52 protein-coding genes and 1 pseudogene (2 of these 53 running past the window's edge) are annotated in these 57,671 nt (G+C 50.4%); 22 read left to right on the top strand and 31 right to left on the bottom strand.

Annotation, left to right across the window (positions count from 1 at the left end; translation table 11 throughout):
- From ispD to cysD, 6 genes are all read right to left on the bottom strand, one after another.
- On the bottom strand, positions 1-46 hold the 5' portion of the coding sequence (gene ispD / locus C0K55_RS14500) for a 2-C-methyl-D-erythritol 4-phosphate cytidylyltransferase (RefSeq protein WP_000246161.1). The gene continues 665 nt to the left of window position 1, outside the view; the window shows 46 of its 711 coding nt (coding positions 1-46); the start codon lies at positions 44-46; its stop codon lies beyond the left edge, outside the window.
- An 18-nt stretch (positions 47-64) separates the two neighbouring features.
- Positions 65-376, bottom strand: a complete 312-nt coding sequence (gene ftsB / locus C0K55_RS14505) for a cell division protein FtsB (RefSeq protein ID WP_000517476.1) — start codon at positions 374-376, stop codon at positions 65-67.
- 193 nt (positions 377-569) lie between these two features.
- On the bottom strand, positions 570-893 hold the full coding sequence (locus tag C0K55_RS14510; protein WP_001246116.1) for a DUF3561 family protein: 324 nt from the start codon (positions 891-893) through the stop codon (positions 570-572).
- Between the two features lie 49 nt (positions 894-942).
- Positions 943-1,548 (bottom strand): adenylyl-sulfate kinase, encoded by a 606-nt coding sequence (cysC, locus tag C0K55_RS14515; protein ID WP_001173652.1) that lies wholly within the window; start codon positions 1,546-1,548, stop codon positions 943-945.
- Positions 1,548-2,975 carry a sulfate adenylyltransferase subunit CysN gene (cysN, locus tag C0K55_RS14520; protein ID WP_001090336.1) on the bottom strand — a complete coding sequence of 476 codons (1,428 nt, stop codon included), beginning with the start codon at positions 2,973-2,975 and terminating at the stop codon, positions 1,548-1,550. The genes cysC and cysN overlap by 1 nt, the downstream gene beginning before the upstream one ends.
- Before the next feature lies 1 nt (position 2,976).
- The gene (gene cysD / locus C0K55_RS14525) at positions 2,977-3,885 is read right to left on the bottom strand and encodes a sulfate adenylyltransferase subunit CysD (protein ID WP_001072281.1); all 909 of its coding nucleotides are present in this window, start codon (positions 3,883-3,885) and stop codon (positions 2,977-2,979) included.
- Positions 3,886-4,136: 251 nt separating this feature from the next.
- Here cysD and iap point away from each other — a divergent pair, with 251 nt between their 5' ends.
- Positions 4,137-5,174: an alkaline phosphatase isozyme conversion aminopeptidase gene (iap, locus tag C0K55_RS14530; RefSeq protein WP_000490394.1), complete on the top strand. Its 1,038-nt coding sequence runs from the start codon at positions 4,137-4,139 to the stop codon at positions 5,172-5,174.
- A 116-nt stretch (positions 5,175-5,290) separates the two neighbouring features.
- Here the strand turns inward: iap and C0K55_RS14535 are convergent, their stop codons facing one another.
- The 4 genes from C0K55_RS14535 to cysJ all read right to left on the bottom strand — a co-directional run bounded on the left by C0K55_RS14535 (position 5,291) and on the right by cysJ (position 10,031).
- Positions 5,291-5,443, bottom strand: a complete 153-nt coding sequence (locus tag C0K55_RS14535) for a Hok/Gef family protein (protein ID WP_000956462.1) — start codon at positions 5,441-5,443, stop codon at positions 5,291-5,293.
- Between the two features lie 263 nt (positions 5,444-5,706).
- Positions 5,707-6,441 carry a phosphoadenosine phosphosulfate reductase gene (cysH, locus tag C0K55_RS14545; RefSeq protein WP_001516956.1) on the bottom strand — a complete coding sequence of 245 codons (735 nt, stop codon included), beginning with the start codon at positions 6,439-6,441 and terminating at the stop codon, positions 5,707-5,709.
- An 84-nt stretch (positions 6,442-6,525) separates the two neighbouring features.
- Positions 6,526-8,238 carry an assimilatory sulfite reductase (NADPH) hemoprotein subunit gene (cysI, locus tag C0K55_RS14550; protein ID WP_001516957.1) on the bottom strand — a complete coding sequence of 571 codons (1,713 nt, stop codon included), beginning with the start codon at positions 8,236-8,238 and terminating at the stop codon, positions 6,526-6,528.
- A complete protein-coding gene (cysJ, locus tag C0K55_RS14555; RefSeq protein ID WP_016249126.1) occupies positions 8,238-10,031 on the bottom strand; it encodes an NADPH-dependent assimilatory sulfite reductase flavoprotein subunit in 1,794 nt (597 codons plus the stop codon). The genes cysI and cysJ overlap by 1 nt, the downstream gene beginning before the upstream one ends.
- Positions 10,032-10,346: 315 nt before the next feature.
- Here cysJ and queD point away from each other — a divergent pair, with 315 nt between their 5' ends.
- From queD to C0K55_RS14575, 4 genes are all read left to right on the top strand, one after another.
- On the top strand, positions 10,347-10,712 hold the full coding sequence (gene queD, locus C0K55_RS14560; protein WP_001329795.1) for a 6-carboxytetrahydropterin synthase QueD: 366 nt from the start codon (positions 10,347-10,349) through the stop codon (positions 10,710-10,712).
- Between the two features lie 77 nt (positions 10,713-10,789).
- Complete coding sequence (locus C0K55_RS14565) at positions 10,790-12,061, top strand: FAD-dependent oxidoreductase (protein ID WP_105266365.1); 1,272 nt, start codon at positions 10,790-10,792, stop codon at positions 12,059-12,061.
- Positions 12,052-12,312 (top strand): ferredoxin family protein, encoded by a 261-nt coding sequence (locus C0K55_RS14570; protein ID WP_000109517.1) that lies wholly within the window; start codon positions 12,052-12,054, stop codon positions 12,310-12,312. Before C0K55_RS14565 ends, C0K55_RS14570 begins: the two co-directional genes overlap by 10 nt.
- A 16-nt stretch (positions 12,313-12,328) precedes the next feature.
- Positions 12,329-12,904: a glycerol-3-phosphate responsive antiterminator gene (locus C0K55_RS14575; RefSeq protein WP_001130283.1), complete on the top strand. Its 576-nt coding sequence runs from the start codon at positions 12,329-12,331 to the stop codon at positions 12,902-12,904.
- Positions 12,905-13,032: 128 nt separating this feature from the next.
- On the opposite strand, the gene C0K55_RS14580 is transcribed toward C0K55_RS14575, so the two are convergent.
- The 5 genes from C0K55_RS14580 to C0K55_RS14600 form a co-directional block, all read right to left on the bottom strand.
- Positions 13,033-13,893 (bottom strand): electron transfer flavoprotein subunit alpha/FixB family protein, encoded by an 861-nt coding sequence (locus tag C0K55_RS14580; protein WP_001103599.1) that lies wholly within the window; start codon positions 13,891-13,893, stop codon positions 13,033-13,035.
- A complete protein-coding gene (locus C0K55_RS14585; protein ID WP_105266364.1) occupies positions 13,890-14,669 on the bottom strand; it encodes an electron transfer flavoprotein subunit beta/FixA family protein in 780 nt (259 codons plus the stop codon). The genes C0K55_RS14580 and C0K55_RS14585 overlap by 4 nt, the downstream gene beginning before the upstream one ends.
- The gene (locus C0K55_RS14590) at positions 14,647-15,984 is read right to left on the bottom strand and encodes an MFS transporter (RefSeq protein WP_024191904.1); all 1,338 of its coding nucleotides are present in this window, start codon (positions 15,982-15,984) and stop codon (positions 14,647-14,649) included. Before C0K55_RS14590 ends, C0K55_RS14585 begins: the two co-directional genes overlap by 23 nt.
- Before the next feature lie 93 nt (positions 15,985-16,077).
- On the bottom strand, positions 16,078-17,532 hold the full coding sequence (locus C0K55_RS14595; RefSeq protein ID WP_000059317.1) for an FAD-binding oxidoreductase: 1,455 nt from the start codon (positions 17,530-17,532) through the stop codon (positions 16,078-16,080).
- Positions 17,533-17,601: 69 nt separating this feature from the next.
- Complete coding sequence (locus tag C0K55_RS14600; RefSeq protein WP_105266363.1) at positions 17,602-18,387, bottom strand: SDR family oxidoreductase; 786 nt, start codon at positions 18,385-18,387, stop codon at positions 17,602-17,604.
- 318 nt (positions 18,388-18,705) lie between these two features.
- Here C0K55_RS14600 and C0K55_RS14605 point away from each other — a divergent pair, with 318 nt between their 5' ends.
- Positions 18,706-19,983 (top strand): MFS transporter, encoded by a 1,278-nt coding sequence (locus C0K55_RS14605; RefSeq protein ID WP_001164860.1) that lies wholly within the window; start codon positions 18,706-18,708, stop codon positions 19,981-19,983.
- A gap of 26 nt (positions 19,984-20,009) precedes the next feature.
- Complete coding sequence (locus tag C0K55_RS14610) at positions 20,010-21,488, top strand: FGGY-family carbohydrate kinase (protein ID WP_105266362.1); 1,479 nt, start codon at positions 20,010-20,012, stop codon at positions 21,486-21,488.
- Positions 21,489-21,769: 281 nt separating this feature from the next.
- Here C0K55_RS14610 and queE read toward each other — a convergent pair whose 3' ends face one another.
- On the bottom strand, positions 21,770-22,441 hold the full coding sequence (queE, locus tag C0K55_RS14620) for a 7-carboxy-7-deazaguanine synthase QueE (RefSeq protein WP_001199980.1): 672 nt from the start codon (positions 22,439-22,441) through the stop codon (positions 21,770-21,772).
- A gap of 173 nt (positions 22,442-22,614) precedes the next feature.
- On the opposite strand from queE, the gene C0K55_RS14625 reads away from it, so the two are divergent.
- From C0K55_RS14625 to C0K55_RS14635, 3 genes and pseudogenes are all read left to right on the top strand, one after another.
- Positions 22,615-23,217 carry a LemA family protein gene (locus tag C0K55_RS14625; RefSeq protein ID WP_000944229.1) on the top strand — a complete coding sequence of 201 codons (603 nt, stop codon included), beginning with the start codon at positions 22,615-22,617 and terminating at the stop codon, positions 23,215-23,217.
- Between the two features lie 13 nt (positions 23,218-23,230).
- A pseudogene (locus C0K55_RS14630) lies at positions 23,231-23,902 on the top strand (TPM domain-containing protein); the annotation flags it as partial.
- Between the two features lie 221 nt (positions 23,903-24,123).
- Positions 24,124-25,026 carry a TPM domain-containing protein gene (locus C0K55_RS14635; RefSeq protein ID WP_123058152.1) on the top strand — a complete coding sequence of 301 codons (903 nt, stop codon included), beginning with the start codon at positions 24,124-24,126 and terminating at the stop codon, positions 25,024-25,026.
- Between the two features lie 59 nt (positions 25,027-25,085).
- Here the strand turns inward: C0K55_RS14635 and eno are convergent, their stop codons facing one another.
- The 5 genes from eno to rlmD all read right to left on the bottom strand — a co-directional run bounded on the left by eno (position 25,086) and on the right by rlmD (position 32,807).
- A complete protein-coding gene (gene eno, locus C0K55_RS14640) occupies positions 25,086-26,384 on the bottom strand; it encodes a phosphopyruvate hydratase (protein WP_000036723.1) in 1,299 nt (432 codons plus the stop codon).
- Between the two features lie 87 nt (positions 26,385-26,471).
- On the bottom strand, positions 26,472-28,109 hold the full coding sequence (pyrG, locus tag C0K55_RS14645; RefSeq protein WP_000210856.1) for a glutamine hydrolyzing CTP synthase: 1,638 nt from the start codon (positions 28,107-28,109) through the stop codon (positions 26,472-26,474).
- 227 nt (positions 28,110-28,336) lie between these two features.
- Positions 28,337-29,128 carry a nucleoside triphosphate pyrophosphohydrolase gene (gene mazG, locus C0K55_RS14650; RefSeq protein WP_001071626.1) on the bottom strand — a complete coding sequence of 264 codons (792 nt, stop codon included), beginning with the start codon at positions 29,126-29,128 and terminating at the stop codon, positions 28,337-28,339.
- Positions 29,129-29,223: 95 nt separating this feature from the next.
- Positions 29,224-31,458 carry a GTP diphosphokinase gene (gene relA, locus C0K55_RS14655; protein WP_000226792.1) on the bottom strand — a complete coding sequence of 745 codons (2,235 nt, stop codon included), beginning with the start codon at positions 31,456-31,458 and terminating at the stop codon, positions 29,224-29,226.
- A 47-nt stretch (positions 31,459-31,505) separates the two neighbouring features.
- Positions 31,506-32,807: a 23S rRNA (uracil(1939)-C(5))-methyltransferase RlmD gene (rlmD, locus tag C0K55_RS14660; RefSeq protein ID WP_105266687.1), complete on the bottom strand. Its 1,302-nt coding sequence runs from the start codon at positions 32,805-32,807 to the stop codon at positions 31,506-31,508.
- Between the two features lie 56 nt (positions 32,808-32,863).
- Between rlmD and barA the strand changes: the two genes are divergently transcribed.
- Positions 32,864-35,620 (top strand): two-component sensor histidine kinase BarA, encoded by a 2,757-nt coding sequence (barA, locus tag C0K55_RS14665; RefSeq protein ID WP_000186435.1) that lies wholly within the window; start codon positions 32,864-32,866, stop codon positions 35,618-35,620.
- A gap of 268 nt (positions 35,621-35,888) precedes the next feature.
- Here barA and C0K55_RS14670 read toward each other — a convergent pair whose 3' ends face one another.
- The 4 genes from C0K55_RS14670 to syd form a co-directional block, all read right to left on the bottom strand.
- Positions 35,889-36,338 (bottom strand): flavodoxin, encoded by a 450-nt coding sequence (locus C0K55_RS14670; protein ID WP_061090695.1) that lies wholly within the window; start codon positions 36,336-36,338, stop codon positions 35,889-35,891.
- 17 nt (positions 36,339-36,355) lie between these two features.
- Positions 36,356-37,138 (bottom strand): tRNA pseudouridine(65) synthase TruC, encoded by a 783-nt coding sequence (gene truC, locus C0K55_RS14675; RefSeq protein WP_000889990.1) that lies wholly within the window; start codon positions 37,136-37,138, stop codon positions 36,356-36,358.
- A complete protein-coding gene (locus tag C0K55_RS14680) occupies positions 37,138-37,467 on the bottom strand; it encodes a YqcC family protein (RefSeq protein ID WP_000206974.1) in 330 nt (109 codons plus the stop codon). Before C0K55_RS14680 ends, truC begins: the two co-directional genes overlap by 1 nt.
- A gap of 620 nt (positions 37,468-38,087) precedes the next feature.
- Entirely contained in the window at positions 38,088-38,633 is a 546-nt protein-coding gene (syd, locus tag C0K55_RS14685) for a SecY-interacting protein (protein WP_000342441.1), read from the bottom strand.
- A gap of 67 nt (positions 38,634-38,700) precedes the next feature.
- Here syd and queF point away from each other — a divergent pair, with 67 nt between their 5' ends.
- From queF to xni, 5 genes are all read left to right on the top strand, one after another.
- The gene (gene queF / locus C0K55_RS14690; RefSeq protein ID WP_000100401.1) at positions 38,701-39,549 is read left to right on the top strand and encodes an NADPH-dependent 7-cyano-7-deazaguanine reductase QueF; all 849 of its coding nucleotides are present in this window, start codon (positions 38,701-38,703) and stop codon (positions 39,547-39,549) included.
- Between the two features lie 111 nt (positions 39,550-39,660).
- On the top strand, positions 39,661-41,025 hold the full coding sequence (gene ppnN / locus C0K55_RS14695; RefSeq protein ID WP_000627991.1) for a nucleotide 5'-monophosphate nucleosidase PpnN: 1,365 nt from the start codon (positions 39,661-39,663) through the stop codon (positions 41,023-41,025).
- Between the two features lie 556 nt (positions 41,026-41,581).
- Positions 41,582-42,871: an HAAAP family serine/threonine permease SdaC gene (sdaC, locus tag C0K55_RS14700; protein ID WP_000450483.1), complete on the top strand. Its 1,290-nt coding sequence runs from the start codon at positions 41,582-41,584 to the stop codon at positions 42,869-42,871.
- A gap of 57 nt (positions 42,872-42,928) precedes the next feature.
- Positions 42,929-44,296, top strand: a complete 1,368-nt coding sequence (sdaB, locus tag C0K55_RS14705; RefSeq protein WP_000626422.1) for an L-serine ammonia-lyase II — start codon at positions 42,929-42,931, stop codon at positions 44,294-44,296.
- A 111-nt stretch (positions 44,297-44,407) separates the two neighbouring features.
- The gene (gene xni, locus C0K55_RS14710; protein ID WP_024191905.1) at positions 44,408-45,163 is read left to right on the top strand and encodes a flap endonuclease Xni; all 756 of its coding nucleotides are present in this window, start codon (positions 44,408-44,410) and stop codon (positions 45,161-45,163) included.
- Between the two features lie 103 nt (positions 45,164-45,266).
- On the opposite strand, the gene fucO is transcribed toward xni, so the two are convergent.
- Positions 45,267-46,415: a lactaldehyde reductase gene (gene fucO / locus C0K55_RS14715; protein WP_000013549.1), complete on the bottom strand. Its 1,149-nt coding sequence runs from the start codon at positions 46,413-46,415 to the stop codon at positions 45,267-45,269.
- Between the two features lie 27 nt (positions 46,416-46,442).
- The gene (gene fucA / locus C0K55_RS14720; protein ID WP_105266686.1) at positions 46,443-47,090 is read right to left on the bottom strand and encodes an L-fuculose-phosphate aldolase; all 648 of its coding nucleotides are present in this window, start codon (positions 47,088-47,090) and stop codon (positions 46,443-46,445) included.
- Positions 47,091-47,636: 546 nt separating this feature from the next.
- Between fucA and fucP the strand changes: the two genes are divergently transcribed.
- The 5 genes from fucP to fucR all read left to right on the top strand — a co-directional run bounded on the left by fucP (position 47,637) and on the right by fucR (position 53,500).
- Positions 47,637-48,953 (top strand): L-fucose:H+ symporter permease, encoded by a 1,317-nt coding sequence (gene fucP / locus C0K55_RS14725; protein ID WP_105266685.1) that lies wholly within the window; start codon positions 47,637-47,639, stop codon positions 48,951-48,953.
- A gap of 31 nt (positions 48,954-48,984) precedes the next feature.
- Positions 48,985-50,760, top strand: coding sequence for an L-fucose isomerase (gene fucI / locus C0K55_RS14730; protein WP_105266684.1), 1,776 nt, complete (start codon positions 48,985-48,987; stop codon positions 50,758-50,760).
- A gap of 108 nt (positions 50,761-50,868) precedes the next feature.
- Positions 50,869-52,287: an L-fuculokinase gene (gene fucK / locus C0K55_RS14735; protein WP_016262483.1), complete on the top strand. Its 1,419-nt coding sequence runs from the start codon at positions 50,869-50,871 to the stop codon at positions 52,285-52,287.
- A 1-nt stretch (position 52,288) separates the two neighbouring features.
- Entirely contained in the window at positions 52,289-52,711 is a 423-nt protein-coding gene (gene fucU, locus C0K55_RS14740) for an L-fucose mutarotase (RefSeq protein ID WP_000920827.1), read from the top strand.
- A 57-nt stretch (positions 52,712-52,768) separates the two neighbouring features.
- A complete protein-coding gene (gene fucR, locus C0K55_RS14745; protein WP_010378533.1) occupies positions 52,769-53,500 on the top strand; it encodes an L-fucose operon activator in 732 nt (243 codons plus the stop codon).
- A 43-nt stretch (positions 53,501-53,543) separates the two neighbouring features.
- On the opposite strand, the gene rlmM is transcribed toward fucR, so the two are convergent.
- The 4 genes from rlmM to C0K55_RS14765 form a co-directional block, all read right to left on the bottom strand.
- The gene (rlmM, locus tag C0K55_RS14750; RefSeq protein WP_001045507.1) at positions 53,544-54,644 is read right to left on the bottom strand and encodes a 23S rRNA (cytidine(2498)-2'-O)-methyltransferase RlmM; all 1,101 of its coding nucleotides are present in this window, start codon (positions 54,642-54,644) and stop codon (positions 53,544-53,546) included.
- The gene (locus C0K55_RS14755) at positions 54,637-55,032 is read right to left on the bottom strand and encodes a DUF423 domain-containing protein (RefSeq protein WP_000203905.1); all 396 of its coding nucleotides are present in this window, start codon (positions 55,030-55,032) and stop codon (positions 54,637-54,639) included. The genes rlmM and C0K55_RS14755 overlap by 8 nt, the downstream gene beginning before the upstream one ends.
- 18 nt (positions 55,033-55,050) lie before the next feature.
- Positions 55,051-55,968, bottom strand: coding sequence for a glycine cleavage system transcriptional regulator GcvA (gcvA, locus tag C0K55_RS14760; protein WP_000044401.1), 918 nt, complete (start codon positions 55,966-55,968; stop codon positions 55,051-55,053).
- A 350-nt stretch (positions 55,969-56,318) separates the two neighbouring features.
- Positions 56,319-56,546: a YgdI/YgdR family lipoprotein gene (locus C0K55_RS14765; RefSeq protein WP_000750396.1), complete on the bottom strand. Its 228-nt coding sequence runs from the start codon at positions 56,544-56,546 to the stop codon at positions 56,319-56,321.
- Positions 56,547-56,738: 192 nt separating this feature from the next.
- On the opposite strand from C0K55_RS14765, the gene csdA reads away from it, so the two are divergent.
- Positions 56,739-57,671: the 5' portion of a cysteine desulfurase CsdA gene (gene csdA, locus C0K55_RS14770; RefSeq protein ID WP_016249142.1), read on the top strand. 273 nt of this gene lie beyond the right edge of the window; only the first 933 of its 1,206 coding nucleotides appear in the window; the start codon lies at positions 56,739-56,741; its stop codon lies beyond the right edge, outside the window.

Genomic DNA, 57,671 nt, shown 5'->3' on the forward strand with positions numbered 1-57,671 from the left:
CGGCCGCCGGAACCACGGCGCAAACATCCAAATGAGTGGTTGCCATGTTAATTCCTGGGCTGATTTATCGATTGTTTTGCCCCGCAGACTGCGCGCGCTTCGACGCGTCAGGCACCAGACGATAAAAAGTTTCGCCCGGCCTGGTCATGCTGAGTTCATTACGCGCACGCTCTTCGAGCGCCTCCTGGCCGCCATTGAGATCGTCAATTTCGGCAAAAAGCTGATCGTTTCGCGCTTTAAGTTTCGCGTTTGTAGCTTGCTGTGCCGCCACATCATCATTGACGCGGGTATAGTCATGTATACCGTTCTTACCGAACCACAGCGAATACTGTAGCCAGACCAGAATAGCCAGCAACAGCAGCGTTAGTTTACCCATCCTGCCCCCTGAAAAACGGCATCATCATCCCATGCATCCGAAGACGACTCTACATCCTCTGTTGGGGATACCGCGACAACGCGGGCAAATGTACCACATTTGTCCATTGTTACGTATACCCAGGGCGTGCAGAACATAATCTCATTATTGGTTACGGTTTGAATTATGAACAGACCAGACGGGAAAGAACAAATTAGCCCAGCAACCACATAAACAGTGCGGCAAACATAATGCCGACTGTCACCAGGGTGAAAACAATGCTGTAGCGTAGCTTTCCGTCCATCAATGAATGCAGCGCAATACCCACCACCACCGCGACGGGCATCAGCGCCAGAAAGAAAGGCCAGGTATAGATAAAGAAGAACAGCGTGTTAGAGCCATAAATCAACATCGGTATCGCCAGCGCGCACAGCCAGGAGACAAAACCGACCACGGCCCCTGACAGCGACCATGTGGTTTCTTCATCTTCGGTAAGGCTTTCGCTATTTGTTAGTGTAATGTTATGGCTATTACGCATATCGGATCCTGTTACTTTGACGAACCGGGCATGTAAACCCGGTGGTGTCTCAGGATCTGATAATATCGTTCTGTCTCAGTAGATCTAATAATTGCTGAACCAAATTTGTTACCAATTGTTCACCATTGAGATGAATTTCTGCTGATTCAGGCGCTTCGTAAACGGCATCTATCCCCGTAAAGTTACGCAGTTCACCGGCACGCGCTTTTTTATATAAACCTTTTGGATCGCGAGCTTCACAAATCGCCAACGGCGTATCGACAAACACTTCGATAAACCGCCCTTCTCCTACACGTTCGCGAACCATCTGACGTTCAGCGCGATGTGGTGAGATAAACGCAGTCAGCACTACCAGACCGGCTTCAACCATTAAATTCGCCACTTCGCCAACCCGACGGATATTTTCTTTACGATCGGCATCGCTAAAACCGAGATCGCTGCATAAACCGTGGCGAACGTTGTCGCCATCCAGCAAATACGTGCTGACGCCAAGTTTATGCAGCGCCTCCTCCAGCGCCCCGGCAACTGTCGATTTCCCTGAACCAGAGAGGCCGGTAAACCACAACACAACACCACGATGCCCGTGGTGTTGCTCGCGCTGTTGTGGAGTCACCGGATGGCTATGCCAGACGACGTTTTCGTCATGCAGCGCCATTATTTACCTCCCAGCAAATCGCGCGCGCCCCAGTGTGGGAAGTGGCGACGTACCAACGCATTCAGTTCCAGCTCAAATGCGCTAAATTCTGATGGCGCAACGGCAGCCTCATTTTTCGGCTCATGCACCATACCGGCACCAACGGTCACGTTGCTCAGGCGATCGATAAAAATCAGCCCACCAGTTACCGGATTTTGTTGATAACGATCTAACACTAGCGGCTCATCAAAAGTGAGATCCACCAGACCAATGCCGTTCAGCGGCAGATTTTCAACTTCACGCTGGTTAAGGTTATTAATATCAATCTGATAATGAATGTCATCAACACGAGCACGCGTCTTCTTCCCGGCAATTTTGATGTCGTAACTCTGCCCTGGGGAAAGCGGTTGTTCCGCCATCCATACCACATCCACTGACGCGCTCTGCACCGTCGACAACGCTTCATCTGCTGCCAGCAGCAAATCGCCACGACTGATGTCGATCTCATCCGTCAGCACCAGGGTGATCGCTTCTCCGGCAAAGGCGTCTTCGCGATCGCCATCAAACGTGACGATCCGCGCAATATTTGACTCAACACCAGAGGGGAGCACTTTGACATGTTGCCCGACTTTCACGCTGCCAGAGGCCAGCGTTCCTGCGTAGCCTCGAAAATCAAGATTCGGGCGGTTAACGTACTGCACCGGGAAGCGCATTGGCTGGTCATCAACCACTCGCTGAATCTCAACGGTTTCCAGCACTTCCAGCAGTGTCGGGCCGCTGTACCACGGCATACTTTCACTTTGCGAAGCAACATTATCGCCTTCCAGCGCGGAGAGCGGCACAAAGCGGATATCCAGATTGCCCGGCAGTTGCCCGGCAAAGGTCAGATAATCTTCACGAATGCGGGTGAACGTTTCTTCGCTGTAATCCACCAGATCCATCTTGTTGATCGCCACTACCAGATGTTTGATCCCCAGAAGCGTGGAGATAAAACTGTGACGACGGGTTTGATCAAGCACACCTTTACGGGCGTCGATTAATAAGATCGCCAGATCACACGTCGACGCGCCGGTCGCCATATTGCGGGTGTACTGCTCGTGCCCTGGGGTGTCGGCAATAATAAATTTGCGTTTTTCGGTGGAGAAATAACGGTAAGCCACGTCAATGGTGATGCCTTGTTCACGCTCAGCCTGCAGGCCATCCACCAGCAGCGCCAGATCCAGTTTTTCACCCTGGGTGCCGTGGCGTTTACTGTCGTTATGCAGCGATGAGAGCTGATCTTCGTAGATCTGGCGGGTATCGTGCAACAGGCGACCTATCAGGGTACTTTTGCCGTCATCAACGCTGCCACAGGTCAGAAAACGCAGCAGGCTTTTGTGTTGTTGCGCGATCATCCAGGCTTCGACGCCGCCTTCATTGGCGATTTGTTGTGCAAGTGCGGTGTTCATCTTAAAAATACCCCTGACGTTTTTTCAGCTCCATAGAACCGGACTGGTCGCGGTCAATCACACGGCCCTGACGTTCGCTGGTAGTGGAAACCAGCATCTCTTCGATGATCTCGGGCAGTGTTTGCGCGTTTGACTCTACTGCGCCGGTCAGCGGCCAGCAGCCCAGCGTACGGAAACGCACCATCCGTTTTTTAATCACTTCGCCGGGTTGCAGGTCGATACGGTTGTCATCAATCATCATCAACATACCGTCGCGTTCCAGAACCGGACGTTCAGCAGCAAGATACAGCGGAACAATGTCGATATTTTCCAGCCAGATGTATTGCCAGATATCCTGCTCGGTCCAGTTAGAGAGTGGGAAGACGCGGATACTTTCGCCTTTGTTAATCTGCCCGTTGTAGTTATGCCACAGCTCCGGACGCTGGTTTTTCGGATCCCAGCGATGGAAACGGTCACGGAAAGAGTAGATACGTTCTTTAGCGCGGGATTTCTCTTCATCGCGGCGCGCGCCGCCGAAGGCAGCATCAAAACCATATTTGTTCAGCGCCTGTTTCAGGCCTTCGGTTTTCATGATGTCAGTGTGTTTGGCGCTGCCGTGAACGAATGGATTAATCCCCATCGCCACACCTTCTGGATTTTTATGCACCAACAGCTCGCAGCCGTAGGCTTTTGCCGTACGATCGCGAAATTCATACATCTCACGGAATTTCCAGCCGGTATCAACATGCAGCAACGGGAAAGGCAGCGAACCTGGATAAAACGCCTTGCGCGCCAGATGTAGCATGACGCTGGAATCTTTGCCGATGGAGTAGAGCATCACCGGATTTGAGAATTCTGCCGCCACCTCGCGAATGATGTGGATGCTTTCCGCCTCCAGTTGCCGCAGGTGAGTCAGTCGTTTTTGGTTCATAACCGTTCCTTTGCAATACTGCTATTTGCTTGCCATCAGATATTCCGACTATAGGGAGCGTAAGAGTGCGAATGAAATTACCAATTAGAATGAGTAGTTCCTTAACGGAATAACGATTTGGCAAAGCTAATATCAAAAAGTGCTTAAGGCTCCGGATTTCGGGCATTTAGGAAGATTTGAAATTGTTTTAGCGCAGCGGCAGTTTCATACTATGGCGGTAAAAAAATTTGCATGGTATTTAAGGACTCACTATGTTTTCCGCATTGCGCCACCGTACCGCTGCCCTGGCGCTCGGCGTATGCTTTATTCTCCCCGTACACGCCTCGTCACCTAAACCTGGCGATTTTGCTAATACACAGGCGCGACACATTGCCACTTTCTTTCCGGGGCGAATGACCGGAACACCCGCAGAAATGTTATCTGCCGATTATATCCGGCAACAGTTTCAGCAAATGGGTTATCGCAGTGATATCCGGACATTTAATGGCCGATATATTTATACCGCCCGCGATAACCACAAAAACTGGCATAACGTGACAGGAAGTACGGTGATTGCCGCTCATGAAGGCAAAGCACCGCAGCAGATCATTATCATGGCGCATCTGGATACCTACGCCCCACAGAGCGACGCGGATGCCGATGCCAATCTCGGCGGGCTGACATTACAAGGTATGGATGATAACGCCGCAGGTTTGGGGGTCATGCTGGAGCTGGCAGAACGCCTGAAAAATACGCCAACCGAATATGGTATTCGTTTTGTGGCGACCAGTGGTGAAGAGGAAGGGAAATTAGGCGCTGAGAATTTACTCAAACGAATGAGTGACGCCGAAAAGAAAAATACTCTGCTGGTGATTAATCTCGATAACTTAATTGTCGGTGATAAATTGTATTTCAACAGTGGCGTAAAAACCCCCGAAGCAGTAAGGAAATTAACGCGCGATCGGGCGCTGGCAATTGCCCGCAGTCATGGAATTGCCGCGACGACCAATCCTGGTTTGAATAAAAATTATCCAAAAGGCACCGGGTGTTGTAATGACGCTGAAGTTTTTGACAAAGCCGGTATTGCTGTACTTTCGGTAGAAGCAACAAACTGGAATCTGGGAAATAAAGATGGTTATCAGCAACGCGCAAAAACAGCCGCATTCCCCGCAGGAAATAGCTGGCATGACGTAAGACTGGATAATCAACAGCATATTGATAAGGCACTTCCAGGAAGAATAGAACGCCGCTGCCGTGATGTTATGCGGATAATGCTGCCACTGGTGAAGGAACTGGCGAAGGCGTCTTGATGGGTTTGAGCTGATTCCCCATGACTGTGAGGAGTCAATTTTGCCTATAAAAAAATAGGGTGCAGGAGGCCAAACTATAACAATTCAATACGCGGGGTTTCCCCCCCGCGTGGTGGCTACTTCTTCGGTTCGTAAGCGAGAACAGCCTTAAACTCCATACCACGTTCTCTGATATTCAACTCACACAACGAGTCGTCTACCATCAGCGTGAATCCCAGTACTGTACAACACAGCACTATGACTGCCACAAGGGCATATTTTGTTAGCATGTCTTGCCTCTCTGCAAAGAAGAGACTAGCATTCGAATTGTTGGGTTCGAACGTAGGCCTCAGGTGGATAGAAATATCGCCTGGGGCTTTTGTCCATCTGGAACCTCGCGAATGCTTAACGCCAGACAGCCTCAAGCACCTGACGCCATTCTATACCTGTTGATTCTCCTTGCGACGTTCTCGTTTAAAGGCCAGAATGCTGCTCGCAAAATAAAAACGCCCCCATCATTTCTGACAGAGGCGTTTAATTTATCCGGAAATATTTACCCTTCGTGTAATCCACATTCCCTTTTTAAGCCAAAGAAGCGCGTTTCTTCTTCGGCCATGCCGGGTTCCCATTTACGGGTTGTATGGGTGTCGCCAACCGATAAATATCCTTCGTCCCATAATGGGTGATATTTCAGGCCATGTTTTTGCAGGTACTGATAAATAGTTCGGTTATCCCAGTCGATAATCGGCAGCACTTTAAATACGCCACGCTGGATAGCCAGCACTGGTAAATTGGCACGGCTGCCAGATTGCTCACGGCGCAGACCAGCAAACCACGTTTGCGCGTTAAGTTCTTTCAGTGCACGGTTCATGGGTTCGACTTTGTTGATCTCATTGTACTTTTCAATGCCTTCAACCCCCTGCTCCCACAGTTTGCCGTAGCGTGCTTCCTGCCATGCGGCGCTTTCAGTGGCACGGTACACTTTCAGGTTGAGTTTAAGTTTGTCCGTTAACTCGTCAATAAAGCGGTAGGTTTCCGGGAACAGATAACCAGTATCGGTAAGAATCACCGGGATATTCGGGCAGATCTGGTTCACCAGATGCAGGCTGACTGCCGCCTGAATGCCAAAGCTGGAAGAGAGCACGTATTCGCCGGGCAGATTCTCCAACGCCCAGGCAACGCGGCCTTCAGCGTCCAGTTTTTCCAGTTGAGCGTTGGTTTGTGCCAGAGCCAGAATGCGCTCTACCTTCGGCAGTTCATTCAGGTCGTTTAGATCAAGTCTGGACATAGATTCCTCACTGTTTGCCTTGCCTGATGCGACGCTTATGCGTCTTATCAGGCCTACAAAACCGAGCAGACGCGGCGATTTATGTTAATCCCACAAATCGCGAGCCGGATCGAGCACCGGGCGAATGATGCCCGCACGCACCGTAAAGTCACCGAAGCCTTCACCCGCTTCGCGCTCTTTCGCCCAGCGCCCTATCAGTTCATCAAGCGACGCCAGGATTTCCGGCTCGGTGATGTTTTCTTTATACATCCGTGGGATACGTGTCCCCATACGGTTGCCGCCAAGATGCAGGTTGTAGCGCCCCGGCGCTTTACCCACCAGACCAACTTCTGCCAGCATCGCCCGGCCACAGCCGTTCGGGCATCCCGTCACACGCATTACGATATGCTCATCGCTGATGCCATGTTTCGCCATTAAGTTATCGATGTTGTCGATAAACGAGGGCAGGAAACGTTCAGCTTCCGCCATCGCCAGCGGACAGGTCGGGAATGACACACATGCCATTGAGTTTTCACGCTGTGGTGTGACGGCATTCATCAACCCGCTCTCTTTGGCGATCTTCTCGATCTTCGCTTTTTCACTTTCCGGTACACCCGCGATAATCAGGTTCTGGTTCGCCGTAATGCGGAAATCGCCTTTGTGGATCTTTGCGATCTCCAGCAGACCGGTTTTCAGCGGACGCCCCGGATAATCGAGAATACGACCATTTTCGATAAACAGCGTCAGGTGCCAGTTATCATCGATACCCTTAACCCAGCCGATGCGATCGCCGCGTCCGGTAAATTCATACGGGCGGATCGGTTCGAACTTGATCCCCGCGCGACGTTCAACTTCCGCCTTAAACGTCTCTACCCCCACGCGTTCCAGCGTGTATTTGGTTTTGGCATTTTTACGGTCAGTACGATTACCCCAGTCACGCTGAGTCGTAACCACAGCTTCCGCCACTGCCAGCGTATGCTCAAGTGGCAGATAACCAAACTCGCTCGCCGTGCGGGCATAGGTTTTTTTATTGCCGTGTTCCATAGAAAGACCGCCCCCCACCAGCAGGTTGAAGCCCACCAGCTTGCCGTTTTCCGCGATAGCCACAAAGTTCATGTCGTTGGCGTGCAGATCGATATCGTTCTGCGGCGGAATAACCACCGTCGTTTTGAACTTACGCGGCAGATAGGTCTGCCCGAGGATCGGTTCTTCATCAGTGGTAGCAACTTTCTCCTGATCGAGCCAGATCTCCGCATAGGCGCGGGTACGCGGCAACAGATGTTCAGAGATCTTCTTCGCCCACTCATAGGCTTCCGCGTGCAACTGTGACTCGTACGGATTCGAGGTGCACAGCACGTTACGGTTCATGTCGTTGGCGGTCGCCAGCGCATCAAGACCGACTGAGTGCAACATTTGGTGTGCAGGTTTGACGTTCTTTTTCAGAATACCGTGGAACTGGAAGGTCTGACGGTTGGTCAGGCGAATGCTACCGTAAATGGTGTTTTCCACTGCAAATTTGTCGATCGCCTGCCACTGTTTGGTGGTGATAACGCCCCCCGGCAGGCGGCAGCGGAGCATCATGGCGTGACGCGGCTCCAGCTTCTGTTCAGCTCGTTCGGCGCGAATGTCGCGGTCATCCTGCTGATACATGCCGTGGAAGCGGATCAGCAGGAAGTTATCGCCCTTAAACCCGCCAGTCAGGCCATCATTCAAATCTTCGGCAATCGTGCCGCGCAGAAAGTTGCTTTCAAGCTTCATGCGCTCGGCGTCTGCCAGTTTACCTTCGACCACTAAAGGCCCTGGATGTTTTTCGCTCATTAGTAGACATCTCGCTGATAACGGCGCTCTACGCGCAGCTCACTTAAAAATTCATCCGCCGCTTCAGTGTCCATGCCACCAAATTCGGCAATCACTTCCAGAAGTGCCTGTTCAACGTCTTTCGCCATGCGATTAGCGTCGCCGCAAACATAAATGTGGGCACCGTCATTGATCCAGCGCCACAGCTCTGCTCCCTGTTCACGCAGTTTGTCTTGTACGTAAATTTTTTCTTTTTGATCGCGTGACCAGGCCAGATCGATACGCGTCAGCACGCCCTCTTTGACATAACGCTGCCATTCCACCTGGTAGAGGAAATCTTCCGTAAAGTGCGGATTGCCGAAGAACAACCAGTTTTTGCCCGGCGCTTCGTCGGCGGCACGCTGCTGCATAAAGGCGCGGAATGGCGCGATACCGGTGCCAGGGCCAATCATAATCACCGGGGTTTCCGGGTTAGCTGGCAGGCGGAAGTTGTCGTTATGTTCGATAAAGACGCGAACTTCGCCCTCTTCTCCCACGCGATCCGCGAGGAAGCTGGAGGCACCACCGGCACGGGCACGGCCTTCCACGTCATAACGCACAACGCCGACAGTAACGTGCACTTCACTCTCGACTTCCGCCTGCGATGAGGCGATGGAATAAAGGCGCGGCGTCAGCGGACGCAAAATACTGATGAACGCATCAGCGTCCAGTTGTGCCGGAGAGAAACGCAACATATCGACAATCGGCGTCGTCGCAGCGTAATACTGCAACTTCGTTTTATCGCCCACCAGCGGCAGCAGCGTTTCGCTGCGCGTTAAGGTGGCGTAATTTTCAACAATGTTCGCGGTGTTGACGGTCAGTTCAAAATGCCACTGTAAGGCTTCCGCCAGCGGCAGCGTTTTGCCCTCGACAGTGACGGGTTCATCGCCTTTCAGCCACAGCAGTTCGACAATCTCTTTTACCAGTGCCGGATCGTTCTGATACCAGACGCCCAGCGCATCGCCCGGCTGATAGCGCAGGCCTGAGTCACCTAAATCGATCTCAATATGGCGAACGTCTTTTTCAGAGTTACGTCCAGTGATTTTCTGGTTAACAGAGAGGCTCGCCACCAGCGGCGCTTCTTTACTATACGGACTGGTGTGGATTTCATTCACCGCGCCAGTGGCGACGGATGTCGAAGGTGCTGCGACAGGCGCGCGCGATTTCAGTACATCAACTACATGGGCGCGCCATTCGCTGGCGGCTGCCTGATATTCAACATCGGCATCGACCCGGTCGAGCAGGCGTTCGCCGCCCAGTTCAGCCAGTTTGCTGTCGAAATCTTTACCGGACTGGCAGAAAAACTCATAAGAGGTGTCACCGAGGCTAAACACAGCAAAAGCGGTGTTTTCCAGTTTCGGCGCTTTTTTGGAGAACAGAAACTTGTGCAGCGCGACGGCTTCTTCCGGCGGTTCCCCTTCACCTTGTGTTGAAGTCACCACGATAAGCAGTTTTTCGCTGGCGATTTGTTTGAATTTATAGTCGCCTGCGTTCACCAGCTTAGCGTTCAGTTTTGCCGCTAATAAGTCGTCACGTAATGCTTCAGCGACCCGGCGAGCATTACCCGTTTGCGAGGCGGAGATGATGGTGATACCCGGCATTTCTGCGGCTGGTGTAGCGGCAAGTGTACCTGGCTGCTGGTTAAGCATTCCCCAGAAATAACCAGATACCCACGCAAGCTGGGTCGGTGTCAAATCAGTAGTGGCTGCCTGAAGGCGAGCCAGTTGCTCCGGGTTCAGCGGAAGCAAAGCGGAAGGAGGGACCTGTGTCGTCATGCGTCGTTATGTTCCAGTAAGCAAAGCTGTTTATCGGCCCTGTCAGCGCCCATAAAACAGAAGAGAAGGTAAGGTTAACGGCGCGAAGGGGGTGGATTAAAGACGGGATAGCGATAACTAATAACCAAATCGACTAACCTGTTTTAGCAATAGTCTTTAACAACAAAATAGATTTATTAACTCAATGAAAAATAGATAAATATCGACCGCAATTAAGATAAATCGGTCATTTTGCGCAACAAACCCGTTTTTGGTAATGCGAAAAAACAGGCTTTCCGGTACTCTACGGCGGTTTTATCGTCCAGTAGAGAAATTATGATGTCCACCACGTTATTTAAAGATTTCACCTTCGAAGCCGCTCACCGCTTACCACACGTCCCAGAAGGGCATAAATGTGGTCGCCTGCACGGGCATTCTTTTATGGTGCGCCTGGAAATTACCGGGGAAGTCGATCCGCATACGGGCTGGATTATCGATTTCGCTGAACTGAAAGCGGCGTTTAAACCGACTTACGATCGTCTCGACCACTATTATCTCAATGATATACCCGGCCTGGAAAACCCGACCAGCGAAGTTTTAGCAAAATGGATTTGGGATCAAGTTAAACCCGTTGTACCACTATTAAGCGCTGTGATGGTGAAAGAAACCTGCACCGCAGGCTGCATCTATCGCGGTGAATAATCAGAGTGTGTCGGCGGTCAATTTCCCTTAAGTAACGCTATGTTAGGGTGTTGTGCTCTGGATATCTGGGGCATGACATGGAAGACGACTGCGACATTATTATTATTGGTGCCGGTATTGCGGGCACCGCTTGTGCGTTACGCTGCGCGCGAGCGGGATTATCTGTTCTGTTACTGGAACGCGCTGAAATCCCTGGCAGCAAAAACCTTTCCGGCGGGCGGTTATATACCCATGCGCTCGCGGAACTCCTCCCTCAATTTCACCTGACCGCGCCCCTTGAGCGACGTATCACTCACGAAAGCCTTTCTCTGTTAACGCCCGATGGCGCAACGACGTTTTCCAGCTTACAACCCGGTGGTGAATCCTGGAGCGTATTACGCGCACGATTCGATCCGTGGCTGGTTGCCGAAGCTGAAAAAGCAGGAGTTGAGTGTATTCCCGGCGCAACAGTAGACGCGTTATATGAAGAAAACAGCAGAGTGTGTGGCGTTATCTGTGGTGATGATATTCTCCGCGCCCGTTATGTTGTGCTGGCGGAAGGGGCCAATAGTGTGCTGGCAGAACATCACGGGTTAGTTACCCGTCCTGCTGGCGAATCGATGGCGTTAGGGATCAAAGAAGTGCTGTCGCTGGAAACGCCCATTATTGAAGCGCGTTTTCATCTGGAAAACAACGAAGGTGCAGCGATACTGTTCAGCGGGGAAATCTGTGATGACCTGCCAGGCGGTGCATTTCTTTATACCAATCAGCAAACGCTCTCTTTGGGGATTGTTTGCCCGCTCTCTTCCCTTGCACAAAACCGCGTTCCGGCAAGCGAGTTGCTGGCTCGTTTTAAGACACATCCGGCAGTAAGATCTCTCATTAAAAACAGTGAAACGCTGGAATACGGTGCACATCTGGTGCCGGAAGGCGGTTTACGCAATATGCCCGTGCAGTTCGCCGGTAACGGCTGGCTGCTGGTGGGCGATGCGTTGCGCAGTTGCGTCAATACTGGAATTTCAGTGCGAGGCATGGATATGGCGTTCATTGGCGCACAGGCAGCAGCACAAACACTGATTAGCGCCTGCCAGCAACGCGAGCCGCAAAATCTGTTCCCGATTTATCATCACAACATAGAACACAGTTTGCTGTGGGATGTTCTACAACGTTATCAGCATGTTCCGGCGCTTTTACAACGCCCTGGCTGGTATCGGACGTGGCCTGCGTTAATGCAGGATATTTCCCGCGACTTATGGGATCAGGGAGATAAACCTGTTCCACCACTTCGCCAGTTGCTCTGGCGTCATTTACGTCGTCACGGCCTGTGGCATCTGGCGGGCGATGTTATCAGGAGTCTGCGATGTCTGTAGCCCGTAATCTCTGGCGTGCTGCTGATGCGCCACACATTGTTCCGGTTGACCCCGTTGAGCGCCAGACAGCAGAACGGTTGATTAATGCCTGCCCGGCAGGTCTTTTTTCGCTCACGCCGGAAGGCGACTTGCGTATTGATTATCGTAGTTGCCTGGAGTGCGGCACCTGCCGTTTGTTATGCGATGAAAAAACACTACAACAGTGGCGCTATCCGCCTTCTGGATTCGGCATCACCTACCGCTTTGGATAAATAATAAGGATAATTTATGCCCCTCTTACACCTGCTCCGTCAGAATCCGGTGATTGCTGCCGTTAAAGATAATGCCAGCCTGCAACTGGCCATTAATTCTGAATGCCAGTTTATTTCCGTGCTGTACGGCAATATCTGCACCATCAGCAATATCGTCAAAAAGATTAAAAACGCCGGGAAATATGCCTTTATTCATGTCGATTTGCTGGAAGGCGCGTCAAATAAAGAGGTAGTGATTCAGTTTTTGAAACTGGTGACCGAAGCAGACGGCATTATCAGCACTAAAGCGTCGATGCTGAAAGCTGCCAGAGCAGAAGGTTTTTTCTGTATTCATCGCCTGTTTATTGTCGATTCGATTTCGTTTCACAATATTGATAAGCAGGTTGCGCAATCGAACCCAGATTGCATTGAGATCCTGCCTGGCTGTATGCCCAAAGTGCTGGGCTGGGTGACGGAGAAAATCCGCCAACCGCTGATTGCTGGCGGGCTGGTGTGCGATGAAGAAGATGCGCGTAATGCAATTGACGCCGGTGTCGTGGCGCTTTCTACTACTAATACCCGCGTCTGGACGTTAGCGAAAAAATTGCTTTAACGGGATAAACGTAACTAATTGAATTTGTGTGATTTGTAGGCCACATCCGGCATTCAACGCCTGATGCGACGCTAACGCGTCTTATCAGGCCTACAAGTCCCTGCCCCAGAACCGCATCCGCCAGTACGTTATTGGCAATCTGCGTGAATATTTGTCACCAGTGCCTCCAGCACCGCTTTCCAGTCATCCACCACGCCAACATCTGCCTGTGAAAAAACAGCCGCGCTGGCGTCATGATTCACAGCCACCACAAACTGGCTATTACGCACACCTGCCATTAACGCTGCCGCGCCGGACGCCCCGGCAACAATGCAAATCTCTGGCGCCAGCAAGTGCCCGGAAATTCCAATCACTTTTTCCGCATCAAAACCACCATTCATCACTCGCGCCCGACTGTAGCCCACTTCGGCGCCCAGCTTTTCAGCCAGCGTAGCGATGTCATGGCTATCAGCCTCGCCGCCCTGCCCTACCACCAGCACCCGTCTGGCTTCTACTAATGGGTCACGGGTAGTATTTTTCAGGTTTTCGATGCTAACAAACCAGTCTGGAAGTGCGCCGGGGACTATGTTTAGTTGCTGCATACCAGATGGCAACATTGCGTTTTTCGCAGCTCCGGCCTGGCGCGCCAGAGAAAGGCATAGCGGACGTTTTTCTGTTTGCAGCGTCGCCGTCAGCGCATTTCCCCAGTGGGATTTGCGCACGCTTGCTGTCGGTATATCCAACGAAATGATCTGGCAGATGCTGGTGCCATGTAAACGCCAGGCCAGTCGGGTCGCCAGTTCATCGCCAGACGCCCCCGGAGGGAAGAGCACAAATTCCGCAGGTGTTCGCTGCCACTGTTCCACGAGCGCATCCAGCACCTGTTCCGCCACTACGGGCTGAGGTTCAATCTGCCAGTGCGTCAGTGTACAACCGCTGAAATCCTGTTCTGCCAGCCAGCCTGCGATAGCTGCATTGTCCTGATTTATTGTCACTATTACGACATTCATGGCTGCATCCTCTGGCGCAAATAATCCCGCCACAGTATTTGTGCTTTTTCTTCTGCTGTTTGCCCATCAATCAACGTCGCGCCACGTCGTTGCTCCGGCCTTTCCAGTTGCAGGCACTGTATCGCTGACGATTCGGCGGCGATAGTTTCGCGTAAAATTTCTGCTTTCCCTGCCGCCATACGCTGGCGCATTCCCGGTACAGGCAAAGCGACTTCGCCACACTGGCGCACGGCAATGACCGCAGGCAAGCGTACCCGGCAACAGCGCAGCCCGTTTTCAGTACGCTGTTCGAGAGTGATAAATGGCGCGTCGAGTGTGAAACGCTCCACCAGGGTAAAACAGGGCCAGGCCAGTATTTCCGCCAGCAAAAACGGCGTTTGCCCGTTCTGCCCCTCGCTGCTTTGGCAGCCGGTAATAATCAGCTCCATCGGATTCTGGTGCTGCCATTCGGCAATATGGCGAGCAACAAATTCCGGCGCAAAACGCAGATCTGCCGCAGTCTCCAGCAATACTGCTTCCTCAAACCCGAGAGCCGTGAAATAGCGAAGCCAATGCAACGCCCGTTCATCCCCCATGCTCAACGCGGTTAAAGTCATCGGCGTGCCGCTTTTTCTCTGCGCCAATAGAATTGCGGCGGCGGCCTGTTCATCAGCACCGGGTAAACTTCGCAACAGTGAAACATCCGGCCCATAATTTGCCGTAGCAGCAGCCTGCCACTCTTTTTCCGCCAGCATTCCGGCATCCGGTTCGGCTTTAAACGCTAACAGAATGTTCATTCGCACCTCCGACATTTCCCGCCGCAACCAGCGGGAGAGCTTTAGTTTCTGGAGCCCATAGCCAGGTCACAACAAAACCAACCAATAGCACGATGGCCAGTAACAATAAGGTGGCCTGCATTCCCCACTGCGCCAGAACCCACGGCAACAAACCGGTGCTAATTGCCGCGCCAAGTCTACTCATGGCGGTCGCAAAACCGACGCCCAGAGAGCGGATATCAGTAGGAAAACTTTCGGCAGGTAGAATGCCAACCAGATTGCTGACCGCTGAAATGGTGGTGCTGAAGAGAATAAAAAGCAGCAGCGTTAACGAACTGCCGGAAGGCAAACAGGCCATCACCATCAGCGTGGCCGCCAGCAGCAAAAAGCTCCCCAGTAAAAATTTGCGATGGGCTAACAAGTGGGTCAACACTAACCCTAATAACGCGCCAACAATTAACAAGGCATTGAGCATCAGGCTGGCGGTCAGCGCATCTTCCAGACCAATAGTCTGGGCGATAGTCGGCAGCCAGGTATAAATCACAAACCACGGGATCACGAGGCAGACAAAGAACACGCTGTTAAATACCGTGCGCCGCCAGTAACGCGAAGAGAACAAGGTTTTGATGTGCTTAGTGGTGGCCGTTGCCACTTCATCGCCCAGTAATACATGAGAGCCAAAGTAACGATGCACAATGGCATGAGCTTCTGCAAAACGCCCCTGTCGCAGCAGCCAGCGCGGCGATTCCGGTGTGCCCCAACGTAACAACGTAATCAACAGCGCGGGCAGAGCTGTTGATGCCAAAAGCCATCGCCAGGCCTCCGGACTTTCTGAAATAAAGTGATGTCCGGCAATACTTGCCAGCACATAACCCACCGTCCACACCACGCTGAACGCGCCCAGCAAAATACCGCGGTGGCGGCGCGGGGAAAATTCTGCCAGCAAGGTATGCCCCACAGAGTAATCACCACCCAGCCCAATGCCGATCAAAATGCGCAAACCAATCAGGTGCTCCGGCGTGGTGGCAAAATATTGTAAAAACGAAGCGAGCGTAATCAGCAAAAAGCTGAAAGTGAAGATTTTTTGCCGCCCGATATGGTCGGAGATCCAGCCCAAAACCAGGCTGCCGATAAACAGGCCAAGTAGCGCTGAGCCACCAATCATTCCCGCCATAAACGGTGTCAGTTGCATGGCTGGAGTAAGCTGAATAATGGCGTAACCAATGACGCCGAGGACATAACCGTCAGTCAGGTGCGCGCCGAAAGTAAGCGCAGCAATGCGACAGTGAAAACGGTTAAGTGGTAAATCATCCATTCGCACCGGTGAAGTGTTCATCTTTACCCCTTCATTGTCCGGTAATAAGAACGGCTTCTCGCTTGAGAAGCCGAAAAGGCAACGCCCCGACATCACAGGACGCTGCCTGACACATTATTTTTCAATCGGATAGATAGTACCCGTGTTCATAATGCCGTTAGGATCGAACTGCTTTTTCAGCCCTTCCAGCAACGCCCACGCGCTGCCGTGTTCCAGTTTGCTCCAGTGAACGCGATGTTTACCAATGCCGTGATGATGCACCATCGAACCACCGAGGCGAATGGTTTCTTCACAGATGATTTTGTTGAGCGGGTTGTGGTACTTGTCGATTTCCTCTTCCGGTTTGCAGTCAACAACGTTGTAGTCGTAAACGAAGTACATGTTGGTGCCGTTTTGGTAGCTGTGAGAAGAGTGACCGCCCAGCATAGTGATGTCGTCGGCGTGCGGGAACTCGGTACGAATACGGTTAATGACGTTTTCATAGATTTCGTGAATACAACTCCAGCAGCCGGACACTTCGGTGGTAAAGCCCATGTTGCCGGTTTTGAGGATCTGCACACGTTCGGCGGCCACTTTATCCGGCCCCCAGTTCAGGTTGTTGAACCAGGTTTCGATCAGTTTGCTGTCCACACGCTGGCACTGCGGGTAACGCGCCACGATTTCGGCAATTCCTTCGCCTGTCGCCTGCGCAATACGTGGGTTACCCTCAGCCATAAAGATCAGCACGCATTTACCATCAGCAAAATGAGTGAAGTGTTGCGTGCCATCTTCAGCGTCATACAAACGAGCAATCGACGGGCGATACCCTTCCACCATGATTTCACGCAGGATGTTGAAGCCGGTTTTCATGTCTTCCAGCACATAGCCGTAGAAGAGATTGTTTTCCGGGGTGAATTTGAAGATTTTCACTGTAACTTCAGTGATATAGCACAGTGCACCTTCGTTACCAATAATGATGTGACGAATGTCCGGACCAGCCGCGCGACGTGGAACGTTTTTAATGCGCGTCACGGTGCCATCTGCCAGTACCGCTTCCAGGCCAACGACCATATCTTCAATTGCGCCGTAAAGTGTGGAGAACTGCCCAATACTGCGGGTTGCCACCAGGCCACCCATCTGCGCCAGCGGTTTTGACTGCGGAGAATGCCCCGTGGTGTAGCCTTTTTCACGCAACGCGTTTTCCAGCACCTCCAGCGGAACGCCACATTGCGCCGTGGCCTGCATATTCTCAATATCAATATTAATGATTTGATTCATGGCGGAGCCGTCGAGCACCACCGAGTTTTCTACGACAGTTTCCAGCCCACCTTCGGTGGCGGAAGCGCCGGTACGCGGCACACCGTTAATTTTGTGCGCATTCATAAAATTCAGCACGCGGGACACTTGCTCTGTGGAACCGAGTTTTACGACCGCTGCCGGAATAGGCAAAGTATAAATACCATGAATATCCGGAAATTTACGAAAACGGTCAATACTGTTTTTCTTTAATACCGTTTCATCGGTAATTACGCGATCTGCACCAACAATTTCCTTTAGCTGGTCGACAATCGCTGCGCGAGATAAAGACATAATAAATCCTTTCTGATAATAAAAATGGAATAGTCATTAATAAAAGAAAACAGAAACCACCGTTATGGATTAGCGCACTAAACAACCACCATCAACCACCAGCAAATGACCATTCACATAATTCGATGCCGGGCTTGCGAGGAATACGGCTGCGCCCATTAAATCCTGTGTATCGCCCCAACGATTTGCCGGAATATGATCAAGAACGCGCTGATTTGTTTCTGGATTGCTGCGTGTCGCCAGCGTAATATCGGTTGCATAATAACCAGGGGCAATACCATTTACCTGAATATTATATTGACCTAATTCATCGCAATAGGCTTTAGTGAATCCAGCAAGTGCGTGTTTAGTTGCAGAATATGCTGGAGACCATTGCCCGCCCAGGTAAGAAAACAATGAACAGATATTAATGATTTTACCGCTTTTTTGCGGGATCATAATTTTTGCCGCTTCGTAACTCAGCTCAAAAGCGGCTGTCAGGTTCACATCAATCATCGGGTCCCAGTCGGCACGGCCGAAGTCCAGCACCTTATTCAGCTTACAAATACCTGCGTTATTGACCAGAATATCGACAGTGCCAAAACGCTCACAACAGGCAGCGATTATCTTCTGCGGCGCGCCTTCTGCGGTGATATCCACCTGCATGAAGTCCACTTCAACGCCTTGTTTTTCAATCATTTCCTTCGTTTCGCCATTATCTTTGACGAAGCTTGGAATAAAGATATTTGCACCTGCTTTTGCCAGTGCCATCGCAAATGCCTGGCCTAAACCACTATTCCCGCCGGTAACAATTGCAGTTTTACCTTTCAGGGAGAAAAAATCCATTGAGAACGCATTGAGTGATTCGATTGACATAGTTAGCTCCAATTTCCGTAAGGCAAAAAAAAAGAAAGGTAACTTCCCCCGCGAGAGGGAAGTTACCTTTCTCATTATCTCTGGTAACTGGCGATAATTTTTAGCATAAGGGCATAGTCGCTAATGTGATCGTACTCACAGAGTATTACTCGTATAATCAAATAATTTTAAAAAGCAGAAGCGTGATTACTCTCACACAACACCTCTGCTTTCCATGTTATTTCTTATCGCAATTACTAGAGACCTGAGAAAAGTAATCCTCCTGAAAAGGCGGCTTACTTTTCTCTTTTTTTTGTCTATTACAAATGGGAATACGATATGCAACACAGCTCATATCGACGTTGGATAACCCTCGCGATAATTAGTTTTAGCGGCGGAGTTAGTTTTGACCTAGCTTATTTACGTTATATTTATCAAATTCCCATGGCGAAATTTATGGGATTCAGCAATACCGAGATAGGTTTAATTATGAGCACCTTTGGTATTGCCGCCATTATTCTTTATGCGCCCAGCGGGGTTATTGCCGATAAATTTTCACATCGCAAAATGATTACTTCCGCGATGGTAATTACCGGATTATTAGGCCTGATAATGGCAACGTATCCACCATTATGGGTCATGCTCTGTATTCAGGTTGCCTTTGCGATAACGACTATTTTAATGCTGTGGTCGGTGTCGATTAAAGCCGCCTCGCTGCTTGGTGACCATAGCGAACAAGGGAAAATCATGGGCTGGATGGAAGGACTGCGCGGCGTCGGTGTAATGTCGCTGGCAGTGTTTACCATGTGGGTCTTTTCCCGCTTCGCCCCGGATGACAGCGCCAGCCTGAAAACGGTCATTATCATCTACAGCGTGGTTTACATCTTGTTGGGGATTCTGTGCTGGTTTTTTGTTAGCGATAACAACAGCCTGCGTAGCACCCATAACGAAGAAAAACAGTCATTCCAGCTTAGCGACATCCTGGCCGTTTTGCGTATCAGTACAACCTGGTATTGCAGCATGGTGATTTTTGGGGTCTTCACCATCTACGCCATTCTGAGTTACTCCACCAACTATCTGACCGAAATGTATGGCATGTCGCTGGTGGCGGCGAGCTACATGGGGATCGTGATCAACAAAATCTTCCGCGCACTGTGCGGCCCACTTGGCGGCATTATCACCACCTACAGCAAAGTGAAATCCCCTACCCGCGTGATCCAAATTCTTTCCGTGGTCGGCCTGCTGGCACTCACTGCCCTACTCATGACTAACTCTAACCCGCAATCGGTCGCGATGGGGATTGGCCTGATTTTACTACTGGGATTCACCTGCTACGCCTCACGCGGGCTGTACTGGGCCTGCCCCGGCGAAGCGAGAACACCATCTTACATTATGGGCACCACGGTAGGTATTTGTTCGGTGATTGGCTTCCTGCCTGATGTCTTTGTTTACCCGATTATCGGTTACTGGCAGGACACCCTGCCCGCAGCAGAAGCCTACCGCAACATGTGGCTGATGGGCATGGCGGCGCTCGGCATGGTGATCGTCTTTACCTTTTTGCTGTTCCAAAAAATTCGTACTGCTGATAGCGCCCCCGCAACGGCTAACAGCAAGTAAGCCCAGAACATTACAGGAGAAAAATCATGTCGAAGAAATACATCATAGGGATTGATGGCGGAAGTCAGAGTACAAAAGTGGTGATGTACGATCTGCAAGGCAACATAATTTGCGAAGGCAAAGGTTTATTACAGCCGATGCACACACCGGATGCCGATACCGCAGAACATCCTGACGACGATTTATGGGCATCATTATGTTTTGCCGGTCACGATTTAATGAGCCAGTTTGCCGGGAATAAAGAAGATATTGTTGGCATCGGCCTGGGATCAATCCGTTGCTGCCGTGCCTTACTGAAAGCTGACGGTACACCCGCCGCACCACTGATTAGCTGGCAGGATGCGCGAGTTACGCGCCCTTACGAACACACGAATCCTGACGTGGCGTATGTCACTTCTTTTTCGGGCTATCTGGCGCACCGCTTAACAGGCGAGTTTAAAGACAATATCGCCAACTATTTTGGCCAGTGGCCGGTGGATTATAAAACCTGGGCCTGGAGTGAAGATGCCGCGGTAATCGAGAAGTTTAATATCCCCCGCCATATGCTTTTTGGCGTACAAATGCCGGGGACCGTTCTCGGGCATATCACACCACAAGCAGCACTGGCGACACATTTCCCGGCAGGACTGCCGGTAGTTTGTACCACCAGTGATAAACCGGTAGAAGCATTAGGAGCCGGATTGCTGGACGATGAAACGGCGGTGATTTCCTTAGGCACCTATATCGCGCTGATGATGAATGGCAAAGCACTGCCGAAAGACCCGGTAGCGTACTGGCCGATTATGTCTTCTATTCCAGAAACATTGCTGTATGAAGGTTACGGTATTCGCAAAGGGATGTGGACGGTAAGTTGGTTGCGCGACATGCTGGGCGAGTCGTTAATTCAGGATGCCAGAGCACAGGATCTTTCGCCGGAAGATTTGCTCAACAAAAAAGCCTCTTGCGTGCCACCTGGCTGTAATGGGTTGATGACGGTGCTGGACTGGCTGACCAACCCGTGGGAACCGTACAAACGCGGAATTATGATCGGCTTTGATTCCAGTATGGATTACGCATGGATTTATCGTTCGATTCTGGAAAGCGTGGCGCTGACGCTGAAGAACAATTACGACAATATGTGTAATGAAATGAATCACTTTGCGAAGCATGTGATCATTACTGGCGGCGGTTCAAACAGCGATCTGTTTATGCAAATTTTTGCCGACGTGTTCAATCTTCCGGCAAGACGTAACGCCATTAACGGGTGCGCTAGTTTGGGAGCGGCTATCAACGCGTCTGTAGGGCTTGGCTTGTACCCGGATTACGCAACGGCTGTTGACAAAATGATTCGCGTGAAAGACATCTTTATGCCTGTTGAGAGCAACGCCAGACGTTACGACGCGATGAATAAAGGCATTTTCAAAGACCTAACCAAACACACTGATGTGATCCTGAAAAAATCGTATGAAGTGATGCATGGAGAATTGGGCAATGTGGACGCTATTCAAAGCTGGTCTAATGCGTAAGTGAAGAAGACCGGGCGGGAAACCGCCCGCTCTGAGCATACCTGAATGGTTACCTCTAAACATAACCTGTTATTAATTAATGATTTTTCAAGCCAGTTCCAATCTACCAAAATTTGTAGCGATGATTTTTACTCCAGTGAAAAATTAACACTACGGAATTTGTTTTGGTTTGCAATGACGAGTCCGGAAAAACCAGAAGAGAACAATCAGAAGAGGCAAAAATATAAATGGGTGGAATTCTTTACAGGTTCCACCCATTTATAACGCTTATAAATATTTAATCAGGCAATATTCAAATATTTATGCGTTTGCATCGACAAACGCCAGTTCCGCGCAATACAGGTATCGATACATAAACGCGTGGCATCTTCTTTCTGACTAATTGGCTGAAGTGCAATTACTCGCGGTTTATCATCAGTCAGCGTTGCCAGCAATTCATCCAGTGCTTCAATATCCCGTACACGCCCAACCGGATGTTTGATTTCATTGGCGCGTTCCAGCGCCTGCGACAACACTTCATAGCCGCCGCGCATGTTCAGTTTTGGCGACACGGTAACCCAGGTGTTCGGTGTACAACGTACTTCGTGAGTACCGCTGGTTTCTATCTGGCAGCTAAAACCGTTCTTTTCAAGCAAGTCAGTCAATGGCAGCAAATCATGAATGCAAGGTTCACCACCCGTAATCACTACGTGACGCGCGGTATATCCCTGACGACTTATGACCGCTAACAAATCTTCGCTGCTTGCTGCGCCCCACTTATCACTCTCTTTGGTTTTCGCCAAAATACTGAAAAGAGAAACTTCCCGATCCTCAAGTTTTTCCCACGTGTGTTTGGTATCACACCAGGCACAGCCGACCGGGCATCCCTGTAAACGAATAAAAATGGCGGGGACGCCGGTAAAGTAACCCTCACCTTGCAGGGTCTGGAACATCTCGTTAATCGGGTACTGCATAGCATTCTCTGTAAAGTGGATAATTGTTAATTATTGCAGATCCTACCGCAATATTCATGCTTTATTAACATTCTGTTACAGGCAGGTTTAAGATAAAAAGGCGAAACAGATCATTAATAAAAAAATGAAACAACGTATTATTCCCCGGGGAATTAAACAAAAGGGATTTAAATATGCTCAGAATATTCATCGTACTTATATTTATTTTCAATTTATCAGGTTGTGGATATAATGATATTCAAACTTATGACGAACAAGTCAATTCATCCTGGTCAGAAGTTCTGAATCAGTATCAACGTCGTGCCGACCTTATTCCTAATCTTGTCGCCAGTATTAAAGGTTATTCCAGCTATGAAAAAGAAGTGTTGGAAGCCGTAACATTAGCGCGTAGCCAGGCTATCAGGGCCAGTAGCGATTTACAGCAAGCGCCAGGCGATGAGCAAAAGCTACAAACCTGGCAACAAGCTCAGGCGCAACTGACTCGTACACTCGGCCAGTTAACGATTATCAGTGAACGTTATCCTGAATTAAAGGCCCAGGAACTCTATCAAAATTTGATAGTACAGCTCGAAGGAAGTGAAAACCGCATTGCCGTTGCGCGAGGAAGATACATTAAAGCTATTGAACAATATAATGTCACTATCCGCAAATTCCCCGCTGTATTAACCGCAAAAATAATGGATTACACCGCAAAGAAAAATTATTTGCCGGATGATGTCGCCGCAGTGAGTAAAGCACCAACAATAGATTTTAGCCAAAATCCTAATATTCATTAAGCGGGCAATCCTTATGCGAATTTTTATCTTTCTTCTGGCTTTCTTCTGTCCATCGGCGTTTGCTACGCAAATTCCAGTACCTGAATTACCTGTGTATGTGAATGACGTAACAGGTACATTGACGAACAGCGAAATAAATGCTCTTGCTGGTCAGATTAAAAACCTGACGCAAAGAAATCTGGCGCAAATGGTGGTGTTAGTAGTTGACACAACAGGCGATGAAACTATCGAGCAGTACGCTACGCGGGTATTCGATAGCTGGAAACCAGGTGATAAAGACCGCGATGATGGTGTTCTACTGTTAGTCGCCTGGCAGGATCATACCGTGCGTATTGAAATCGGTTACGGACTGGAAGGCCTTATTACAGATGCACAGTCCGGACAAATTATTCGCAACAGTATTATTCCAGCATTTAAAAATGGCGACCTTGCTGGCGGCTTACAAAAAGGAATAAACGATATTGAAAGTCGTCTGACGGGGAATGATTTAGCAACGATAACACCAACCGATCACCCTTTGCCCTTTAGCGGTTGGTGGGCTTTGTTGGCCTGGGCGATAGTACTGACCTTTATTTCCGCCAGGGGATATATCAAAACGCTGGGAGTAATTTGCTTCGCTGCCATAGTGCTGGCCTTTGTTTTGCCTATTGCAGGTTTCAGCGGAAGCTGGGGAGTGCTCGCTACACTATTATGCTTCTCCACACCGTTCCTTGTTGTTGCTATTACTTTTACCCCTTTCGGCAAAAAGGTACGTGACTCAATGCGTAGTGCCAACCGGCCATCACGCCATACCAAAAGTAATTATAACTCCAGAGATTCGTCATCATCATCGTCCTCTTCTTTCGACAATGACAATTTCAGCGGCGGTGGCGGTTCATCTGGTGGCGGTGGCGCTTCAGGGCGCTGGTGATCAATATGCGCTTAATCCTTTTTCTACTCATATTGTGGTGCGTTCCTGTGTTTGCCCAGCAAATGGCTGTACCGGAACTACACCAACAGGTGACAGATCTTACTGATACGTTAAGTTCACCTGAGCAACAATCTCTGACACTACAGTTGCAGAAGATTGCACAGAATACGCAGGCGCAGGTCGCTATATTAGTGGTGCCATCCACTGGTGAAGATACCATTGAACAATATGCAACACGCGTTTTTGATAGCTGGAAGTTGGGCGATGCACAGCGCAACGATGGTATTTTACTTCTGGTTGCCTGGGAAGATCATACTGTCCGTATAGAAGTGGGCTACGGGCTGGAAGGGGTGGTTACCGACCTGCAAGCGGCAAAGATTATCCGTGTTATATTGATCCCCGCGTTCAAAAACGATGATCTTATTGGAGGGTTGACACTGGCCAGCGAAAATATCGGCGCGCTTCTGTTGAATGGTGAATTACCGGAAGGCAGCGGAAATCATTACAGTATCAAAACTCCAATTCCATTATCGGTCGCTGTAATTATTTTACTGGCAGTACTTTCGTATTTTATTATTTTTACCGATCCATCAAATCTATCGTGGATTGCACTCACCGGCGCAATTTACGGGATGGTATTCCTCTATGTTGCCGAGCCCGGAGCATGGACGAATTTAATCGTTGCTTGCAGTATGTTAACACCTTTTGCGATCGTACCTCTGCTTATCTTCTGGCTTCTGGTGAATAAAAAGTTACGCGCCAAATATAAGAAGCTCAGTAAAGAAAGAGCTTCAAGAAAAGGTTCTTCTTCATCCTCTTCCGGTGGAGGCTCAAGTGGCGGCGGATTTAGCGGCGGGGGTGGTTCTTCTGGCGGCGGCGGCGCGTCCGGCCGCTGGTAACTCAACCATAAAAAATGCCAGCCCGAAGGCTGGCATTTTTAAATCAGATAAAGTCAGACTTATGCCTGGCCTTTGATCTCTTTACGACCGTTGTACGGTGCTTTTTCGCCCAGAGCTTCTTCAATACGAATCAGCTGGTTGTATTTAGCAACGCGGTCAGAACGGCTCATAGAACCCGTTTTGATCTGGCCTGCAGCAGTACCAACAGCCAGGTCAGCGATGGTAGCGTCTTCAGTTTCACCAGAACGGTGAGAGATTACTGCAGTGTAGCCAGCGTCTTTCGCCATCTTGATTGCAGCCAGAGTTTCGGTCAGAGAACCGATCTGGTTGAATTTGATCAGGATGGAGTTAGCGATGCCTTTTTCGATACCTTCTTTCAGGATCTTGGTGTTGGTTACGAACAGGTCGTCACCAACCAACTGGATTTTGTCGCCCAGAACTTTGGTCTGGTATGCGAAACCGTCCCAGTCAGACTCGTCCAGACCATCTTCGATGGAAACGATCGGGTACTGTTTGGTCAGTTCTTCCAGGAAGTGAGTGAATTCTTCAGAGGTGAAAGCTTTGTTGCCTTCGCCAGCCAGAACGTATTTACCGTCTTTGTAGAATTCAGAAGCTGCGCAGTCCATCGCCAGAGTGATGTCTTTGCCCAGTTCATAGCCAGCAGCTTTAACAGCTTCAGCGATAACAGCCAGAGCTTCAGCGTTGGAACCCAGGTTCGGCGCATAGCCACCTTCGTCACCAACAGCAGTGTTCATACCTTTCGCTTTCAGAACTTTTGCCAGGTGATGGAAAACTTCAGAACCCATGCGGATGGCTTCTTTCACAGTTTTCGCGCCAACCGGCTGAATCATGAATTCCTGAATATCAACGTTGTTGTCAGCGTGCTCACCACCGTTGATGATGTTCATCATCGGAACCGGCATGGAGTATTTGCCCGGAGTACCGTTCAGTTCAGCGATGTGCTCGTACAGCGGCATACCTTTAGCAGCCGCGGCAGCTTTGGCGTTAGCCAGAGATACAGCCAGGATTGCGTTTGCGCCGAATTTGGATTTATTTTCAGTGCCGTCCAGGTCGATCATGATCTTGTCAATGCCAGCCTGATCTTTGGCATCTTTGCCAATCAGCGCCTGAGCGATCGGGCCGTTAACCGCAGCAACAGCTTTGGTTACGCCTTTGCCCAGGAAACGGGATTTGTCACCATCGCGCAGTTCCAGTGCTTCACGGGAACCAGTAGAAGCACCTGACGGAGCAGCCGCCATACCGACGAAACCACCCTCCAGGTGTACTTCGGCTTCAACAGTCGGGTTACCACGGGAGTCGATGATTTCACGACCGATGATTTTTACGATTTTGGACATTAGGGTTTCCTCAAGTCACTAGTTAAACTAAAACTCCAGACAAACAACGCGTACCCTGGGTACGCGTTGCCGTTCTAACTTTTTTACTTACTTCGCCTGACGTTTCTGGAACTCGCTGGCGGCTTTTACAAAGCCAGCAAACAGCGGGTGGCCATCACGTGGAGTAGAAGTAAACTCCGGATGGAACTGACAAGCCACGAACCACGGGTGATTCGGAACTTCGATGATCTCGACCAACTGATCATCCCCGGAACGGCCCGCAACGCGCAGACCTGCATCTTCAATCTGTTTCAACAGCATGTTGTTGACTTCGTAACGGTGACGATGACGTTCAACAATTGTCGGCGCATTGTACAGTTGGCGAACCAGGCTATCGTCAACCAACTGGCACTGCTGCGCGCCAAGACGCATGGTGCCACCGAGATCGCTATTCTCGCTACGAACTTCAACGTTGCCGTTTTCATCACGCCACTCGGTAATCAGCGCCACAACCGGGTACTTACAGTCTGGCACAAATTCCGTAGAGTTGGCGTTCTCCATGTTGGCAACATGGCGAGCGTAATCAATTAACGCCACCTGCATACCCAGGCAAATACCCAGATAAGGAATATTGTTCTCACGCGCAAAGCGTGCGGTAGTAATCATGCCCTCTACGCCACGGTAACCGAAACCACCAGGTACGAGGATCGCATCCAGGCCTTTAAGGATTTCAACACCGCGTGTTTCAACATCTTGTGAATCGATCAGTTTGATGTTGACGCTAACACGATTTTTCAGCCCGCCGTGTTTCAGTGCTTCAATCACGGATTTATAAGCGTCCGGCAGTTCAATGTACTTGCCGACCATACCGATAGTGACTTCACTTACCGGATTCGCTTCTTCAAAGATAACCTGTTCCCATTCGGACAGATTAGCTTCCGGGCAGTTCAAGCTGAATCGTTTACAAATATAATCGTCCAGCCCCTGAGATTTCAACAGGCCTGGAATTTTATAGATAGAATCGACGTCTTTCAGAGAAATAACCGCTTTTTCCGGAACATTACAGAACAATGCAATCTTCGCACGTTCGTTCGCCGGAACGGCGCGATCTGAACGACAAATCAGGATATCAGGCTGGATGCCGATAGAAAGCAGCTCTTTTACAGAGTGCTGAGTCGGCTTGGTTTTGACTTCACCAGACGCAGCCATGTACGGCACCAGGGTCAGGTGCATGAACAGCGCGTGTTCACGACCAATATCAACAGCTAACTGGCGAATCGCTTCAAGGAACGGCAGGGATTCGATGTCACCGACAGTACCGCCGATTTCGACCAGAACCACGTCGTGGCCTTCACCGCCGGCAAGAACGCGTTCTTTAATAGCGTTAGTAATGTGCGGGATAACCTGTACGGTTGCGCCCAGATAGTCGCCACGGCGTTCTTTACGCAGAACGTCAGAATAGATACGACCCGTGGTGAAGTTGTTGCGGCGGCTCATTTTGGTGCGAATGAAACGCTCGTAGTGCCCCAGGTCCAGGTCGGTTTCAGCGCCGTCTTCAGTAACGAACACTTCCCCGTGTTGGATTGGGCTCATAGTACCTGGATCGACGTTGATGTACGGATCCAGTTTCATGATGGTCACATTGAGGCCACGGGCTTCAAGAATGGCTGCGAGGGAGGCTGCGGCAATGCCTTTACCCAGAGAGGATACGACCCCGCCGGTCACAAAAATATAGTTCGTTGTCATGCTGAACCTGAGAAGTTAGGTTGAAAAGACGATGGAATAACCAGGACGGGAAAGCAGTATACCCGAACATGACCTGTGCCACAAACTTTCATTATCCCTCCTCTTCGCCAGCGCACAATTGAAATCAGGAGTGAGAAAATAGCCCCTTTGGGGTAAATGTTTTTGACGCAAATCAAGCGCTTGTCATTTAAAAAATGACACAAATCGCGCTTGACCGTGTAATTTCCTTAGAGATCAATTTCCTGCCGTTTTACCTGCTGCCAGACTTCTTCCATTGTTTCGAGGTCAACACCTGTCATTTCCAGTCCACGCGCGGCAACAATCCGCTCCACTTCGCGAAAACGACGCTCAAATTTTTCGTTAGCTTTTTGTAGCGCAATCTCTGCTTTCGTCCCTAAATGGCGGGCCAGATTGACCGTCGCAAACAGCAGGTCGCCCATTTCCTCCTCCAGTTTAGCCTGGTCCACTACAGCCTGCCGCGCCTCGTACATGACCTCGTCAATCTCTTCGTAAACTTTATCGACCACCGGGCCAAGCGTCGTCCAGTCGAAGCCAACGTTGGCGCAGCGTTTCTGGATTTTTTGCGCACGCATTAAGGCCGGTAAACTGCGAGGAATATCGTCCAGCGCTGAATGTTGCGCCTTCTGCGCGCGCTCTTCGGTTTTGATCTGCTCCCAACGGGCAAGAACTTCACTGCTGTTATCGGCAGAACTGTCAGCAAAAACATGCGGATGGCGGCGCTCTAACTTATCGCTGATCGCCGCGCAAATATCATTAAAGTCAAAGCGCCCTTCTTCCTGGGCCATTTGCGCGTAAAACACCACCTGGAACAGCAAATCGCCCAGTTCACCGCGCAGATCGTCAAAGTCTTCGCGGGCAATGGCATCCAGCACTTCATAAGTTTCTTCAAGGGTATAAGGTGCAATAGAAGCGAATGTCTGCTCTTTGTCCCACGGACAGCCGTTTTCCGGGTCACGAAGACGCTGCATGATAGTGAGCAAACGGTCGATTTGATTCATTGGAATGTCCTGAAAATTGCGGGTCTGTCAGGTGTAACACCTTCGAGTAAAGGATATCGTCGGATACGGCTGACGCCATATCCGGCTATGTAAGATTAATTCCCGTGCAGTCGTCTTGCATCGATAACATCTGGCACCTGATTGAGTTTACCCAGCACGCGCCCCAGCACTTGCAGGTTATAAATCTCAATGGTCATATCGATGGTCGCCAGTTGCTGTTTCGTGTCGCTGCGGCTGGCAACGCCAAGCACATTCACCTTCTCATTGGCGAGAATAGTGGTGATATCACGCAACAATCCACTACGATCATTGGCCTGCACGCGAACCACCAGCGAGTAACCAGCGGAGTAGCTCTCGCCCCATACCGCGTCAACAATTCGTTCCGGCGCATGGGAGCGCAGTTCCGCCAGTTGTTCGCAATCGGCGCGGTGTACGGAGATCCCGCGGCCCTGGGTAATGAAACCGACAATCTCATCGCCAGGAATCGGCTGGCAGCAACGCGCGATGTGGTGCATCAGGTTGCCCACACCTTCTACCACTACACGACCGTTATCTTTACTGCGGTTTTGTGGTGTATAGCTTTTTTGCTGAAGCTGTTTCAGTGCGGCGGCGTCCTGCTCTTCGGCGCTCGGCTTATTAAATTGCGATTGCAGGAAGTTGACCATCTGATTGAGACGGATATCCCCGCCACCAATCGCCGCCAACAACTCGTCGACGTCATTGAAGTTGTAACGCGGCAGCAGATATTTTTCTGCTTCCTTCAGACTGATCCCCAAATGTTCCAGTTCGTCGTCAAGGATTTGCCGTCCTGCCAGAATATTTTTGTCACGATCCTGTTTACGGAACCAGGCGTGAATTTTCGAACGCCCGCGGCTGGTTGTAACATAACCCAGGTTTGGGTTTAACCAGTCACGGCTGGGATTCGGCTGTTTCTGGGTGATAATTTCAATCTGGTCACCCATCTGCAACTGGTAGGTGAATGGCACAATGCGCCCGCCAATTTTTGCCCCGATGCAGCGGTGCCCGACATCACTATGGATGTGGTAAGCGAAATCCAGCGGCGTTGATCCCGCAGGCAGATCAACAACATCACCTTTCGGCGTAAACACATATACCCGATCATCAAAGACCTGACTGCGTACTTCGTCGAGCATTTCGCCAGAATCAGCCATCTCTTCCTGCCACGCAATCAGTTTACGCAGCCAGGCAATCCGGTCTTCATGTCCCGAACGTGCGCCGCCAGCAGCCGCGCCTTCTTTGTATTTCCAGTGCGCAGCAACACCCAACTCTGCATCTTCATGCATCTGTTTGGTGCGGATTTGGATCTCAACGGTTTTGCCTCCCGGCCCCAACACTACGGTATGAATAGACTGATAACCGTTCGGTTTCGGGTTCGCAACGTAATCATCGAACTCATCCGGCAAGTGGCGATAGTGAGTGTGCACTATGCCCAGCGCGGCGTAACAATCCTGCAAACGTTCCGCGACGATACGCACCGCACGAACATCAAACAGCTCATCAAAGGCGAGGTTCTTTTTCTGCATTTTGCGCCAGATGCTGTAGATGTGTTTTGGGCGTCCATACACTTCAGCTTTAACGCCTTCAGCTTTCATCTCTGCACGCAGATGCCCCACAAACTCTTCAATGTAGTGTTCGCGGTCGAGGCGGCGCTCATGCAGCAGTTTTGCAATACGTTTGTACTCGGTCGGGTGGAGGTAACGGAAGCAGTAATCTTCCAGTTCCCATTTCAGTTGCCCAATCCCAAGACGGTTCGCCAGCGGCGCGTAGATATTGGTGCACTCTTTTGCCGCCAGCACGCGTTCATCTTCCGGCGCATCTTTTACTTCGCGCAGATGGGCAATTCGCTCCGCCAGTTTGATGACCACGCAACGGAAGTCATCGACCATCGCCAGCAACATCCGGCGAACGTTATCGACCTGTTCGGAGGAAACAGAATCGGTGTGCGTTGCTTTCAGTTGGCGGATTGCCGCCATATCGCGCACACCGTGAATAAGATTAACGACCGACTTACCGACACTCTCGCGCAGTACGTCTTCGCTGACGACGTTTGCATCGGCCAGAGGGAACAGCAGCGCAGCCCGCAGCGTGTCAATGTCCATACTTAATGTCGAGAGGATCTCCACCATCTCGACACCACGCCACAACAGCAAACTGGCATCCGGATGCCCCTGCGTCTGCTGCAGACAATACGCCCAGGTTTCGGCTAAGCACTCACACGACTTCTGGCTGGCAATGCCCAGACTTGCGATCCATTTTTCCGGATCAAATTCACCAGCCTTATTGATATGTGCACTTCTTACCGCAACCATCGTCCTCTCCTTTAGGGACCTGACCTGCTGAAATCAGCAAATCGTAACTATTTAACGCGCGAGAAAAGTACCATCGATTCCAGATGCCCCGTGTGTGGGAACATATCCAGCATCGCCAACCGCGCAATGGTATATCCTGCTTTTAATAACGCCTCGCTATCCCGAGCCAGCGTCGCAGGGTTACAGGATACATAAACTATACGAATAGGTTCCAGTTTTATAATTTGTTGCATAACGCCTGCTGCACCAGCACGCGCCGGGTCCAGCAACACTTTATCAAAGCCGTTTTTTGCCCACGGCTGCTTTGTGACATCATCTTCAAGATTTTCGTGATAAAACGTCACATTATGTAAGCGATTAAGACTCGCGTTCTGCTGGCCTTTTTCCACCAGCGCCGGAACCCCTTCCACACCAACAACACTTGCCGCACGGGTCGCTAACGGCAGCGTAAAATTGCCCATACCACAGAACAGATCCAGCACACGATCATCAGGCTGAACATCCAGCCACTCCAGCGCTCGCGCCACCATTTTCTGGTTCACACCCGCATTGATCTGAATAAAATCACGCGGACTAAAGGTTAAGCGCAACCCGTTTGAGTCATACCAGGGCATCTCGCCAGAGACGGTTTCGAGTATCTCACTATCGGGGGCGAGATACAGATCCAGGCCTTCAGAATGCGAAAAGCGTTCCAGTTTTTCGCGATCTGCCAAACTTAGCGGTGCGGTATGGCGTAAAATCATCAGCAGGCCGCTGGTTGCCTGCACCAGTTCAACATGACCAAGATGGCGCATAGCTTGTAAGCTGTCCAGGCATGCCCTGACTTTGGGCAACAACGCTTCAAGTTGGGGCACTAAAATAGGGCATTGTTTAACGTCGACAATGTCACTGGAACCCGCTTTGCGAAATCCCATCTGGAGTTGTTGTTTTTTCGGTAGATAGTTCAGACTTAAACGCGCGCGACGGCGATAACCCCAGGGGACATCGTCGATCACTTCAGAGACGTCGTGTTTCATTAACCGGGCGAGTGCTGCGCTTTTGCTACGCTGCTGGAGTTCGACGCTGGCGTGTTGTTGCTGACAGCCGCCGCATACGCCAAAATGAGGGCAGCGTGGCGTTTTGCGTTCCGGGCTGTCGCTTAACCTGTGCACGACCTTAGCGCGGGCGTACTGTTTTTTATCTTCAGTAACAGTAACTTCCGCGTTTTCCGGCGGTAGTAATCCAGGAATAAATAACGCTTTGCCGTTATGTCGCGCCACGCCCTGACCAAAAGAGTCGAGGTCGTTGACTGAAACGGTTATGATCTGACGCGTCGTCGCGCGTCGTTTTGCAGAGTAGAATTGCGCCATTGGCGAGACTTTCTCAATTTAACAGTGTGACCTTAATTGTCCCATAACGGAACTCCATGACCAACTACAGCCTGCGCGCACGCATGATGATTCTGATCCTGGCACCGACCGTCCTTATTGGTTTATTGCTTAGCATCTTTTTCGTCGTGCATCGCTATAACGACTTGCAGCGTCAACTGGAAGATGCCGGTGCCAGCATTATTGAGCCGCTTGCGGTTTCAACGGAATATGGCATGAGCCTGCAAAATCGCGAATCTATTGGTCAATTGATCAGCGTTTTGCATCGTCGCCATTCCGATATTGTTCGTGCCATTTCGGTTTATGATGAAAATAACCGACTTTTTGTCACCTCCAATTTTCATCTTGATCCTTCATCAATGCAGCTCGGCAGCAACGTGCCATTTCCGCGCCAACTTACTGTCACACGTGATGGCGATATTATGATCCTGCGCACGCCGATTATTTCTGAGAGTTATTCTCCCGACGAATCACCCAGCAGCGATGCCAAAAATAGTCAAAATATGTTGGGATATATTGCTCTTGAGCTGGATCTTAAATCAGTGCGCTTGCAGCAATATAAAGAGATCTTTATTTCTAGCGTGATGATGCTGTTTTGTATTGGTATCGCGCTTATTTTTGGCTGGCGCTTAATGCGCGATGTAACCGGCCCAATTCGCAACATGGTGAATACCGTCGACCGCATCCGCCGAGGGCAACTCGACAGTCGGGTGGAAGGATTTATGCTCGGAGAGTTGGATATGCTGAAAAATGGCATCAACTCGATGGCAATGTCGCTGGCGGCTTATCACGAAGAGATGCAGCACAATATCGACCAGGCGACGTCCGATCTGCGTGAAACGCTGGAACAGATGGAAATTCAGAACGTTGAACTGGATCTGGCGAAAAAACGCGCCCAGGAAGCGGCGCGTATTAAGTCAGAGTTTCTGGCAAACATGTCGCATGAGCTGCGTACACCGTTGAATGGCGTTATTGGTTTTACCCGCCTGACGTTGAAAACAGAATTAACACCAACGCAGCGCGATCACCTCAATACTATTGAACGCTCGGCAAATAATTTGCTGGCAATTATTAATGATGTTCTCGATTTCTCAAAACTGGAAGCAGGCAAGCTGATTCTGGAAAGTATTCCATTCCCACTACGCAGCACGCTGGATGAAGTGGTAACGCTACTGGCGCATTCTTCTCACGATAAAGGACTGGAATTAACGCTCAATATTAAGAGCGACGTACCCGATAACGTCATTGGCGACCCGCTGCGTTTACAGCAAATAATCACTAACCTGGTGGGGAATGCGATTAAATTCACCGAGAATGGCAACATCGACATTCTGGTAGAAAAACGTGCGCTGAGTAATACCAAAGTACAGATTGAAGTGCAGATCCGTGATACCGGCATTGGTATTCCTGAACGTGATCAATCGCGTTTGTTCCAGGCCTTCAGACAGGCAGATGCCAGTATTTCACGCCGTCATGGCGGCACCGGGCTGGGGCTGGTGATTACGCAAAAACTGGTCAATGAAATGGGTGGCGATATCTCGTTCCATAGCCAGCCGAATCGTGGTTCAACCTTCTGGTTCCATATTAATCTCGATCTGAACCCGAATATTATTATCGAAGGGCCATCCACTCAGTGCCTCGCGGGTAAACGCCTGGCTTATGTCGAACCGAACTCTGCAGCCGCCCAGTGTACGCTGGATATTTTAAGCGAAACACCGCTGGAAGTGGTTTATAGCCCAACGTTCTCCGCGCTGCCTCCTGCACATTACGACATGATTTTGTTAGGGATTGCGGTAACCTTCCGCGAACCGCTGACGATGCAGCATGAGCGGTTGGCGCAAGCGGTGTCAATGACCGATTTTCTGATGCTGGCACTTCCGTGCCATGCACAGGTCAATGCCGAAAAGCTCAAGCAAGATGGTATCGGCGCGTGTCTGCTGAAACCCCTGACGCCTACACGTTTGTTGCCTGTACTGACGGAATTTTGTCATCAAAAGCAAAACACACTTTTGCCTGTTACCGATGAAAGTAAGCTGGCAATGACGGTTATGGCTGTTGATGATAATCCGGCAAACCTGAAACTTATCGGCGCATTGCTGGAAGATATGGTGCAGCATGTTGAGCTGTGCGATAGCGGACATCAGGCGGTTGAACGGGCGAAACAGATGCCGTTCGATTTAATCTTAATGGATATTCAAATGCCGGATATGGACGGCATTCGGGCATGTGAACTCATTCACCAGCTCCCGCATCAGCAGCAAACACCAGTTATCGCGGTAACGGCGCACGCGATGGCCGGGCAAAAAGAGAAACTGCTTGGCGCGGGAATGAGCGATTATCTGGCGAAACCGATTGAAGAAGAGCGGTTGCATAATTTGCTGTTACGTTACAAGCCCGGCAGTGGCATTTCTTCTCGCGTCGTGACGCCAGAAGTGAACGAAATTGTGGTGAATCAGAATGCGACTCTCGACTGGCAACTGGCACTGCGCCAGGCTGCAGGAAAAAACGATCTGGCGCGCGATATGCTGCAAATGTTGCTCGATTTCCTGCCAGAAGTTCGCAACAAAGTTGAAGAACAATTGGTTGGAGAAAACCCGGAAGGCCTGGTTGATTTGATCCATAAACTGCATGGCAGTTGCGGTTATAGCGGCGTACCGCGAATGAAGAATCTCTGCCAACTAATCGAACAACAGCTACGCAACGGTACTAAAGAAGAAGATTTGGAGCCGGAGCTACTGGAACTGTTGGACGAGATGGATAATGTGGCGCGCGAAGCCAGTAAAATTCTCGGTTAATAAACCTCTTGTCGAGTAAAAACCGGCTTCTTTATGAAGCCGGTTTCAGATTGGTGGCAAGTACCTGTGTTTATGCCGAATGCGGCGAGAACGCCTTGCCATGTCTACAACATCATATGAAGTGGTTCACTTGACTCCAGGCAAACGCTAGTAAAAATGCCCCTTAAGAAGGCACATTTACTGGCATTTGCCTGAAAAAATCCGATTCAGCATCGCTGAAACAATATTTTTGCCGACCATTAGGTATATCAGCAAAAATAGCGAGGACTCAGGACAACAGCGTGCCCCAATGTTCAACCCACGGGTTTGATTCCGTTTCTGGTTCCGGGGTCTCGCTGGCATCAATCAGCAGCATTTCCCCTACCCGCTGCGCGCTTTGTTCCTGCAACAAAGCATCGAACTGTTTGCCACCATTGCAGAAATTCACATAACTGCTGTCGCCAAGGGCAATCACGCCATAACGCAGGTTCGGCTGGAAACCGAGGCTATCCTTTATTCCCAGAAAGAGCGGCACAATGCTGTCAGGAAGGTCGCCCTGCCCGGTGGTCGAGGTGACTACCAGTACGTACTTGTCCTGATAGGGTAGCCAGTCACTTAACTCTGGATCTTCAAATACCGTTGCTTTGTGTCCTTGCCCGGACAAAATGGCTTCCGCTTCTTCTGCAACTAACAATGCGTTGCCGTACATGGTGCCAACAAAAATACCAATTTCCGCCATACCGTTTTCTCCCTGGATTAGGAACTCATCTCACCATCCTGACCGGATGCCGCGCTGAACTCAACCCTTTCATTTTCAGGAAGTAGACCGCGCCAACCAAACTGTGATAACGCCTGCATCCAGGTGTCGTCCAGACCCGCGTAAATAGTGAGCGGCTCGCCAGTAAAAGGATGCGTCAATGACAACTGGCTGGCATGTAGCATTAACCTCTGCAGGCCGAAATGTTCAGCCCCGCTGCGGTTCTGGCGCAAATCGCCGTGTTTGCTGTCCCCAATGATGGGATGACGCAAATGGGCCAGATGGCGGCGTAGTTGGTGTTTACGTCCAGTTTTCGGCTCCAGTTCCACCAGGCCATAGCGCGTGGTCGGGTAACGTCCAGTCGCCACAGGCATTTCCACCGTCGCCAGACCGCGATAATGCGTTACCGCTGGCTGTGGACCTTTATCTTCGCGGGCATATTTATCAGCGATTTTGTCCAGTTCTTCTACCAGCGGATAATCCAGCTCCGCCTCATCCATCAGCCAGCCACGCACAATCGCATGGTAACGTTTCTGGATTTGGTGCTGTTCAAACTGTTGCGCCAACAGTCGCCCTGCCTCACTGGATAACCCCATCAGCAATACGCCAGAAGTCGGGCGATCCAGACGATGCGCGGTAAAAACATGCTGACCAATCTGGTCACGCACAGTTTGCATCACCACAACTTTCTCGTCGCGATCCAGCCAGCTACGGTGGACCAGCCAGCCGGACGGTTTATTTACCGCCACCAACCATTCATCCTGGTAGAGTATTTCCAACATCAGTTAGCATCATCCGCAAAAAGGGCATCCAGCTTTTCCAGCTCCGCCAGAATAAGCGCTCGTTGCGGGTGATCCGTCGCCAGCGCCATTTCATAGTACGGCGCCACAGCAAATGCCCCTGGTAATGGCTGATTGTTATCTAATAAATCGTGCATCCGCGGGATAAGCACCCACTGCAACCACTCCAACGGTTCCATGGTGTCCATAAAAAACGGTTGGGTACTGTTGAATAGATGCGGCTGGGGTTCATCATTGCGCCAGTGCTGATGTTCACGCAGCAGCGCTTCAAGCGCCTGCAACTGGAAACGAACGCGGTCATGAGTAGTCATAAAGCAGCCTCAAGTAAAAAACTGCCGCGAAGAATAGCAGGAATAAAAAAAGGGAGCACTGTATTCACAGTGCTCCCGATTCGTTTCGCAGCATTCCAGCTACTTTTGTTGCTCCCTGCTCATCCTTGACAACTTTTCCTTTAGCCTTACGGCCAATCGTTCATCCTGAACTATTGCTCCCTGCTCACACCACCCCGATGTGATACTTCATCCTGAAGTGTCCCTGGCCTTCCTGACCCACCGAATCATCCTGACCGGTTCTCATTCTCCATCCTGGAGGTGTCCTTTAACGCGTCCTGCGTTATCCTCTTCGCTTCATCCGGAAGCCTTTCCCTGAAACACCATCCTGGCGTGTCCTTCAGAAGTGTCATCATCCTGATGTTCACTTCATTGTCTGACTCCCTGTCGACGAAGATAGAATCGTCTTTTTCACTGCGTCTTACAAGGAGCTTACAGACAATGCCTTAAGGATAATTTCATATGAAAGTCGAAAAAACAACAATAAGCAATTGATTTCAAATCAAAATATCAAATCTCATCTTATTAAGTATTCGCTTATTTCCTGGCGATCTCCTACAGGGTCTGTAAGAGATCTCTCACAACAAGACGGGGTATTTGGATTACAGAAGAGGCTTAAGTTGGTTGAGGAATTCCGCAAGATTTGAGGCTAAATGCGCCCGTTTACGCGTTCCCAGTGTCTCTTTGCATACTTCGCCTGAGAGATTACACACCGAGATTACCTCCAGCTCTTCTTCCAGCGTCGCGATAAATAGCGTAGGCGGCAGTTTTAGACGTTTCTGAGTAACCAAATGGCCAATCAGATTTTCCTGCACTCGACGGAAGTCATCTTCGCTCCAGGTTTGCAGTAATGTCAGTTTGATATCACCAAACTGCGCATGCATATCCCCGGCAAACTGGGTCGTATAGAAGGTATGAATTGTGGGTTGTATCACAATATCAAACGCCCGTTCAACCGCGTTTACATTTTGCTCACCGGTAAACGGTTGAGGTTGCCAGTATACGGCGTCTTCGGTGGTTGAAATAATGCATGGCGAAGGAACGCCATACAGCTCCTCACTTAACGGCCAGCTTTTATACTGTTCATGCCAGGCATCGCAGTAGCGCGCAGTAAAATCCTTCAGGGCTTGTGCGGTCAAATCGTCCACTAATTTCTCTCTTCACTTAAACCAGATACACTTGTTGTTTAGTTTATCTGGTTTATGACGGTGAAACATGTCTTCTTATGCAAACCATCAGGCACTTGCAGGCCTGACTCTCGGAAAATCAACCGATTACAGGGATACCTATGACGCCAGCCTGCTGCAAGGCGTTCCGCGTAGTCTGAATCGCGATCCACTGGGTCTGAAAGCGGATAACCTGCCTTTTCACGGCGCGGATATCTGGACGCTATATGAGCTTTCCTGGCTAAATGCGAAAGGTTTACCGCAGGTCGCTGTGGGTCATGTTGAACTTGATTACACCAGCGTGAATCTCATTGAGTCGAAGAGTTTTAAGCTCTATCTCAATAGCTTTAATCAGACTCGATTTAACAATTGGGAAGAGGTGCGCCAGACGCTGGAGCGCGATTTAAGTACCTGCGCCCAGGGTAAGGTCAGCGTGGCGTTATATCGACTCGATGAACTGGAAGGCCAGCCAATGGGTCATTTCAATGGCACCTGCATTGATGAGCAGGATATCGCTATCGATAACTATGAATTCACCACTGACTACCTTGAGAATGCCGCCAGCGGTGAAAAAGTGGTGGAAGAGACGCTGGTTAGCCATCTGCTGAAATCAAACTGTCTGATCACCCATCAGCCAGACTGGGGTTCCATTCAAATTCAGTACCGTGGACACAAGATTGATCGGGAAAAACTGCTGCGTTATCTGGTTTCTTTCCGTCATCACAACGAGTTCCATGAGCAATGCGTAGAGCGTATTTTTAATGATCTGCTGCGCTTCTGCCAGCCAGAAAAATTAAGCGTTTACGCTCGTTATACCCGTCGTGGCGGTCTGGACATTAACCCCTGGCGTAGCAATAGTGACTTTGTCCCATCGACTACCCGACTGGTACGACAATAAATTTTTTTTCAGTTTTGCGTGCTGGATTCAAGCATAGAGTTGTGAAAGGCCATCAGGCAGGGCTATTGTAATCAAAGGGAATGACAATAATTGTCCCATAAGGAGTTTTTCTTGATTACACATATTAGCCCACTTGGCTCCATGGATATGTTGTCGCAGTTGGAGGTGGACATGCTTAAACGCACCGCCAGCAGCGACCTCTATCAACTGTTTCGCAACTGTTCACTTGCCGTTCTGAACTCCGGTAGCCTCACCGATAACAGCAAAGAATTGCTATCCCGTTTTGAAAATTTCGACATTAACGTGTTGCGCCGTGAACGCGGTGTTAAGCTGGAACTGATCAACCCTCCGGAAGAAGCTTTCGTCGATGGGCGCATTATCCGCGCCTTACAGGCCAACTTGTTTGCGGTTCTGCGCGACATTCTCTTCGTCTACGGGCAAATCCATAACACCGTTCGTTTTCCCAATCTGAATCTCGACAACTCTGTCCACATTACTAATCTGGTCTTTTCTATATTGCGCAACGCGCGCGCGCTGCATGTAGGCGAAGCACCGAATATGGTGGTGTGCTGGGGTGGTCACTCCATCAATGAAAACGAATATCTGTATGCACGGCGCGTTGGTAATCAACTGGGGCTTCGCGAGCTGAATATCTGCACCGGCTGCGGTCCAGGAGCGATGGAAGCGCCGATGAAAGGTGCAGCAGTAGGTCACGCACAGCAGCGTTACAAAGACAGTCGTTTTATTGGCATGACAGAACCGTCGATTATCGCCGCTGAACCGCCTAACCCACTGGTCAACGAACTGATCATCATGCCGGATATCGAAAAACGTCTTGAAGCGTTTGTGCGTATCGCTCACGGCATCATTATTTTCCCGGGTGGTGTGGGTACGGCAGAAGAGTTGCTGTACTTGCTGGGAATTTTAATGAATCCGGCCAACAAAGATCAGGTTTTACCGTTGATCCTCACCGGGCCGAAAGAAAGCGCCGACTACTTCCGCGTACTGGACGAATTTGTCGTACATACGCTGGGAGAAAACGCGCGCCGCCATTATCGCATCATTATTGATGACGCTGCCGAAGTAGCACGTCAGATGAAAAAAGCGATGCCGCTGGTGAAAGAAAACCGTCGCGATACCGGCGATGCGTACAGCTTTAACTGGTCAATGCGCATTGCGCCAGATCTGCAAATGCCGTTTGAGCCGTCTCACGAGAACATGGCCAATCTGAAGCTTTACCCGGATCAACCCGTTGAAGTGCTGGCCGCCGATCTGCGTCGAGCATTCTCCGGTATTGTTGCGGGTAACGTGAAAGAAGTCGGTATTCGCGCCATTGAAGAGTTTGGCCCTTACAAAATCAACGGCGATAAAGAGATTATGCGTCGTATGGACGACCTGCTTCAGGGGTTTGTCGCCCAGCATCGTATGAAGTTGCCTGGCTCTGCCTATATCCCTTGCTACGAAATTTGCACTTAATCTCCCTTCTCCCGGTAACGATCGTTGCCGGGTTTTGTTCTCCCTGGTCACTCACTAAGCAATCTATTTCATTTTCCATCTGAATATTTCAGCACGTCATCATGCAATTAATATCACCAACATCAATATGTCATACAATTTATATTGTAACGCAAACGTTTACCTGCTTTTATAAACCGCATTTTATCGCTGATAAAAATAAAATCTCATCATGATTAACTAAAAGTATTGATTTTTTCAGTTCAACCTACATATATTGCGCGCCCCGGAAGAAAACAGATGTCGTTTAGTGGGCAAATATCGCCCTTAAATTCTCTTTTACTTTTGATTTACAGAGTAAAGCGTTGGGATTATCTATCTTCCAAGTAGATTATTGTATTTGAGATCAAGATCACTGATAGAGACATAAGTTGTGTGTATCTTTCCGCCCTCAAATTATTACGGCGGAAAATGATTGAGCCATCGCCGATAGACAGATTTCATTTTTACGGCCAGGCACCTTCCCGGGCTGAACTGGCTAAAAGCTGAATTATTTGCATTCCTCCAGGAGAAATAGATGGAAACAACTCAAACCAGCACGATTGCGTCGAAAGACTCTCGCAGTGCCTGGCGCAAGACAGACACCATGTGGATGCTGGGCCTTTATGGTACAGCAATCGGCGCGGGTGTACTGTTCCTGCCAATCAACGCCGGTGTTGGCGGTATGATCCCGCTGATCATCATGGCCATCCTTGCGTTTCCGATGACGTTTTTTGCTCACCGCGGCCTGACTCGCTTCGTACTGTCTGGTAAAAATCCGGGCGAAGACATCACCGAGGTAGTAGAAGAACACTTTGGTGTTGGCGCAGGTAAACTGATTACCCTGTTGTACTTCTTTGCTATTTACCCGATCCTGCTGGTGTACAGCGTGGCAATCACTAACACGGTAGAAAGCTTCATGGCCCACCAACTGGGCATGACACCGCCGCCGCGTGCGATTCTGTCCCTGATCCTGATCGTGGGTATGATGACCATCGTTCGCTTCGGTGAGCAGATGATCGTTAAAGCAATGAGCATCCTGGTATTCCCGTTCGTTGCAGTTCTGATGCTGCTGGCTCTGTACCTGATCCCACAGTGGAACGGCGCGGCGCTGGAAACTCTGTCTCTGGATACTGCAGCTTCTACCGGTAACGGTCTGTGGATGACTCTGTGGCTGGCGATTCCGGTCATGGTGTTCTCGTTCAACCACTCTCCGATCATCTCTTCTTTCGCCGTTGCGAAGCGTGAAGAGTACGGCGATATGGCAGAACAGAAATGCTCTAAGATCCTGGCATTCGCACACATCATGATGGTGCTGACCGTTATGTTCTTCGTCTTTAGCTGCGTACTGAGCCTGTCTCCGGCAGACCTGGCTGCGGCAAAAGAACAGAACATCTCGATTCTGTCTTACCTGGCTAACCACTTTAATGCGCCGATTATCGCGTGGATGGCACCGATTATCGCGATGATTGCCATCACCAAATCCTTCCTCGGCCACTACCTGGGCGCGCGTGAAGGCTTCAACGGTATGGTGATTAAATCACTGCGTGGTAAAGGTAAGTCTATTGAAATCAACAAGCTGAACCGTATCACTGCACTGTTCATGCTGGTAACAACCTGGATTGTTGCCACCCTGAACCCGAGTATCCTGGGTATGATTGAAACCCTGGGCGGCCCAATCATCGCGATGATCCTGTTCCTGATGCCGATGTACGCAATCCAGAAAGTACCGGCAATGCGTAAGTACAGCGGTCACATCAGCAACGTATTCGTTGTCGTGATGGGTCTGATTGCTATCTCCGCAATCTTCTACTCTCTGTTCAGCTAAGTCCTTTCGCGCCGCTTTCGGGCGGCGCTTCCTCCGTTTTAACGCGATGTATTTCCTATGATTAGCGTATTCGATATTTTCAAAATCGGCATTGGCCCTTCCAGCTCTCATACCGTTGGACCGATGAAAGCGGGTAAACAATTTACCGACGATCTGATTGCCCGTAATCTGCTGAAAGACGTAACCCGCGTGGTGGTTGACGTCTACGGCTCACTCTCTCTGACCGGTAAAGGCCACCACACGGATATCGCCATTATTATGGGTCTGGCGGGTAATCTGCCAGATACCGTGGATATCGACTCTATCCCTAGTTTTATTCAGGATGTGAATACTCACGGTCGTCTGATGCTGGCAAACGGTCAGCACGAAGTGGAGTTCCCGGTTGATCAGTGCATGAACTTCCATGCTGACAACCTTTCTCTGCATGAGAATGGTATGCGCATCACCGCTCTGGCAGGCGACAAAGTTGTTTACAGTCAGACTTACTACTCCATCGGCGGTGGCTTTATCGTTGATGAAGAACATTTTGGTCAGCAGGATAGCGCACCGGTTGAAGTTCCCTATCCTTACAGTTCAGCAGCCGACCTGCAAAAACATTGCCAGGAAACTGGTCTGTCACTCTCTGGCCTGATGATGAAAAACGAGCTGGCGCTGCACAGCAAAGAAGAGCTGGAACAGCATCTGGCGAACGTCTGGGAAGTGATGCGCGGCGGTATTGAGCGCGGTATTTCCACCGAAGGCGTGTTGCCAGGCAAACTGCGCGTTCCACGTCGTGCGGCGGCGCTGCGTCGAATGCTGGTTAGCCAGGATAAGACCACAACTGACCCAATGGCGGTTGTCGACTGGATCAACATGTTCGCACTGGCGGTAAACGAAGAAAACGCAGCAGGTGGTCGAGTGGTTACTGCGCCGACTAACGGCGCGTGCGGAATTATCCCGGCGGTGCTGGCATACTACGACAAGTTTATCCGCGAAGTGAACGCTAACTCACTGGCTCGTTATCTGCTGGTTGCCAGCGCGATTGGTTCTCTTTATAAGATGAACGCCTCGATTTCTGGTGCCGAAGTGGGTTGCCAGGGTGAAGTTGGTGTGGCGTGCTCTATGGCTGCGGCTGGCCTGGCTGAACTGTTAGGCGCAAGCCCGGCGCAGGTGTGCATCGCGGCGGAAATCGCTATGGAGCATAACCTCGGCCTGACTTGTGATCCGGTCGCCGGACAGGTACAGGTGCCGTGCATCGAGCGTAATGCTATTGCAGCAGTGAAAGCAGTGAACGCTGCACGTATGGCACTGCGCCGTACCAGCGAGCCACGCGTATGCCTCGATAAAGTTATCGAAACCATGTACGAAACAGGTAAAGACATGAATGCCAAGTACCGCGAAACATCTCGCGGCGGCCTGGCGATGAAAATCGTTGCCTGCGATTAATCTCTCTCCAGAGGCCTCGTTTTGCGAGGCCTCTTCCTGTTTTCTCATCCAGCCGTAGCCTGTTCCGGTATCGAATGTTACCCTTATCGCCTGATCTTTAAGGGGGTTATCGTGGCTGTTCATTTGCTTATCGTCGATGCACTGAATCTTATCCGTCGCATTCATGCCGTTCAGGGTTCGCCCTGCGTGGAGACCTGCCAGCACGCTCTCGATCAACTTATTATGCACAGCCAGCCAACCCACGCGGTCGCCGTTTTTGATGATGAAAACCGCAGTAGCGGCTGGCGTCATCAACGTTTACCGGATTACAAAGCGGGTCGCCCACCAATGCCGGAAGAGTTGCACAACGAAATGCCTGCATTACGCGCCGCCTTTGAGCAACGCGGCGTCCCGTGCTGGTCAGCCAGCGGCAACGAAGCCGATGACTTAGCCGCTACGCTGGCGGTCAAAGTGACGCAGGCCGGGCATCAGGCAACCATTGTTTCGACAGATAAAGGCTACTGCCAGCTACTTTCGCCAACGTTGCGCATTCGCGATTACTTCCAGAAACGCTGGCTGGATGCGCCGTTTATCGATAAAGAATTTGGCGTTCAACCGCAACAGTTGCCCGATTACTGGGGGCTGGCGGGGATCAGCAGTTCAAAGGTGCCGGGTGTTGCAGGGATTGGCCCGAAAAGCGCCACGCAGTTGCTGGTCGAGTTTCAGAGTCTGGAAGGAATTTATGAGAATCTCGACACGGTTGCCGAAAAGTGGCGCAAAAAATTAGAAGTACATAAAGAGATGGCGTTTCTGTGCCGCGATATTGCCCGCTTACAAACTGATTTGCATATCGACGGCAATTTACAGCAATTACGGTTGGTACGGTAAAGAGATACCGGATGCTACCGATTAACACCCCATTGAATTTCATGACCGTGTAGGCCGGATAAGACGCGCCAGCGTCGCATCCGGCATTATCACATCAGCGCAATTACCAGGCGGTATGGTAAAGCTCTACAATATCCTCAAGCGTTGCTTCACGCGGGTTGCCACCGGTACAAACATCGTCCAGAGCCGCCTGCGCCAGTGCCGGAATGTCTTCCTTGCGTACACCAACATCACGCAAATGTGGCGGAATACCTACATCGCGATTGAGAGCAAACACCGCGTCAACAGCAGCATTACGCGCCTCTTCCAGGCTCATGCCTTCCACTTTCACGCCCATTACGCGCGCAATATCGCGGTACTTCTCGCCGGTAAATTCGGCGTTATAGCGCATAACATGCGGTAACAGAATGGCGTTCGCAACACCGTGCGGGGTGTTATAAAACGCGCCCAGCGGGTGCGCCATACCATGCACCAGCCCCAACCCAACGTTCGAGAAGCCCATGCCCGCGACATACTGTCCGAGCGCCATCTGTTCTCCGGCATCCTTATCACCGGCAACCGATCCCCGCAGCGCACCGGCAATAATTTCAATGGCTTTAATATGCAACGCATCGGTCAGCGCCCACGCACCACGCGTAATATACCCCTCGATGGCATGAGTCAGCGCATCGACACCGGTCGCGGCTTTCAGCGCCGGTGGCATACCATCCATCATGTCAGCATCAATAAACGCCACCTGCGGGATATCATGCGGATCAACGCAAACAAACTTGCGCCGTTTTTCTTCGTCAGTGATTACATAGTTAATGGTCACTTCCGCCGCAGTGCCCGCCGTGGTGGGGATCGCCAGAATCGGTACGCTGGGTTTATTGGTCGGTGAAAGCCCTTCCAGACTACGCACATCGGCAAACTCCGGGTTGTTGCTGATGATGCCAATCGCTTTACAGGTATCCTGCGGAGAACCACCACCAATAGCGATCAGGTAATCCGCACCGCTGTTCTGGAATACACCCAGCCCTTCTTTGACTACGGTGATTGTCGGATTCGGCACTACGCCGTCGTAAATCGCCCATGCCAGCCCGGCGGCATCCATCTTATCGGTCACTTTCGCCACCACGCCGCACTGTACCAGCGTTTTATCAGTCACGATCAGCGCCTTCTGATAACCACGGCGTTTCACCTCATCGGTTAAAGCGCCAATTGCGCCCCGCCCAAACCATGCCGTTTCGTTCAGAATCATTCTGTTAGCCATCATCCTTCTCCTTGTTGCTTTACGAAATTACTCTTCAATCCGTAATCCATAGGTTTTGAATTTCTCCAGCACCACGGCAATCTCTTCATCGCTCAGTACTGGAACCGGGTCAGTAATCGCCAGGGTCGCCAGATAAAGCTGCGCCAGCACTTCAACTTCATGCGCCAGCCATAACGCTTTTTCCAGATTAGCCTCACAAGCGATAAGCCCATGATGTTGTAGCAGAATTGCTTTACGATTTTTGAGAGCCAGCACAACATGTTCGGAAAGTTCGCGTGTCCCAAAGGTCGCATAAGGTGCGCAAGGAATGGAATTTCCGCCAGCCGCCGCGATCATGTAGTGAATGGCGGGGATCGGCCGGTTAAGAATGGAAACTGCCGTACAATGAACGGCATGGTTGTGAACAACCGCGTTGGCATCCGGTCTGCTTTGGTAGGCCGCCATATGGAAACGCCATTCGCTGGAAGGAAGCTTTCCTTCCTCATGTTTACCGTTGCCATCAATAAAGACAATATGCGACTCCGTCAGTTTTTCATACGGAATGCCTGTGGGCGTAATCAGCATCCCATCCTGATAACGTACACTGACGTTACCCGCTGTTCCCTGATTCAGTCCCAGGCGGGTCATTTCCAGGCAAGTGTCAATAATCTGACGAGCAAGTTTATTTCGTTCCATTAGCTACCTCTCTCTGATTCAAAACAGGACAATAATGTTGTTCCTTTCACACTATTGAATTAGCCGTTTAATTACCCACCATCTTCTTCCTGATTAACCGGAAAGAAATTCACAAGCTTATATTTTGTGACCTGGCTCAACTAATCACAGTAAATAACTACGAGGTCTCTTTTTATAACCTCGTTAAAAATGACCGCTCTTAAAAATATTTATCAAAACGGTCATTTTTCTATTTCCCCTAGCCAGAAATGCCCGTTTTCGGCACAAACAATTAATACGGTCATCTGGTTTGTGTTTTTTATGATTTATTTTCTGAAACGGGCATGAAATTTCGATTATTAAAGTGATGGTAGTCACATAAAGTCACCTCCCAGCTAATAAGTGTGACCATCGTCATATTACAGAGCGTTTTTTATTTGAAAATGAATCCATGAGTTCATTTCTGACAGGCAAATATTCACTGGCATGAAGCCCGGACTCGCTGGTTTTGCACTTTTGAAAACATAACCGATTACGTGCTTAAGCTTCTGAACCTAAGAGGATGCTATGGGAAACACATCAATACAAACGCAGAGTTACCGTGCGGTAGATAAAGATGCAGGGCAAAGCAGAAGTTACATTATTCCATTCGCGCTGCTGTGCTCACTGTTTTTTCTTTGGGCGGTAGCCAATAACCTTAACGACATTTTATTGCCTCAATTTCAGCAGGCTTTTACGCTGACAAACTTCCAGGCAGGCCTGATCCAATCGGCCTTTTATTTTGGTTATTTCATTATCCCAATCCCTGCCGGGATATTGATGAAAAAACTCAGTTATAAAGCAGGGATTATTACCGGGTTGTTTTTATATGCCTTCGGCGCTGCATTATTCTGGCCCGCTGCAGAAATAATGAACTACACCTTATTTTTAGTTGGCCTATTTATTATTGCAGCCGGATTAGGCTGTCTGGAAACTGCCGCAAACCCTTTTGTTACGGTATTAGGGCCAGAAAGCAGCGGTCACTTTCGCTTAAATCTTGCGCAAACATTTAACTCGTTTGGCGCAATTATCGCGGTTGTCTTTGGGCAAAGACTTATTTTGTCTAACGTGCCACATCAATCGCAAGACGTCCTCGATAAAATGTCACCAGAGCAATTGAGTGCGTATAAACACAGCCTGGTATTATCGGTACAGACACCTTATATGATCATCGTGGCTATCGTGTTACTGGTCGCCCTGCTGCTCATGCTGACGAAATTCCCAGCATTGCAGAGTGATAATCACAGTGACGCCAAACAAGGATCGTTCTCCGCATCGCTTTCTCGCCTGGCGCGTATTCGCCACTGGCGCTGGGCAGTATTAGCGCAATTCTGCTACGTCGGCGCGCAAACGGCCTGCTGGAGCTATTTGATTCGCTACGCTGTAGAAGAAATTCCAGGTATGACCGCAGGCTTTGCCGCTAACTATTTAACCGGAACCATGGTGTGCTTCTTTATTGGTCGTTTCACCGGCACCTGGCTCATCAGTCGCTTTGCACCACACAAAGTCCTGGCAGCCTACGCATTAATCGCTATGGCACTGTGCCTGATCTCAGCCTTCGCTGGCGGTCATGTGGGTTTAATAGCCCTGACTTTATGCAGCGCCTTTATGTCGATTCAGTACCCAACAATCTTCTCGCTGGGTATTAAGAATCTCGGCCAGGACACCAAATACGGCTCGTCCTTCATCGTTATGACCATTATTGGCGGCGGTATTGTCACTCCAGTCATGGGTTTTGTCAGTGACGCGGCGGGCAACATCCCCACTGCCGAACTGATCCCCGCACTCTGCTTCGCGGTCATCTTTATCTTTGCCCGTTTCCGTTCTCAAACGGCAATTAACTGAACATATTTCCGAATAAAGTGAGGAATCTGTAATGAAAAAAATCAGCTTACCGAAAATTGGTATCCGCCCGGTTATTGACGGTCGTCGCATGGGTGTTCGTGAGTCGCTTGAAGAACAAACAATGAATATGGCGAAAGCCACGGCCGCACTGCTAACCGAGAAACTGCGCCATGCCTGCGGTGCTGCCGTCGAGTGCATCATTTCCGATACCTGTATCGCGGGGATGGCTGAAGCCGCCGCCTGCGAAGAAAAATTCAGCAGCCAGAATGTAGGCCTCACCATTACGGTAACGCCTTGCTGGTGCTATGGCAGTGAAACCATCGACATGGACCCTACCCGTCCGAAAGCCATTTGGGGCTTTAACGGCACTGAACGCCCGGGCGCTGTTTACCTCGCCGCAGCCTTGGCAGCTCACAGTCAGAAAGGTATCCCGGCATTCTCCATTTACGGCCATGACGTTCAGGATGCCGATGACACATCGATTCCTGCCGACGTTGAAGAAAAACTGCTGCGCTTTGCCCGTGCCGGTTTGGCAGTCGCCAGTATGAAAGGTAAAAGCTATCTGTCACTGGGCGGCGTTTCGATGGGGATCGCCGGTTCCATCGTTGACCACAACTTCTTTGAATCCTGGCTGGGAATGAAAGTCCAGGCGGTGGATATGACCGAACTGCGTCGCCGTATTGATCAGAAGATTTACGACGAAGCAGAACTGGAAATGGCGCTGGCCTGGGCTGATAAAAACTTCCGCTATGGCGAAGATGAAAATAACAAACAATATCAACGTAATGCCGAACAAAGCCGCGCAGTTCTGCGCGAAAGTTTGCTGATGGCAATGTGTATCCGCGACATGATGCAAGGCAACAGCAAACTGGCTGATATCGGTCGCGTGGAAGAATCTCTTGGCTACAACGCCATTGCGGCGGGCTTCCAGGGACAACGTCACTGGACCGATCAATATCCAAATGGCGACACCGCCGAAGCGATCCTCAACAGTTCATTTGACTGGAATGGCGTGCGCGACCCCTTTGTCGTGGCTACCGAAAACGACAGTCTTAACGGCGTGGCAATGCTAATGGGTCACCAGCTCACCGGCACCGCTCAGGTATTTGCCGATGTGCGTACCTACTGGTCACCTGAAGCAATTGAGCGCGTAACGGGGCATAAACTGGACGGGCTGGCAGAACACGGCATCATCCATTTGATCAACTCCGGTTCTGCTGCGCTGGACGGTTCCTGTAAACAACGCGACAGCGAAGGAAAACCGACGATGAAGCCGCACTGGGAAATCTCCCAGCAAGAGGCTGACGCTTGCCTCGCCGCTACCGAATGGTGCCCGGCGATCCACGAATATTTCCGTGGCGGCGGTTACTCTTCCCGCTTCCTCACTGAAGGCGGCGTCCCGTTCACCATGACTCGAGTCAACATTATTAAAGGCCTGGGACCGGTACTGCAAATCGCGGAAGGCTGGAGTGTGGAGTTGCCGAAGGATGTGCATGACATCCTCAACAAACGCACCAACTCAACCTGGCCAACCACCTGGTTTGCACCGCGCCTCACCGGCAAAGGGCCGTTTACGGATGTGTACTCGGTAATGGCGAACTGGGGCGCTAACCACGGCGTTCTGACCATCGGCCACGTCGGCGCGGACTTTATCACTCTCGCCTCAATGCTGCGGATCCCGGTATGTATGCACAACGTTGAAGAGACAAAAGTGTATCGTCCTTCTGCCTGGGCCGCGCACGGCATGGATATTGAAGGCCAGGATTACCGCGCTTGCCAGAACTACGGTCCGTTGTACAAGCGTTAATACATTACTCCCTGATGTGATGCCCGGTCGCTCCGGCTACCGGGTCTGAACAAGCAAGAGTGGTTAGCCGGATAAGCAATGTTATCCGGCTATATTGCAGGAGCGATTATGAAACAAGAAGTTATCCTGGTACTCGACTGTGGCGCGACCAATGTCAGGGCCATCGCGGTTAATCGGCAGGGAAAAATTGTTGCCCGCGCCTCAACGCCTAATGCCAGCGATATCGCGATGGAAAACAACACCTGGCACCAGTGGTCTTTAGACGCTATTTTGCAACGCTTCGCTGATTGCTGTCGGCAAATCAACAGTGAACTGGCTGAATACCACATCCGCGGTATCGCCGTAACGACCTTTGGTGTGGACGGCGCTCTGGTTGATAAGCAAGGAAATCTGCTCTATCCGGTCATTAGCTGGAAATGTCCGCGAACGGCGGCGGTAATGGACAATATTGAACGGTTGATCTCCGCACAACAGTTGCAGGCCATTTCTGGTGTCGGAGCCTTTAGTTTCAACACGTTATATAAGCTGGTATGGTTGAAAGAAAACCATCCACAACTGCTGGAACGCGCGCACGCCTGGCTCTTTATTTCGTCGCTGATTAACCACCGTTTAACCGGCGAATTCACTACTGATATCACCATGGCCGGAACCAGCCAGATGCTGGATATCCAGCAACGCGATTTCAGTCCGCAAATTTTACAAGCCACCGGTATTCCACGCCGACTCTTCCCTCGTCTGGTGGAAGCGGGTGAACAGATTGGCACACTACAGAACAGCGCCGCAGCAATGCTCGGCTTACCCGTTGGCATACCGGTGATCTCCGCGGGTCACGATACTCAGTTCGCCCTTTTTGGCGCGGGTGCCGAACAAAATGAACCCGTGCTCTCTTCCGGTACATGGGAAATTTTAATGGTTCGCAGCGCGCAGGTTGATACTTCACTGCTTAGTCAGTACGCCGGTTCTACCTGTGAACTGGACAGCCAGGCAGGTTTGTATAACCCGGGTATGCAATGGCTGGCATCCGGTGTGCTGGAATGGGTGAGAAAACTGTTATGGACTACTGAAACTCCGTGGCAAATGCTGATTGAAGAAGCTCGTCTGATCCCACCGGGCGCGGACGGCGTGAAAATGCAGTGTGATTTATTGTCATGTCAGGACGCAGGCTGGCAAGGAGTGACGCTCAATACCACGCGGGGGCATTTCTATCGCGCAGCGCTGGAAGGGTTAACCGCGCAGTTACAGCGCAATCTACAGATGCTGGAAAAAATCGGCCACTTTAAAGCCTCTGAATTGTTGTTAGTCGGTGGCGGAAGTCGCAACACATTGTGGAATCAGATTAAAGCCAATGTGCTTGATATTCCGGTAAAAGTTCTCGACGATGCCGAAACGACCGTCGCAGGAGCTGCGCTGTTTGGCTGGTATGGCGTAGGGGAATTTAACAGCCCGGAAGAAGCCCGCGCGCAAATTCATTATCAGTACCGTTATTTCTACCCACAAACTGAACCCGAATTTACAGAGGAAGTGTGAAATGCTGAAAACAATTTCGCCGTTAATTTCTCCCGAACTATTGAAAGTGCTGGCAGAGATGGGGCATGGAGATGAAATTATTTTTTCCGATGCTCACTTTCCCGCCCATGCGATGGGACCACAGGTGATCCGCGCTGATGGCCTGTTAGTGAGCGACTTGCTCCAGGCAATTATCCCGTTATTTGAACTGGACAGCTATGCGCCGCCGCTGGTGATGATGGCGGCAGTAGAAGGTGACACCCTCGATCCTGAAGTGGAACAACGCTATCGTGATGCGCTTTCACTACAGACCCCGTGCCCTGAAATCACCCGCATCGACCGTTTTGCGTTTTATGAACGGGCACAAAAAGCCTTTGCGATCGTTATCACAGGCGAACGAGCGAAGTACGGGAATATTCTTTTAAAAAAAGGGGTAACACCGTAATCTCATACCGGTACGCCCGCATGACGCGGGCGGTTATCGAATGATGGGGTGAAAAATATGAAAGCGGCACGCCAGCAAGCGATAGTCGACCTGCTGCTGAACCATACCAGCCTGACCACGGAAGCTCTCTCTGAACAGCTAAAGGTCAGTAAAGAAACCATTCGTCGCGATCTCAATGAATTACAGACGCAGGGTAAAATTCTGCGCAATCATGGGCGCGCTAAATATATCCACCGTCAAAATCAAGACAGCGGCGATCCCTTTCATATCCGGCTGAAAAGCCATTATGCGCATAAAGCAGATATTGCCCGCGAAGCGCTCGCGTGGATTGAAGAAGGGATGGTGATCGCCTTAGACGCCAGTTCAACTTGCTGGTATCTGGCACGCCAGTTGCCTGACATCGACATTCAGGTCTTCACCAATAGCCATCCAATTTGTCATGAACTCGGTAAGCGCGAACGCATTCAACTGATCAGTTCCGGCGGCACACTTGAGCGCAAATATGGTTGTTACGTCAATCCCTCGCTGATTTCCCAGCTTAAATCGCTGGAAATCGATCTGTTTATTTTTTCTTGCGAAGGGATCGACAGCAGCGGCGCACTGTGGGACTCCAATGCGATCAACGCTGACTACAAATCGATGCTATTAAAACGTGCCGCGCAATCGTTGTTATTGATTGATAAAAGTAAATTTAATCGTTCTGGAGAAGCCCGCATCGGGCATCTGGATGAGGTCACGCACATTATTTCTGATGAGCGCCAGGTTGCGGCTTCTTTGGTGACAGCCTGATGGCAATGGTAGCAGGCCGGAGACGGCGCCCCGGCCTTGCCCGTTATCGCTCGTCGCGACGACCACCCACCGCAGCCCAGATACGACGGACATGCACCGTCACTTCTTCGCGATCGTGATATAACTGCCGCGCCTGAATCTGAGCATTTATGCCATGTTCATCAAGCTGTGCCTGAATATACGCCAGATTGTGTGACACTTCTTCGTAGCGTTTTTTCATCGGCAGTTTGAGGTTGAAGATTGTTTCACGGCACCAGCCATTAACCAGCCACTGCGCCATCAATGCCGCAACTTTCGCTGGTTTTTCAACCATATCGCATACCATCCATGAGATATTGCTGCGTGTCGGACGGAATTTGAAACCGTCTTCCCGCAGCCATGTCACCTGTCCGGTATCCATCAGACTTTGCGCCATCGGGCCGTTGTCGACGGAATAAACCCACATGTTGCGCTTCACCAGTTGGTAGGTCCAGCCACCCGGGCAAGCACCTAAATCCACCGCCCACATCCCGTTCGCCAGGCGTTCATCCCACTCATCCGCCGGAATAAACACATGAAATGCCTCTTCCAGTTTGAGCGTGGAACGACTCGGCGCATCTGCCGGAAACTTCAGACGCGGAATGCCCATATAGAACGGCGAATTATTGTGGCTGTAAGAGTAACCGGTATAGCAGCAACCTGGGGCAATGAAGAATACATGCACCACCGGACGCTTCGGTGTTTCATAGTTCACCAGCACGCCCGCATCGCGCAAGGCAGCCCGTAGCGGAACCGTGAATTTACGGCAGAATTTCAGTAACTCTTTGCTTTCGTTGGTGTCCGCGACTTCAACACGCAGTTCACCGCCCTTCTCCACCACGCCCTGCAACATGCCAACAATAGGCGTAATGCGGTCTTCTGGCGGCAAATGTTGGAGGAGTTCTCCTACCAAAAACCACTGGCGGGCAAAAATTAATGAACTGAACGGCAGCTCACGAATTAGCTTATCGCCATCATCCGGTTGATAACATTCATAAATGACATAACCCGCATTCTCTTTCACGCGGGCAAAACCGAAGATTTCCCGCTGACCGGCTTTATCGGTAATTTCTGCGGCGCACTCTTTTTCAAAGCCCGGACGACACAACAATACAACCTTATTCATGACTTACGCCCTTGCGCTTTAAACGGATAGCACCGACTAACATTAACGCCCAACCCGCGAGGAAGCTCACACCACCGACCGGAGTGACAAACGCCCACAAACGCAGATGAGACAGCGCCAGGCAATAAAGGCTGCCGCTGAACAGCACCGTGCCTAACGCGAGGAAAACACTACTCCAGTAAAACCAGATACTGATGCGACGCTGCATCGCCACTGCCAGCCCCAAAATCGCCAGTGTATGGAACGCCTGGTATTCAAGGCCGGTCTGGATCCAGCCCATCTCAACGGCTCCCATTGTTTTACTTAAAACATGTGCACCAAAAGCGCCCAGAGCCACAAAAATGAAACCGCTAATGGCGGCAAAAATCAGCATAAAACGGCTGGTCATGGTCGTACCCTACGTAAATTATTGTTCATAACGAAAGCGGAATTTTTCTTGTTCAGCAGCGGCTTTCGCCAGGATCCATTGGCGAAAGGCGGCTATTTTACCCAGTTCTGCCTGACTGTCATGACATACCAGATAAAAAGCATTTTTACTGACCAAAACATCATTAAACGGGCAGACAAGACGTCCAGCCTCGATTTCAGATTGCGCCATCACGTTATTTGCCAGCGCCACACCCTGCCCATGAATGGCAGCTTGTAGCACCATGGCGCTATGGCTGAATATCGGTCCTTGCTGAACGTTAATATGATTTAACCCCAACTGGCGGGTATATGTCTGCCAGTCACGACGGGACGCATCGTGTAATAACGTATGTTTAGCCAGATCTTCCGGGGTCTTCAAGGGTTTTTCACCGGTTAATAGCAAAGGCGAACATACTGGCAACAGGTATTCGGCGTAAAGCTTTTCCACCCGCAGCCCTGGCCAGTTGCCACGGCCATAAAATATAGCGACATCAACGTCGTCCGCCAGTTTATCTTCCTGACGATCGACCGCCTGGATTCGAACATCGATTCCCGGATAAGCTGAATTAAAGCTGGAAAGTCGCGGCACCAGCCAGTGGATGGCAAAACTGGGGAGTAAGCTGACCGTCAACGCCCCCTTGGCGCTACGGGCCTGGAGTTTACGCGTTGCTTCAGTTAATTGCGAAAATATCTCTTTGATATCGAGGAAATAGCTTTGCCCTTCCTCGGTCAACAGAAGTGAACGATTACGACGACGGAACAGTTTTAGTCCCAAAAAGTCCTCAAGTGACTTGATTTGATGACTTACTGCGGCCTGAGTCACAAAAAGCTCTTCTGCTGCACGTGTGAAGCTTAAATGGCGTGCGGCGGCATCAAAAACTCGTAAGGCATTTAGCGGTGGTAATCGTTTTGACATGGCTTTTAAACTTTGATGTTAAATGAATTTAACAATTAGATCACAGTATGTAACCTATTAGTTTTTTTTATCTGAGCCATTATAATTTGTCCGTTGAGCTTCTACCAGCAAATACCTATAGTGGCGGCACTTCCTGAGCCGGAACGAAAAGTTTTATCGGAATGCGTGTTCTGGTGAACTTTTGGCTTACGGTTGTGATGTTGTGTTGTTGTGTTTGCAATTGGTCTGCGATTCAGACCATGGTAGCAAAGCTACCTTTTTTCACTTCCTGTACATTTACCCTGTCTGTCCATAGTGATTAATGTAGCACCGCCTAATTGCGGTGCTTTTTTTTACCTTGCGATCGTGAATTACTGATCCAGCTCGACCATCTCTTTCACGTCAGTGCGGTTGATCTGCTGTTTGTTGCCATTAGCGTCTTTATAAGAAATCATACCGGTTTCATCATCCGTCATCGGTTTGCCATCGGCAACAATGGTGCGTCCATCGTTGGTGTGCATGACATAGTTTGAACCGGAACAGGCACTAAGGGCAAAAGTCAGCATACAGGCAGAGATAATTGCGGCAGTCTTTTTCATCTTCTTCTCCTTAAAGCGATTATTCACTCGCAATAAAAATTCATTAACAGGCTAAAATTAACGCCTAACACTATTAAGCATAAGCGACCGAGTCGCTTTCGCCTGGATATCCAGATGAATCCGAAGGTTAGGGCTATCCTTGTGTCGAAGTGAATTTTGCGCCACGATCGGTTTATCAAGCCGAGGAGTACCATGAACGTTTTTAATCCCGCGCCGTTTCGCGCGCACTTTCCCGCATTACAGGATGCGGGCGTCTATCTCGACAGCGCCGCTACTGCGCTCAAACCCGAAGCCGTTATTGAGGCAACCCGGCAGTTCTATAGCCTGAGTGCTGGAAACGTGCATCGCAGCCAGTACGCCGAAGCCCAACGGTTAACCGCACGTTATGAGGCCGCGCGGGAGAAAGTCGCCCAACTGCTGAATGCATCGGATGACAAAACTATTGTCTGGACACGTGGCACCACCGAATCTATTAACATGGTGGCGCAATGTTATGCCCGTCCACGCCTGCAACCAGGCGATGAAATTATTGTCAGTGTGGCAGAACATCACGCCAATCTTGTTCCCTGGCTGATGGTCGCCCAACAAACTGGAGCCAAAGTGGTGAAACTGCCGCTTAATGCGCAGCGGTTGCCGGATGTCGATTTATTGCCAGCGCTAATGACTCCTCGTAGCCGGATTCTGGCGCTGGGCCAGATGTCGAACGTCACCGGTGGTTGCCCGGATTTAGCGAGAGCGATTACGTTTGCCCACGCCGCCGGAATGGTGGTGATGGTTGATGGAGCTCAGGGGGCGGTGCATTTCCCTGCCGATGTTCAGCAACTGGATATCGATTTCTACGCTTTTTCAGGTCACAAACTTTATGGCCCGACAGGTATCGGCGTGCTGTATGGCAAACCAGAACTGCTGGAAGCAATGTCGCCCTGGCTGGGCGGCGGCAAAATGATCCACGAAGTCAGTTTTGACGGCTTCACCACTCAATCTGCGCCGTGGAAACTGGAAGCCGGAACGCCCAACGTCGCAGGCGTCATTGGGTTAAGCGCGGCGCTGGAATGGCTGGCAGATTATGATATCAACCAGGCAGAAAGCTGGAGTCGCAGTCTGGCGACGCTCGCAGAAGAGGCG

It is taken from the genome of Escherichia sp. MOD1-EC6098 (assembly GCF_002965865.1).
In the GTDB taxonomy this organism is placed as follows: Bacteria; Pseudomonadota; Gammaproteobacteria; order Enterobacterales; family Enterobacteriaceae; genus Escherichia; species Escherichia marmotae.

Excerpts from the sequence above, each read along its gene's own strand:
- rlmD (WP_105266687.1), bottom strand. The coding sequence starts at position 32,807 with ATGGCGCAATTCTACTCTGCAAAACGACGCGCGACGACGCGTCAGATC.
- C0K55_RS14510 (WP_001246116.1), bottom strand. The coding sequence starts at position 893 with ATGCGTAATAGCCATAACATTACACTAACAAATAGCGAAAGCCTTACC.
- fucK (WP_016262483.1), top strand. The coding sequence starts at position 50,869 with ATGAAACAAGAAGTTATCCTGGTACTCGACTGTGGCGCGACCAATGTC.
- pyrG (WP_000210856.1), bottom strand. The coding sequence starts at position 28,109 with ATGACAACGAACTATATTTTTGTGACCGGCGGGGTCGTATCCTCTCTG.
- C0K55_RS14625 (WP_000944229.1), top strand. The coding sequence starts at position 22,615 with ATGCTCAGAATATTCATCGTACTTATATTTATTTTCAATTTATCAGGT.
- C0K55_RS14580 (WP_001103599.1), bottom strand. The coding sequence starts at position 13,893 with ATGAATGTCGTAATAGTGACAATAAATCAGGACAATGCAGCTATCGCA.
- cysI (WP_001516957.1), bottom strand. The coding sequence starts at position 8,238 with ATGAGCGAAAAACATCCAGGGCCTTTAGTGGTCGAAGGTAAACTGGCA.
- C0K55_RS14590 (WP_024191904.1), bottom strand. The coding sequence starts at position 15,984 with ATGAACACTTCACCGGTGCGAATGGATGATTTACCACTTAACCGTTTT.
- C0K55_RS14605 (WP_001164860.1), top strand. The coding sequence starts at position 18,706 with ATGCAACACAGCTCATATCGACGTTGGATAACCCTCGCGATAATTAGT.
- truC (WP_000889990.1), bottom strand. The coding sequence starts at position 37,138 with ATGTTGGAAATACTCTACCAGGATGAATGGTTGGTGGCGGTAAATAAA.
- cysH (WP_001516956.1), bottom strand. The coding sequence starts at position 6,441 with ATGTCCAGACTTGATCTAAACGACCTGAATGAACTGCCGAAGGTAGAG.
- rlmM (WP_001045507.1), bottom strand. The coding sequence starts at position 54,644 with ATGAATAAGGTTGTATTGTTGTGTCGTCCGGGCTTTGAAAAAGAGTGC.
- queE (WP_001199980.1), bottom strand. The coding sequence starts at position 22,441 with ATGCAGTACCCGATTAACGAGATGTTCCAGACCCTGCAAGGTGAGGGT.
- fucI (WP_105266684.1), top strand. The coding sequence starts at position 48,985 with ATGAAAAAAATCAGCTTACCGAAAATTGGTATCCGCCCGGTTATTGAC.
- C0K55_RS14595 (WP_000059317.1), bottom strand. The coding sequence starts at position 17,532 with ATGTCTTTATCTCGCGCAGCGATTGTCGACCAGCTAAAGGAAATTGTT.
- cysD (WP_001072281.1), bottom strand. The coding sequence starts at position 3,885 with ATGAACCAAAAACGACTGACTCACCTGCGGCAACTGGAGGCGGAAAGC.
- fucA (WP_105266686.1), bottom strand. The coding sequence starts at position 47,090 with ATGGAACGAAATAAACTTGCTCGTCAGATTATTGACACTTGCCTGGAA.
- C0K55_RS14755 (WP_000203905.1), bottom strand. The coding sequence starts at position 55,032 with ATGACCAGCCGTTTTATGCTGATTTTTGCCGCCATTAGCGGTTTCATT.
- cysJ (WP_016249126.1), bottom strand. The coding sequence starts at position 10,031 with ATGACGACACAGGTCCCTCCTTCCGCTTTGCTTCCGCTGAACCCGGAG.
- fucU (WP_000920827.1), top strand. The coding sequence starts at position 52,289 with ATGCTGAAAACAATTTCGCCGTTAATTTCTCCCGAACTATTGAAAGTG.
- mazG (WP_001071626.1), bottom strand. The coding sequence starts at position 29,128 with ATGAATCAAATCGACCGTTTGCTCACTATCATGCAGCGTCTTCGTGAC.
- fucR (WP_010378533.1), top strand. The coding sequence starts at position 52,769 with ATGAAAGCGGCACGCCAGCAAGCGATAGTCGACCTGCTGCTGAACCAT.
- C0K55_RS14600 (WP_105266363.1), bottom strand. The coding sequence starts at position 18,387 with ATGTCAATCGAATCACTCAATGCGTTCTCAATGGATTTTTTCTCCCTG.
- fucP (WP_105266685.1), top strand. The coding sequence starts at position 47,637 with ATGGGAAACACATCAATACAAACGCAGAGTTACCGTGCGGTAGATAAA.
- C0K55_RS14575 (WP_001130283.1), top strand. The coding sequence starts at position 12,329 with ATGCCCCTCTTACACCTGCTCCGTCAGAATCCGGTGATTGCTGCCGTT.
- C0K55_RS14585 (WP_105266364.1), bottom strand. The coding sequence starts at position 14,669 with ATGAACATTCTGTTAGCGTTTAAAGCCGAACCGGATGCCGGAATGCTG.
- C0K55_RS14565 (WP_105266365.1), top strand. The coding sequence starts at position 10,790 with ATGGAAGACGACTGCGACATTATTATTATTGGTGCCGGTATTGCGGGC.
- ftsB (WP_000517476.1), bottom strand. The coding sequence starts at position 376 with ATGGGTAAACTAACGCTGCTGTTGCTGGCTATTCTGGTCTGGCTACAG.
- barA (WP_000186435.1), top strand. The coding sequence starts at position 32,864 with ATGACCAACTACAGCCTGCGCGCACGCATGATGATTCTGATCCTGGCA.
- queD (WP_001329795.1), top strand. The coding sequence starts at position 10,347 with ATGATGTCCACCACGTTATTTAAAGATTTCACCTTCGAAGCCGCTCAC.
- gcvA (WP_000044401.1), bottom strand. The coding sequence starts at position 55,968 with ATGTCAAAACGATTACCACCGCTAAATGCCTTACGAGTTTTTGATGCC.
- C0K55_RS14570 (WP_000109517.1), top strand. The coding sequence starts at position 12,052 with ATGTCTGTAGCCCGTAATCTCTGGCGTGCTGCTGATGCGCCACACATT.
- sdaB (WP_000626422.1), top strand. The coding sequence starts at position 42,929 with ATGATTAGCGTATTCGATATTTTCAAAATCGGCATTGGCCCTTCCAGC.
- iap (WP_000490394.1), top strand. The coding sequence starts at position 4,137 with ATGTTTTCCGCATTGCGCCACCGTACCGCTGCCCTGGCGCTCGGCGTA.
- C0K55_RS14535 (WP_000956462.1), bottom strand. The coding sequence starts at position 5,443 with ATGCTAACAAAATATGCCCTTGTGGCAGTCATAGTGCTGTGTTGTACA.
- C0K55_RS14670 (WP_061090695.1), bottom strand. The coding sequence starts at position 36,338 with ATGGCGGAAATTGGTATTTTTGTTGGCACCATGTACGGCAACGCATTG.
- cysN (WP_001090336.1), bottom strand. The coding sequence starts at position 2,975 with ATGAACACCGCACTTGCACAACAAATCGCCAATGAAGGCGGCGTCGAA.
- queF (WP_000100401.1), top strand. The coding sequence starts at position 38,701 with ATGTCTTCTTATGCAAACCATCAGGCACTTGCAGGCCTGACTCTCGGA.
- C0K55_RS14765 (WP_000750396.1), bottom strand. The coding sequence starts at position 56,546 with ATGAAAAAGACTGCCGCAATTATCTCTGCCTGTATGCTGACTTTTGCC.
- eno (WP_000036723.1), bottom strand. The coding sequence starts at position 26,384 with ATGTCCAAAATCGTAAAAATCATCGGTCGTGAAATCATCGACTCCCGT.
- sdaC (WP_000450483.1), top strand. The coding sequence starts at position 41,582 with ATGGAAACAACTCAAACCAGCACGATTGCGTCGAAAGACTCTCGCAGT.
- C0K55_RS14610 (WP_105266362.1), top strand. The coding sequence starts at position 20,010 with ATGTCGAAGAAATACATCATAGGGATTGATGGCGGAAGTCAGAGTACA.
- cysC (WP_001173652.1), bottom strand. The coding sequence starts at position 1,548 with ATGGCGCTGCATGACGAAAACGTCGTCTGGCATAGCCATCCGGTGACT.
- relA (WP_000226792.1), bottom strand. The coding sequence starts at position 31,458 with ATGGTTGCGGTAAGAAGTGCACATATCAATAAGGCTGGTGAATTTGAT.
- C0K55_RS14680 (WP_000206974.1), bottom strand. The coding sequence starts at position 37,467 with ATGACTACTCATGACCGCGTTCGTTTCCAGTTGCAGGCGCTTGAAGCG.
- fucO (WP_000013549.1), bottom strand. The coding sequence starts at position 46,415 with ATGGCTAACAGAATGATTCTGAACGAAACGGCATGGTTTGGGCGGGGC.